A 57,671-nucleotide genomic window follows, 5' to 3' on the forward strand; every position below is an offset into this window, starting at 1 on the left:
ATAGTTCTAGCTATTACATCCATAGGTTAGATCATCACCTGCAATGTAACCTGTTAAATTTTCAACCATTACTCCAGATAAGCACAACAGGCAGAGAGTAATATGGTTCAAAACAGGTAATATCGATTTCGAATATGTAATAGAAATATCTTTTATGGGTGCATGTCTGAAATCCAACATCTACAACTGATTGAGGCACAACATGGGATTACTTCAGGAACTCGAATATCTCGTCTTTTTAGCCATTGATATTCTGATTAACGTCATACAGCGAGTTATGTAGTGAGTTTCATGCTGAAAACGATTTAGCCTATAGTCCCTAACCTGCAAGCCTGAGCTAAAATACCGTTGGATCAGGAAGTGATTGTCGATTACACGTAAAGAACATGCAATCGACAAACATTTTCAGTGTAAATACCTTCAGGTTATTCCACCTTATGTACGGTCAACTGCGGGAATGGAATTTCCCAATCGTTTATTGTGCAACAATCTACGCACCATCTCTGAATAGCCCGCTCAATCCGCTTAAGGATATCAGCCACGCTGCCTTCGAAATCGGCTATTACAAGAAGATCAAGTGAAGAGGCGTTTGCCTGCAGAAACTCGACCTGCAGGTTAAGACAGGTCTTCGCGTAGCCTTCTTCTTCCATACGTTTATCAATGTACTCTTTCAAAACTGCAGGAATTGTCGAGGTTACCTGGTCCTGAAGTCCGTAACTCACACCAAACGGCACCCGCAATCTGTAATTGCGCGAAAGGTTGGCAGGACAGGCCTGAAGAAACGCATCAGTCGGATACGTTACCCTGCGCCCGCCACGCTCTACCAATTCAACCTGCTCATGGGAAAGACTCACAACACGGGCCCGTGAAGAGCCATTGACGGTTACCCAGTCACCTTTGCGGCACGGGAACCACGGCTCATCATGATCGAATGGTCGCGATACCAGCCCTATAAGATCTTCAATAGGAACTCGAAGTTCCATATCGAGTGCAGGATTAACCAACTTACAGAACACATTGATATTATCAACCCTCCAGGGAACTCCGTGCAATAGAAGACGTTCTTTTTCGCGCACCGAACCAACATTGAGCATCAGTCGCCCCTGCTGCCATAAGCGTGGAAGCCCCTGCCTGATGGTCCAGGACAGTCCAATAAAAAAGATTATTGCCATGCTCAGCAAAAACCAGTCTTCAGCCAGGTAGAGCACGAAGAAAAGACCGACAATCGCTAAAACAACCGACAACACCTGAAATACTATATTTAACAGGCGCATTTTAAACGATTTTTTACCGTTTCTACCCATCTTCAAATAGAGCGCGGCTATGAGCCGATAAAACAGGCGGCAACCAAAAAGAATTGCAAAAAAGGTGATCACCGCGACTATGAGGTAAAGTCCCCGTGCCCTGAAAAAGTCTTTTACTGACTTCGACGAGCTTTCAACAAGCGAGACATCCTGTTCCTCTAGATTTCCCAACTCTCTTTTTGCCAGTTCAAGTTTATTGCTCAATCTGTCGTTGACATTTCGCCACTCGGGAAGCAGTCCTTTAACTTCTTTAAGAACCCGCTTATCGGTTGTTTTCTCAATCACCGATTCAAGATGCTTTACAGCTTCGCTTGCTGCAGCAGTAAGCAATTCAAGTTCGCTGATTTTCTCTTTCAGATCAGACTTCTGTCTGGCCCTCACCGTAAAACGCTTTAACTCTTTAATTGCCGGCTCAAGCAGGCTGGCCATCTCATCCTTCCAACTAAACGATTGCGGCTTTTTTTCTAAGAATAAGGCAGGCTCAACTCCGGTTGCAATGCGCTCGAAGTCTGATGTAGTTTCAGAGAGCTGCTTATCGAGTTGAGCAATTTCATCCTCAAGAGCCTGCTTTTCTGCATCAGAAGTAGAAGCCTTAAGCTTCTTCTTTGACATGTTGATCTGCGCAGTCAGATTCTTTTGCAGATCAAGTAAAGAAGCGAGCATTTCTGCAGGACCATTCTCTACCTGCACAACTTCCTGCTCAACCTTCTCCTGATCAGTGGCAGGTGAACCTTCCGCCATACTCCAACACGGAAAAAGCAACAGAAGTAAACATGAAAAGACGACTATCAGATTCTTTCGTTTATACATAAAATTCAATGAGTGATGTTAAAGAGAAAACGGTTCGATTATGCGCTGTACTAGTTTCGGATTATCTCGGACAATTATCCATGACTATGTCGCAATTAGTGTTGCAAACACCTGTTATCACATTTCAATCCGCAAGCAGCCCCTTCTAGTCAACCGGCTGTTATGCTGTGATAAATGAACATAGATGATGAGAATATTTTAGGCAAGGTAATAGTTGAAGACAGGACTGAGGTTAAAGGGGCCAGGACTGAGTAAATTGCATTGAAAATGGATTAGGTCTATTAAACACTCAGTCCTTTTACCTTTGTAAGCGCTATGTAACTGAAGGAGTAACGAAGTCAGGAGGCTGTAAAGAACAAGCTGCAGGAAATGTACATCGCAATAACCCCTAAAAAGTACCGGAAGATTTTAAAGCTTTACGGTATTACCGCAGGCCATACGCTGACCAGCTATTATTGAGGTTTTACGCTAAAGATACCCAGCCATCTCATCTTTGACTGCCTGGAATTCAAATTCAAGTTCAGAATAGAGCCCCGCAACGTTCGAGCGCTCTGCTGTATTATTTCTGCAGTGTGTTTCAATTTGCCTTGCTATGGAGCAAAAGATATTCGCCTCAAGATTTGCTGATACGCCCACCATTTTATGAGCCTGCTCTTCAATCTTTGACACATTCCAATCCTGAATATGGCCTCGTAGCGACTGCAGCTGAGAAGGCATCTCGTCAAGAAATATCTGAATAACTTCTTTGGTCATCTCCACATCACCCATCAACCTTTTTACTGTGCCTTCGTAATCAAATCGCACGAGAGATAACGTATCATTGTTATCCGATTTAGCTGCAGACTTACGAACTGCATCAGGATCTCTCTCACTATTACCTCCGAGCCACTGATCAATTTTTTTCTCCAGAAGTTCGGGTTTAATCGGCTTCGTCAGATAATCATTCATCCCAGCATCAATGCATTTTTCCCGGTCTCCAACGATAGCATGGGCGGTAAGTGCTATTATTGGAATATCGCAACTATTCTTGGTAAATGTACCGGAGCGAACTTCCCGGGTTGCGGTTAATCCGTCCATTTTCGGCATTGAGATATCCATAAGAATCAAATCATAATGATTCTGGTCAAGAGCTGCCAGCGCATCCAACCCGGTATCGGCTGTGTCAACATGCGAAAATCCCAAACGTGCGAGTACCCCTGTCATCACTTGCTGGTTAATAGCATTATCTTCTGCCAGGAGTATTCTGAAGTCCTCACGGCTTACACTGTTTTCTTTATGATCCTCAACTATTCCAGGAAAGGGAACTGCTGAGTCATTCTCAACGTTTTTATCAATAAAACACCTTTCAAAATCTCGATATTTGACAGGTTTTTCGAGAATAACAATAGCTTTGGTAACAAAAGTAGAATCAAATACCTGTTTGGTAGTGTGACTGGTGAGAATAATAAGTTGCGACCTGGTTTCTTTGATATGTTTTCTGACAACACTGTTAAAGTCGGCATTTGATCCTGTCAGAAAAAACTGATCAACCACAAAAACATCTATTGAATCGCCACCACCCTCACTATCCTCAAAGATTTTCCTGGCAGTTTTTACATCTGAAGCCTGCTCAACCTTTGCTCCCCAATGGCGTAACTGATCCAACAGAACGCTCTTCAGAGTAGTATTCAGGGTGATCAACAGCACAGTCTGTCCCTTCAGGTCCGGTACAATTCTTTTGAGACCTTCTTCAGCCAGATTGTTTTTATCCAGACGTGCAGTAAACCAAAAGTCAGATCCAACCCCGGGGGTACTCTCAACCCCAATCCCGCCTCCCAGAAGTTCTGCCAGCTGTTTTGAAATAGATAATCCAAGACCTGTTCCACTATGTTCTCGTGTAGTGGATCCGTCAATCTGGCTGAAGCTTTCGAAGAGTCGGGATTTGTCAGCATCATCGATACCAATCCCGGTATCCTTCACAGAAAATCTCAAAACGATATCGTTCGGAGTTTCTTCTTTTTTATCAACCGAGACGAAAACCGAACCTTTCCTGGTAAACTTCAGGGCATTGCTTGTGAGATTAAGAAGAATCTGCTGGAGCCTGTCAGGATCACCAAAAAAGTCATCATGAATATCAGGGGCAGTACCGACAATAAGCTCGACATCGCTGTTATAGACTTTCTGGGAGGCAATATCGCAAAAACCATCAAGCATTTCCCGCAGGCTAAAAGAGGTTCTGGCGAGTTCGAGTTTACCTGCCTCTATTTTGGAGACATCAAGGATATCGTTAATAATTGTCAGGAGAAACTCGCCACTTTTCTTAAGTGTTCGTACATGATGCTTTTGCTCATTATTCAGTTCTGTATCCAGAAGCAGTGTAGTCATACCAATAACACCGTTTAACGGCGTGCGAATCTCATGACTCATATTCGCAAGGAATTCACTCTTTGCCTTACTCGCGTCCTGAACTTCAGCAATGAGTCGCTCACGCTCCAACTCGATTTCCTTTCTCTCAGCGATCTCCCTGTTTAGCGCTTCATTTTGAACAGCCAGTTTCTGGCTATAGTGATGTCTGAAATACTCCAGCCAGTAGGTTATAGCGGTAACTGTGATATAGGATGCTACAAAGCGAACTTTGAATTCAGGGTGATAGTTATAAATGGACAGAACATCAGGAGGAACTAAAAAAAGAATGAGAATAATCAGAATGGAAAACAGACTCCAGAATATCCCTTCCTTTTTACCGAACAGGAAAAAGGAGATGAGTGGAAAAATGTAGACCCACAAGATCTTTGACCCTGCTTCACCACCAAAAACAATGAGATATGATATTAATATGGCAAATAACAGCGTGTTTATACGATAAACAATTTTTCCCTTTCCTATTAATCGTATAACGACCCAGCCTAGACTCAAGCCCACACCAGATACTGTACAGAATCCGGTAACCGCATAATTACCATCGAGAAAATTAACAATCCCGAAAGAAATCATCAGCGGCAAACCCACGAGCAGAAACAGGGTAAAATGTTGAAAACGCGTCCTCTCCTCCGAAGAGAATTGAGGATTTTCTGAACTGTGTAACATGAATTGTTTAAAAGCCTGATATACATTCATTGATCAGCCGAAATATATAGCCCAGTCAGATACAGAATAACCGAGCACAAGTATTTGAACATAAACAAGAAAGAGAACAAAGATCGTACAGCCTGTAAAGCCTGGATAATATCTCAAGCGTTGGCCTCACATTTTCAGCTAATAACAACAGAACCAGTATAGCATGTATTTCACTCCGGTTGGTAACCATATTCAAGACTCAAACATTGACAATCAGTTAACTTTCCACATTTTTCCCAACATCGCTAGCGATCTGTTTCCCAAATTTCACATGAGAACTCCGGTGTTTTCAGCCATAGTAATTATGGTATTATTCAAAAGCACTTTAGAAATTGAAATTTGTTCCACAGTGATTTAGCATACATCCCCGGACATACCTAACAACACGACGAGCAACGTTATATGAAGTGGCAAAGCATACTATCAATTGCAATGCAACGAAGCTCACTCTTTACCAGATCAGGATAGCAAGTAGATGGCAAAATTATATTTTCGTTATGGAGCAATGAACTCTGGAAAAACCACAGCGCTCATCCAGGTTGCTCATAATTACAGAGAAAGAGGTATGGAAACCATCCTTGTTAAACCCGTTGTCGACACAAAGCGCATAACTCAGATTTCTTCACGACTCAACATTTATAGAGATGTTGATATACTGGCAGAACCTTCAGATGATCTATTCGTAATTATTGAGAAACAGCAGAGCGAACGGAAAAATCTACAATGTATTCTCGTCGATGAAGCCCAGTTTCTCACAAAAGATCAGGTAACGCAACTTTTCAAAGTTGCTGTTTTATTGAATATCCCCGTAATATGCTATGGCCTGAGAACCGATTTTCAGCTCAACGGTTTTGAAGGCAGCAAACAGCTTCTGCTTCTTGCTCATAGTCTTGAAGAGCTGAAGACCATCTGTCAATGTGGTCGAAAAGCGATGGCGAATGCCCGAAAAATTAATGGTAGTTTCGTATTTCAGGGTGATCAGGTCGCCATTGATGGCAAGGATAGTGTTGAGTATGAACCACTATGCGCCCAATGCTACTTTGCTCATCTGAATGGACAGTAGTCTCAAAATTACAGGAAAACTACTACAATGACACCCGAACAAATTCAGCTGTTGAAAGATGCTGAAAAAGCAGCACAAAGTGCTCACGCGCCCTACTCAAAATTTAAAGTCGGAGCTGCAGTCCTCACTGAAAATGGTGTGTTCATCGGGGCAAACGTTGAAAATGCCTGTACCAACCTTGGAATATGTGCAGAACGGGTAGCCATATCCCACGCCCGAATGCATGGCAGCACGAACATAATCGGCATAGCTGTCTGCTGTTCGGATGCTCCTGTAGATGAAAACAATACTATTATTACACGACTGACTATGCCCTGCGGTGCCTGCCGACAGTGGATCGCGGAATTAGCCCCTAAAGCCTGGGTAATCACCAATGGCTCAGAGCAGGTCTTTACTCTGGATGATTTACTGCCTGAACCGTTTTTCATGAAGATGTGATTACGCACTCTGCGCTTTACCACTTTGCCAATTGTGTTCATTAAAGGATAATATCGTGTCGAATACTGGAAATTTAGAGATAGGAATTATCGGCGGCAGTGGAGTCTATCAGATCGAGGGATTTTCACAAACTGAGAAGTTGAAGATTTCAACGCCTTTTGGCGAGCCTTCTGATGCCTATATAATTGGGGAATTGAACGGGGTTCGGGTTGCTTTTCTCCCACGTCATGGCGCCGGACATCGCTTGTTGCCATCTGAACTCAACTATCGCGCCAATATTTATGGCTTCAAATCTCTTGGGGTCACAAAAATTATCGCCATCACAGCTGTTGGTAGCCTGCAGGAAAGCAGACCGCCTCTGGACATGGTCATACCGGACCAATTATTCGACCGGACAGTTAGCAGGCAATCCACATTTTTTGGAGACGGCATCGCTGCCCATATCCCATTTGCCATGCCATTCTGCCCAGATCTTTCTGAGCAGCTCTTTCAAACGGCAAAAACTGTCGCTGACAGAGTGCATAAAGGCGGCACCCTCATCACCATTGAAGGGCCGGCATTTTCCACCAAAGCTGAGTCACGGCTTTATCAACAATGGGGTTGCGACATTATTGGCATGACCACCTATCAGGAGGCTAAACTCTCCCGAGAAGCAGAGATCTGTTATGCGGCACTTGCGATGGTGACCGATTATGACTGCTGGAAGGATGGTGTAGAAGATGAAGTCACAGTTCAGACTGTTGTTGCAAACATGAAAAAGAACAGTTCAAATGCCCAGGAAATACTCAGCAAAGTTCTCCCTGAACTTAATGTGGTTCAAAGAACGTGTTTGTGCAAAAACAGTCTTCAAGGCGCGATTATGACTTCACCTGAAGCTATCCCGGAACAGACCCGGAAAAAACTCGCCCTGCTTATAGAGAAGCGACTCAACTGACTTGAGGTTTTGCCAATTCTCTTCAGTGAGCGCGAGACAACTGTAAATATCACCTACACGATCGGGCAAAAATGATCAGAATACCTAACGACACACACTCAAATTTATTTTTTCTCACAACACAAAGAGGGCAATACATTGGAACTATGGCGTAAAATACTGGCAGTTGCGATTGTGATTGGCGGGGTCTTGGGAATGCTGGCAATAACTCGATTCATGTTAAGCGGAACAATCTTTTAAAACATCAAAGAGTACTCCCTTCAGCCTGCCCCCTCATTGCTTACCTGAAACTAACTTGATAACTCCCACCATCCTGATTACCGTTTTCCCATGTAATGAAAAGGAGTTATGCGACAAACTCACCAATCCCTCAGAGCCCCTAAAAACACTAAAACAATTGGCAGTCCAACATAAATAACAGGATTACTCCATGACAATAATTCAAAAACTGACCATTCCCTTTCTTATCACCCTACTCGTTGGCTCAGGGCAAGCATTTGCAGAAGATAGTTGGTGGAAAAAAGGTGCGGACATTCTGCAAACATTTGAAAAAGAATCACAGGTTAGCGATGCCAGTATTGGCGAGATAGGAGATGCATTTAAAGAGGCCCTGAAGATCGGCTCTGAAAATGTGGTAAACAAACTGGGTACAGTTGATGGCTTTAACAAGGATACGGCTATACACATCCCACTACCAAAAGAACTTAACACTGTAAAAAACGTGCTTGAGAAGGTTGGTATGTCAGGGATAGTGGATGATCTTGAGCTTAAACTTAACCGGGCTGCCGAGACTGCTACACCAATGGCTAAATCACTTTTCCTTCAATCAATCAGCGAGATGACCTTTGATGATGTACAAACGATTTATGAAGGCCCGGAAGATTCTGCAACACAATATTTTAAGAAAAAAATGTCCGCATCCCTGGGTACAGAAATGCGGCCGATTATTGAAAACAGTCTCTCAACAGTTGGAGCCGTACAGGCATACGACACTATGATTGGCGAATACAAGAACTTACCGTTTGTACCCAATGTAAAAGCCGACCTCACTGACCATGTGGTACAAAAAGGTATGGATGGAATTTTCCACTATATCGCTCAGGAAGAAGCTGCTATCAGAAGCAACCCGATAAAACAGTCTACAGCATTACTGAAGAAAGTATTTGGTACACATTGATCACGTAATTCTGGGCCCGAACTGCATTCGCTTTTAAGTCTATACAGTCACCCAATCACCTGAGTTGTTTACACCTAAAAGCCTTTAAGGAATAACTCCTTAAAGGCTTTTATTGTGTTTAAAAAACACACTGATACCTCTAATTTTAACGTACAAATGTAACCATCAAACATTGAGAACCGGGTGAGTATTATCCACAATCCTGGAAAACATATCAATTAGAGTACGTTGCGGCAAAAAACTGTTCACATAGAGCCAATTTCAAGCTCATCTCTCTCCCCAACACCTATCGTCCCTGTTTTACTGAAAATGAGAAAAGAGATAACATTACGGCGATAAAAACATACAGAGCCAACCACATAAACAATGACTGCCCGGAAATACCGCTATCTATTAAAAAACCGAATAATATTGGGGAAGCTGAGGTACTGATTACAACCAGCGAAGTTATCAGGGCACGGATTGCACCAAGATGCTCGGTACCATACACCTCCACCCATAGGGCTCCTATAATCGGGCTGCTTGTCCCGATCGATATACCAAGCGAGATCATGAGCATATACGCAACCCAGACACCTGAGGTCATTGCAGGGACCAAAAGACCCAACACCATTGGTAAAGGGTAAAACTTCAGGAGTTGGACGCCACTAAAACGATCCACAAGCGCTCCTGAATACATTGATGATAACCAGTGCGCACATCCGTAAAAGACAAAACACTTGGCAAACAATGAAACCGACCAACCCATCTCAGGGAGAAAAAATCCCTGATGTATAAATACTCCGGTAACAATGAACGGTGCAGCCAGAATTGCAGGCAGCGCTAACCAGAATCTGTGGTCTTTCAACATTGTCCTGCGTGAGCCCTGTACTGATACACTACGATGAGACTTTTTATTGGAGGTGCGAACATCTTCAGCATATCTTTTTTGTTGGCTCAGGCTAAGTAGCCATAGCGCACATGGTAGATAGAGCAACGGAACAGAAAGACCGACAACCAGCCAGCTATTCTGCCAGCCTACCATTGAAATCAATACCACTGCCAGCGAAGGTAAAATGATTTCACCCATCGGTACACCAGTAGTAGCAATACTTGTAGCTTTACCACGGTTGATAGAAAATTCTCTGGTCATTGTGGTTACAGCCGTATGCGGCAGCAGGCCCTGTCCAAAAAACCTCAGTAAAAACAGACTGACAACCAGCATGAAAAAGCTGCGAACCTGCCACAACATCAAGGTGGCAGCGAACAATCCCAAAGCACTGAAAGTGACAAACCAGCGGAGGGATATTCTATCGATGGCAGCACCGAGCCACATCAGAAGCAGCCCGCTGGAAAGGGTTGCCATAGAATACGCAGTACCATAACTCATAGCGGTAAGGTCTAACGATTCTTGAAAACTTGCGCCATACCAGCTCACAAAAAACGACTGACCAAAGTTTCCCCAGAAAACAGACATCATGCCAAAAACCAATAACGGCCAGCAACGTCTGAAAAAATGCATATAATCCTGAATCATCAAGCGAATACCACCCTTAACTTTGCTTTGTGCTCTAAATAAAGAAACCGTATATCACTCGGGCTCACCTATTTAGTTCCCGGCCAATAACTATGTAATTGTCTAAGCTGCAATGCTTTGCCTTCTCTCGCTATGCAGAGCATTTTGTGCATTCTGTTTATACCTCGAGTGATATTTTAGCAAGCTCATAGCATTGGAAATCCACGCCGCAGCAAGGTCTCCAATCAGGAAGGACGGAAGCGCCTACTGGGGGCAGGTCGACTTGATATTTACTCAAGGTTATCGCTATTCACAGCCAAATAGGGATATTACGGCAATACCTATTCCGAAAACTGGAATTACAACGGGACCGTCATAGATAATTGTAGAAATTGGCTAAGCAGAAAAAAGAATACGATAGATGGCAGAATACACCTAATGCATTGTGTAGTAATTTCAATTCTATAAAGAGAGGCTGCCGGGTCCATTAGCCTCCCCAAAAAGAAATTCTGTGTTATTCGGCTAATGTCTTTAATATATAGAGGACCTCTGCCTGACCTATGCGCGCATCGCCATCAACATCCGCATAAATATCGGGGGCAAAAGTGGTACTACCGCTGAGCAGCTGCAAACCGAGAAGAGCATCGTGTAAAGTTGTTTCTCCACTACCATCAAGGTCGCCGCTAACGACAGGAGTCCCGGTAAAATCTACTCCCCAGACATTCCCAACCGTGTTCCAGTCGCAACTGCAATCTTCAAGGTAATACTGATAATCCCAGTTGTTTTTTGACAGACCGGTACTCACCTGTCGGTTGAAAGGTGAAATTGCTATTCCCCCTTTTACTGCAGTTATCGTAAAATCAGATTCGGATGGAACATTTTGAATTGCATACACTCCATTAGAATCTGTTGTTGCCTGATACATTATACCATTACTTTGCGCTGTTACAGAAACTCCAGACACGGGGTCACCGCTGTTGTCTATAATGTGCCCGCTTATTATCTCACCATCTCCTTCGCGGAAAATGTTGTATACCACAGATCTGGCAATATCAAAGGTATATGAAGAAGTATCAATATCCGGCAAGTTGTACCACCCATCATCGTACCCTCCCCATCCAAGGTTAAGGTGGTGATAGGAGGTGTCCATGTTTTCACCGTAGCCATCCACTAGCAGCGCATGTCCACCACTCGGACCACTGACGCTAAGAATCACAGGAAGACGTGCATCCAGGTTAGTGTTTATCATTTTTTCAATTCTATCAGTGTCAAGATTCTGCCAGGTTCCTTCGCAGGTGTTGAGATTTGAGCCGAATACACTGTTAGTATATTTGAAGGTCTCGCGCAGCTGGATAGTTGCCTCCTGGGTAGACGCGCTAGAGGCACCCGACGAATATGTTGTGCCAACGGATACACCGGCATCAGAGATGATAGCTCCAATTTGCTGGCACTGAGCTTCAGCTGTTTCAGAGTCGGGCTCAAGCGGCATATTTCCCCAGTCATAAGGTCCGCCGTTACCGTCACCTCCCTGCAAGCTGACTTCCTGAGAAATGCTTCCTGCCTCATCATTAATTATAATAGTAAATTCAGGGGTACCGACATCCACCAAAGGGTACTGATGATATCGCATTAACTGGGACATCGCGGTGGAAACACAGCCACTTGGATAGTTGTTTGGCGTGTAGTAATTATAACAATTATCCCCCCCGGCCTTGTTCTGCGACCAGCGTGATGCAATAAATGGAGCAACTCGCATATCATCAACTGCATCGGCTACATAAGCCGACGACGTTGCTGCAATTCTGGAATACTCGATTGGCAACAGAAGGTTCCATTTGTCGAGTGCCTTCTGCTGCTCTTCTGGTATTGCCTGATTAATAGCTCGCTTCTGACTAGCAGCTACCACACCGGCCTGTACCCTCGCAGCTCTTCCTTTCATATCAGCATTTACCATCGTCACCAGAAGAAGGTTCTTCTCCGTGGAGAACGATTCAGCTTCTGGGAAAAATCCGATAATCGGTTCTATATGGTCATTTGCTGAGACAAGCACAATGCCTTGAGGCTCTAAAAAAGCCACATAATATACTGTTTCTCCATTCTCATTTGACTGCGGTTGAATGGATTTGATCGATGACGATAACCGGCTCCCCAGAGGCAATGAATTCATGCTAAGCCAACGGGTTGCGAGTTGAAGAGCGTCTTCACTGGTTCTTGGGGAGGCACTGACTGATTGATGTAAAATAAGACAAAGAATAGATGTCGTGCATACTGTTCGCAAAAAGGAAAAAATAATACTGTATCGCATAGTAATCGTAGAGATATTGAGTGCTTTCATCGTATAAATATGACCGGAATTATACCCGGTTTGTTTAATAAATTGCCTGAGGTCGGGTTCAAAAATACGACATTTCCCGAACCACGCCACGGCAGAAGAGTAAACACAATACATCTAAAGATTTCAAGATATTGTTATCATTCCCGTGGTCATGGTAATTACCACAGCCAATTTCATATCACCTCCCTTCCTGATCTTCATTTTTTCAGATACATATTTTCCTTAAACGCGAGTTATTCTGAGAATAATGATAGGTAAAAGCAATAAAACAGATATGTTTTTCACCGGATTCATACAGTGGTTTTTGTATTGATAAGGATTTTTTGGTCTATCAAGATGGCATACATTGTTCGTTTTATTAACAATGCATTATGTTCGGAAAATGAAGCAACAACATCTAACAAGTGACATATGTCAAATGTCGTAATAATGTGAAGCCTTTTCTCTTCCTGCAAGGCATGACTGAAGGAGCATAGCAGCGATTTGTAACTGAATAAGAAACGAAGTCAATGTGCTAAAAGGGCAGGTAAGCGGAGCATAGCGAAAACTCCGAACAAGATCAGATATGTAAAGGTTACAGAGCACGAGCTTCGATTCGAAAAGTCAGCGAGTGGTTTGAGATATAGGTGCGGCTCAGATTTTTACCACAAGCATATAACTGATATTCTGATGATAAAGTTTTTGTCGCAACACTGATATTGGCAAGAAGGATAGTTTTCGGATGGAAACCAGATAGTAATCGAGCCTAATTAAATATTTTAAAAGCCGATTGATTTCATAGGCAATCGGCTGCTATCAATCCGCTTGGCAAACTTGAGAAATAGGCAAGTAGTGGCGTTGGAAGGATGAATAGACAAGTCACGAAGAGGTCTATTCCTTTCCTGTTTATCACAACTCCACTCACTTGCCCTGAACCACTCCTGTTATTCAGTAATTTTAAGGAAAGCAGCGCTGAATGGGCCCCAATTGCCGTCCGCATCCTTTCCCCGAACATACAGTAAATGGGTTCCTGTTGTGAGTTCGGTGGTATCAACCTGTGCATGTACAAATTCACTGGCTGTATCAAAAAGTCCGTCCGCAGCATCCATGCTTTCAGCGAATCCTTCGTTCCATGGAGGTGTATCGATATAATACTCCGCTCCATCTATATTCTGGTACGGTTCCTGTTCTTCATTTCCCTTGATCCGTGCATAACGCGTATCGTCGATGGTCGCTGACAGGGTAACGAAAGTTCCAGCCGTGACTTCCCCTATATCAACCATTACACCCACTGCGTCAGGCCCGGATGGTGTCACATATGGAGTGCGTACCACCTTTGCTGCATAGAGCAGAGACTCAAGATTGTCGGGATAAACCCTGGATTCAAATGTTTTACATGACTGGAAAAAACTGGTCCCAAGTTCGAAACAGTAGGCGGCCACCCCCAGTTCACCATAGGCATGATCATCACTGGTGCCATCTGTTGGGTAAAGGCCGATGGCCTGTTCAGGGGAATAGCCATTCCAATAGGCAAATTTGCGGCCAAGGGTCTGAAGCTGGACATGGTCTGGCGCGGTGTCGTGTGTACTGCCCCAAGGCCACATAACCAGTTTACCGTACGAATGCACATCGATGTAGATTCCGCTCGAATCATTCGGGGCGGGATTACTTTTATCTTTATTCCTCTGATCAGAAAATATCGAATTCATATAATTTTGAATCGCTGTTATTTCAGGTTCAGAAGCAGCCTCTTCACCGTGATACGTTTGATCACACGGTTCATCACTTGATCCATCACAACAGTTCCACTCATACGAGAAGTTGCGGTTGAGGTCAGCGCCACGGCTGTCATAATCACTCAGGCAATAGTCCTCATCGGTATTTTTCCGCCATAAGACATGATCCTCTGCCAATTTACGACCATCGGGATTACCATGAAGCATCATATGGATCTCATGGTTATCAAGAATCCAGGTAACATCAGGATCGGTTCCGTAATTTCCGACCAGATACTCTGCAAAACGTGTTACCAACTCTGCCGTTGCATACTCCCTGGCATGAAGAGCTGCTGTTAGAAAGAGATCCGGTTTTTCACCTGTTGTTTTTGAATTGGTGAGTACAAGAACCTTCATATCATAACCAGCTTTCCCCTCGGGATCAGATGAGTTACTTTTAACCCAGGAATCCCCAACATCTTTCCAGCTTGCGATGGAAGAGTAATTCGCAACTATCTGCTCAGCGGCGGCAAAGGTTCCTTCAACCGTTCGATAGCATGGGTAACTGGGAATTGTGTCTTCCTCTGTCTCGTCTTTTCTTGAGGGTTCAATCGCTGGTTCTTCCCAATCAGGTGCCAGCTCGACCCGCAAACCGGCAGCTGTTAGTTTGTCGATATCCTCCTGCTTCACCCGCATAACATGATAGCCTTTGCCGTAATTCGTTTCCAGCAGTTGTGCTCCAAAAGATTTCAAGGCATTGTTACCAGTTCGCTGGTCAGAATAATGAACCCGAACAACGGCTTTTTCTCCTCCAGGCAGAACTGGTGGTTGCTTATCAGCAGCAATGACATGCGTCACCAGTACAGGAATCAAGTACAGTGAGAGTAGCGCACCAATCCGTTTGATCATGATTTTCGCTCCTTGTTGTGTGGTTGTAATTTGGGACCACGGCAGGTAATCCCCCCTCATAACTATTAACTGCGCTGTAGGAGGAAGGTTACAAATTCTTTAGGAAGGTAGTATGCGAAATGAGATATTTATTCTATTGAACCCAACCACCAGCACCATAATCTACAAAGGCTTTACCCGGGGAAATCACAAAAGAGGACTAATCAGAAAACACACTATCAGTGAAAAACAGAATTTTTTCATTTTGAAATCTCACGGAGCGCCTAGGAGGCTGTCCGAGAATAGGGATTTTCGCTCAGATCGAGGCAAACTCGAAAAATTACCGGAGGCATATAGTTAATATCTCGGATTCTCGTCCCTCGCTTACCGGAGGATAATTTTTCGAGTTTAACGATGATATGAGCGGAAAGGGCATTGTCGGACAGCCTCCTAGCAAGAATATACATACACTTCTTACATTCGTCCGTCTGCGACACTTCGCTAAGTCACTTAAAGCAATAGCTTTTCACCCTTGAGTACAATCTGTAAAATCCCGACACAGGTTAAAGGATGCTCCCTATTTTAGATTGAATGAGAAGAGTTAGTCTATTTTTTCCTGGCTATGCATAAGTATCCGTGCAGTAATTTAATTTCCCAAGGAAACTGTGATAAACTTTAATGATCTTAGGCATGGAAAAACTAGTACTCAACAAAAACTCATGTAATACTCCCAATCTGTTCGATAAAATGAGACAATTACCTGATGAATAAAAGAAAAGACTATCAGCAGTTTGACAGTTACATGGAATTCATAACCAAACTTCCGACTATGATCCATGCAATAGACAAAGATGGCATTTTGATAAATGTCAGTGAATTCTGGCTGGAAAAATTGGGCTATGAACGAGAAGAAGTTATAGGTAAACACTCGACTATTTTTTTGACAGAAGAGTCCAGGAAATATGCAGAACAAACAGCACTGCCTGACTTTTTTGCCAAAGGCTTCATAGAAAACGTTCCGTATCAATTTTTAAGAAAAGATAACGCAATAATTGATGTGTTGCTGTCAGCCAATTCAATCTATGACAAGGAGGGTGCATTTCTCTGTTCGCTGGCAACAATTGTTGACATTACAGAGAAGAAGCGCTCTGAAGATCAGCTGCAGGAAAGCGAAATACGATACAGAAATCTTGTCGGCAATATACCCGGTACTGTCTATCAGGTCGTCATGAGTGCAGATGGTCAGTTTCGCTTCGACTACCTAAGCGATAATTGTCTCGATCTCTTTGGGTACAGCGCCGAAGAAATCAAAAAAGATGCTCAATTGATATTTGATAATATTCCTCAGCCGGATGCTGACGAGGTGATACAGGTAATAGAAAGATCCGCCTCCACTTTAACACGTTATAGTCTTGAATATCGTTTTATCAAAAAAAATGGTGAGAGAATATGGATATATGCCTCTTCTACTCCAAGAATACTTCCTGATGGGGCCATTATCTGGGATGGTATTGGACTTGATATTACCGAGCAAAAAGTGAACGAAAATGAAAAATACAAAAACCATAAAATTCTAATCGAAGCTGAAAAACTCGCCAATGTCGGGGGATGGGAATGGGACATGGTTGAGGATCAATGGTCAATGTCCGACAATTGGTTGGCAATTCATGGATGCAAAAAGAGAGACCTTAATAGCGAAGAACTCCTGGCTATTGCATACGAGGATGACAGGCACCAGATTCAAGAGGCTTTTAACAGTGCCGTCGAATCTGGTGAGACGTATAAAATTGAGCACAAAATTGTTCGACAAGACTCTGGAGAGGTACGATATATTCGAGCTCATGGCACGGTAAAACGTGCTCAAGACGGTACCCCATTGAAATTGTATGGGGTAGCCCAGGATATCACTGATCAAAAGAACACACAGATTGCTCTGGAAAAAAGTGAGCTAAAATACAGAGAGTTACTTGATCTTGCTCAGGAAGGTATCTGGGTCATTGATAACGAGGATAAAACACGTTTTGTAAATCCGAGCATGGCAAGAATACTTGGATACACAGCTGAGGAAATGATTGGGAAAAGTCTTTTTGATTTTATGGATGAACAAGGGATTAAAATTGCTCACCATAAAATCGAACAGCGAAAGAGGGGCATATCCGAACAACATGATTTTGAATTTATCCGTAAAGATGGGGACCGAATATATACTACAATGGAAACAGCGCCTATTTTTGACTCAAGTGGCCGATATGATGGCGCTATAGCTGGCATACTTGATACTACTGCTCGAAGGCATAAAGAGAGAGTACAAGAATCCCAATTAAAACTTGTTGAATATGCCTCTACACATACATCACTAGAACTGCTGAATAAATTTTTAGATGAAGCGGAAGTTCTCACCGACAGCAAAATTGGGTTTTATCATTTTTATGATGACAATACGCAAACACTTTCACTTCAAACCTGGTCGTCAAATACCGTAAACGTCATGTGCAAGGCTGACAAAACACGCACACATTACCCACTTGAAAAAGCGGGTGTCTGGGCAGACTGTGTCCGAAACAAAAAACCGGTAGTTCACAATAATTATGACAGGCTGCCTCACAAAAAAGGTGTTCCGGAAGGCCATGCAAAAGTTATCCGTGAGCTTGTGGTTCCTGTTATTCGCGATGGTGACGTCGTTGCCGTATTAGGTGTTGGAAACAAAGGGAATGACTACAATGAAAATGATGTTGATATAGTTCAGGTATTGTCAGATCTCGCTTGGGAAACGGTCAGTCGAAAACTCGCTGAAGAATCATTGCATGCCAGTCAGGCTAAGCTTGAAAATTTGCTTCAGACGATTCAGGCTGGTGTAATTGTCCACGATGTTGAGACGAATCAGGTAACTGATTTCAATTCAGCCGCTCTGAAAATTCTCGGGATGACGGGTGAGCAGATATTAGGAAAAAGTACAGTAGAACCAGGATGGAATTTCATTACCGAAGATGGCAAAGTAATGAATGTGTTTGATTTCCCCGTAAATATTGTCAAGAGAACAAAGAAGCCACTTATTGATTACATTGTTGGAATAGAAAAGCCTTCTCAACCAGAACCGACCTGGGCGATAGTCAAAGCTAACCCTCAATTTGATCAAAACGGGGAATTGAGGCAGATTATTGTTTCATCCATGGACATAACGGAACTGAGAAAAACTCAGGATCAACTCAGGAAAAAGGATCAACAGCTTATCCAAGCTCAAAAAATGGAGTCTATTGGTAATTTAGCCGGAGGCATTGCTCATGATTTCAACAATATTCTCACTTCAATTATAGGATTTACAGAACTCGCTCTTGAGGGAGCCGAGAAAGGTTCTAATCAAGAAAATGATCTTGAAGAGGTTTACGCCGCTGGAAATAGAGCAAAGGAGTTGGTAAAACAAATTCTGGCATTTGCCCGTCAGTCCGAAGAGGAATTAAAACCTGTTCGACTTCGCGATATCATTGCAGATACGCTAAAACTTCTGCGTCCTTCAACCCCATCATCAATCGAAATCATCACCAGCATTGATAGCAGTTCGTATACTATGGCCAACCCCTCCCAGTTGCATCAGGTAGTATTGAATTTATGTACCAACTCAATTCATGCTATGCAAAGTCATGGAGAAATTCTTGAGATTGGCTTGAGAGACATTGTTTTATCAGCAAAGAATACAATGAAAAACTCACCCTTAACTGGTGACAAATATATTGAATTCTCCGTCTCAGATAATGGCCCGGGAGTTGAACCAGATATCATAAATAGGATTTTTGAACCCTACTATACAACCAAAGGAGTTGGCGAAGGGACAGGCATGGGTTTAGCAATGGTCAAAGGTATTGTAGAAAGCTGGGGCGGACAAATTACCGTAAAGAGTGAACCCCAAAAAAAGACGACATTTACCGTAATTCTGCCGATCTCAACAAGCAGAGACCATGCCAGTTCACCTCAGTCCGAACCGTACTCGCTCGGGACTGAGCATATCCTCTTTGTCGACGATGAACCGCCCATAGCCAAAATGACCAGCCGTATACTTGAGAGTCTGGGTTATAAGGTGACTGTCCGAACCAGCAGTGTTGAAGCTCTTCAGTTATTTCAGGCAAAGCCGGATGCGTTCGATCTGGTTATCAGCGATATGACCATGCCTTACATAACAGGAGATGAACTCTCCATTGAAATTCGGAAAATCAGGCAAGATATCCCCATTATTCTCTGCACTGGATATAGTAATATAATTAATGAGGAGGGAGCTCGACAGATTGGGATAAACGCATTTGCTTTCAAACCGTTTAAACGATCAGATTTTGCAAAAATTATACGAGATGTTCTGGATGCTTGCTGATTAAACATGATTTGACAGCTCAAAACCACAAACACGTAGGAATGGTGAAGAAGTTTGCTTATCATTGACCTTTCGTTTTAATCAAACAGCCAATTGAAACACTAGTCATGTCATGTGTCAGATGTCGTAATCATGTGAAGCTTTTTCTCTTCCTGCGAGGCACGAGCGATGGAGCATAGCAGCGCTATGTAACAGAACGAGTAACGAAGTCAGGAAGTGAAAAGGGCGAACAGAATTAGACATCTGAGGCATGACAGGACACTAGCCCATTCTAGGTTTTCGTTTATGAGAATGCTGAATTACTTTGTATTTTATGGGGCTTGGATCCTCTTGAGTCTGTTCCTGCTACAAACTGGTCGGTGGATTCCTTCTGTAGTGACTGCGGGGATGGGCAATGTGTTTATCCTGATGATGTTGCTTGGCCTCTCTTTCGTGTCCCGTCATTACCAGTTGCGTATTGAGCCGTCTTTAAAGCAGCGCCTTCCGCAACGTCTGCTCGTCCTCGCCGTTTGCGTTCTGATCTTTGGCAGTGGATACACAATGGTAACGTTGCTTGGAATTCAGGGTAACCTGATCAGCGCAATTCATACTGCAAACCTCCTCTTTTTTGCCTGCGTTTTGGGGAGTTGGTTAACTGAACCCCTGAAACGCCCTGCCGAACTTATCCCTTTATGCCTGGTCATGTCACTGATCGATATTTTTAGCGTATTTCAGGGTCCCACGCGGGAATTAACCAGCAACCTTGTGGGGTATTACGGCAGCGGTCAACCAGGACCTCCGCCACTGGTGGATTATATCCTGATCAAGTTGCCCCTACCAGGACAGTCCTCTTTGCTGCCTGTGTTTGGTGTCTCCGACTGGATTATGATTGTCATGCTTTCGGCGGCTGCTGCCAAATTCGGCATGAATGACAACATCTTGCATCGATTTGGAAAAGTCTATTTTCCTGTGGCAGCAATGGGTTTGGTAGCTACGATACTGGCCGCCAGAGAACTCGATATGTATCTACCGGCTTTACCGATGATCGCTGTGTGTTTCCTCGCTGTAATGTCATTCAAATTTCCTGAAGTCCGTCATCTAACACGTAATGAACTCCGTCCGATGGCTCTTTTTACAGCTTTTGCAGGTGGCCTTTTCGTTATCGCACGTCTTTAAGAGGTCTTTGATTGGAGGTTAAAGAGCAGGTAAAGACCTCCAATACATGTATCAGCTTGAAATCATCATCAGGCAGAATTCCTGCTGGCATTTATATTACCGTACAATGATCGTTGAATGAGTTTTTCATACGATTGAATATCGCCCGATTTTTTTTCAATTTTTTGAAAAGCGTATTGCTGGATAACCAGTAATGGTAAGACAATGTCTTCCCTTATCTTTATTGAACGTCGTGATATAGGTTCCTCTTCCATCAAATAACGGCAGTTAGAAACACGTAGAACCATCTCTTTTGACAACAGATATTCATCAAATAAAATTTTCCAGAATTCACCATATACAGGGTCTTTTGCTGTATAGGAGGTTAATTCAAAATAACATTTTGACATGGACATCATACTGTTCAAAAGTAAGGTCTTGAAGAAAGGGACCTCTTTATACAACTTCTGCAATTCCTCAATGCCTATTTCATCCGCCATCGTTTTTAAGGCAGTGCCGATACCAAAATAGCCCGGTACGTTCTGCCTTAACTGACTCCAGGACCCAACAAAAGAAATGGCTCTCAGATCGCTCAGTTCCAGCTTCTTTTTGTTTCCTCTTTTAGCGGGTCTGCTGCCGATCTTGGCTTCACTGTAATATTTCAATGTGCTTCTATTTTCCAGATATGGAAGAAATAATTCGTGGTGCTTGAGTGCACTATATTTTTCATAACTCAAAAGCCCTAATCGCTCTATAACCTGTCGTGATTTTTCAGAAATAGTAAGCGGTCTCATTGACAATCCGTGTGAGAGCCCGGCTGTGAGCAGTTGTTCGCAATTATGGACAAAATGGGTCTGGGTGCCATACAAACTGGTAATGGTCTGTCCCTGGATGGTTAATTGAATGGCATGATTAGCAATCTGATGACTTTGTGATGCATAGAACTTATGAGATTTACCGCCACCCCGTGCAGGAGGCCCGCCTCTACCATCGAAAAAGATGGCCGTGATATCGTATTGATCACACGTGGCCGATAAGGTTTCTTTTGTTTTTAAAATTGACCAGTTGGCATTAAGATATCCACCATCTTTTGTGCCGTCAGAGAACCCCAGCATCATGGTTTGTTTGTCTTTTCGATGCCGGACATGATTCCTGTAATGAGGGATTTCAAAGAGTTCCTGCATTATAGATTCTGCGTTCTTCATGCCTTCCATCGACTCAAACAATGGAATAATATCCACAGGAAGGTCTTCTTGTCCCCAGTCGCACCAGCGCAATAATGCATAGACAAACAGCACCGAGAAAATGTCTTCAGAATTACTGATGATATATCGGTTGCAGCCTTGTTCTCCGTTTTTTTCCTGTACTACCTTCATCTGTGCGATTGTTTTAATGGTATCCTGTGTAATTTCGTCTTCAAACTGATCTGCATGAAGAGAAATTTTTTCATGAACAAGAATGTCGATCAATTGATCCCTTGAAAGCTCATCCAGGCTGTCTTTGATAAGATTGTGCTTTTTAAAAATGGCTTCGATGGTCTTTTTATGCTCGTTATGATTCTGCCGTATATCGATCGTTGCAAAATGGGTTCTGAATATTTTGATTTTATCAATAAAGGCATCCAGTTCTTCTGCGTAAAGGTCATTGTAACTCTCTGTCAGTATTGTTTTAACCTGTTTAAGCGGAGTTAGGAGTTCTTCTACTGGTAGTGTTTTTAACGGATCAAACATACTCAAATAGAGCTGTGATCTAAGATGAGCCAGAATATCTTCTATTCCCTTAAATGTCAGTTTCTGCTCTAAGCGTTTAATTTCATGATAATAACATTTCATTAAGGTCATGCGAAGTTCATCCGCTACCTGCCCGGTCGTCTGTGCTGTCACAAAAGGGTTACCGTCCCGATCCCCGCCTGGCCAGAACCCAAGCTGGACAAGATCGGGGTTATCAAAATCATTGCCCGGCAAATTTTTTTTAATATTGGAATACAACTCACCCAATGCGTCATAGTAAACACTACGAAGAAAATATATGATGTTTTTGGCTTCATCAAACGGGGTCGGATTTTTTGTATTCAACAGGGATGTCAATCCAAGCTGCTGAAGCGAAAGATCGATTTCATTGAGATTGTTTTCGCGGATCAGTGACCGCAGGCTAGTAATGATATCCAGGGCGGAACGTGGGTAAAACTGGGATGGGTGGGCTGTAAATACAATCCGGACACTGAAATCAGATATTTTTTTGAGCAGTTGAGGTGTCTGGTTTCTACTAACAGCCATATCGATACAATTTTTAAGAGACATGTGATTGTCAAAGGTGAGCAATTCACCAAAGCCTGAGTCTTCAACGCTGTCATACAGAACTATCTGCCGTTCAACATACTGAATCACCCTGAGCATGAAATCAATTTTATCTTCTTCTGATACCATTTCAGTGTGAGCCGTAAAAAAGGAATCCAGAATGTCCAGTGGCTCTTTTCCTGATTCAAGTCCCTTCCTGGACTCATGACTCAGGAGGGGGATAAGCATCCCAATCCTTTTAATTTTTTGAAATGGAAGGTTTAGAAACAGGCTGTTGTAAACGTTAAACTTATTATTTACTAATTTTTCGAACGCTGTTTCCATCGGTGATTTGTTCATGTATTTTTTCCTCCACTTTGTCGCCCTGGACAAGCAGGTAGATAATAGTCCATTCCGGTTTGGGGGATATTTGCCGATTGTCTGAAAAGACATGAATCTTCCCATCTGGTCTAAGTGCAAAAAGGGGTACAACTCCCCGCTGTTGGTGTCTTTCCAGAAATGTCTTGAAATCAAATTTCTCGGTCAGGGTTGTCGTGCGAATCTCTCCATTTTTTGAGAGCGCAGAAGCCATGAGAGAATAGGTGAGTTCATTCCCAAAAAGGAGACTGCCTTGTCTTTGCACCGACAACCGCTGCCCTTCCAGTCCGTTTGTCTGCGATTTAGGCATGGTGAACACATTCTCATTCCCCAGTTCCATCCTGAAATGCATGACAGCCGCTGCATTTATATTTTCATAGGGACATATCGTAAGAACCCTGCCGATCCCGACAAGATCGATATGACGATTGGCATGTTCTGAAATCGGGTTGCCGAAATAAGCCGGCAATCCGTCAATTTTGGCTTTGGATACATTCTCCCACTCCGTATCAGCAAGCAGCACTGTGATCTTATTGTCCGTCAGGGCCCTAGCAACTGCCCGGGCGACACTGTTGGCGCCGATAATCAGAAAACCTCTGGGGTCGGGTTCTGCAACTTTTAACCACAGTGCAATAGGACGGGCTGTCATACTTTGCAGAACAACGGTTACAATAATAATAAAAAACGTGAGGGGCACGAGCAGATTTGCATCGGCAACACCGGCTTTTTCGAGCTGAACTGCAAAAAGAGCAGATATCGCGGCTGCTACAATTCCACGGGGTGCAATCCACGCAAGCATGTGGCGTTCTGGCCAGGTGAGCTTTGACCCTAAAGAAGAAATCATAATGTTCAGCGGCCGGGCAAGAAACTGGATGGCCAGGAACAAAAAGACCACTCCCCAACCAAGGCCTATCAATTCTTGAATATCAAGACGGGCAGAGAGCATGATAAAGAGCACTGATATTAGAAGGATACTGATGTTTTCCTTAAAATCAAGGATCTCCTGGACTTCAACGTTTTTCATATTCGCCAGCCAGATCCCCAGGATTGTCACCGTGATAAGTCCTGATTCATGTTGAAGGGCATTGGATGCAATAAAAGAAACGATAACCAGTGTCAGAGCGCCAAGGTTATGGAGAAATATCGGCAGCCAGTGATTCCTTATGACAATGCCGAAAAGGTATCCGCAGGTAGCCCCGACTGCACCTCCAACCAACAGCATCTTTCCAAAGGTTAACAGCGTATGCCCTAATGCCTCCTGACCGGTTCCGGAAATAACAAACTCATATACCAATACAGCAAAGCCTGCACCAATAGGGTCAATTATAATCCCTTCCCAGCGAAGGATGTTAGAAATCGAAGACGTCGGTCGTATGGTCCGTAGCATGGGGACAATTACGGTAGGACCACTCACCGTCGCTATGGCACCAAACAACAGCGAGATTTCCCACGATAAGCCAACTGCATATCGCGCGGCTAACGCTGTAATGACCCATGTGACAAGCATACCGATGGAGACCATTTTTTGAACAACAGTCCCTAAGCCTCGAATTTCCTGAAATCTAAGCGTCAGACTTCCTTCAAAAAGGATGATAGCAACAGACAGGGACACAAACGGGAAAAAGAACGCACCCATAATTTTTTCAGGGGCAAGTAAACCAAGGATCGGACCTGCCATAATCCCGGCAATCAACAAAAAAACAATCCCAGGCAACTTGAGACGCCATGCAAGCCACTGACACATAGTCGAGGTGATAAGTACCCCTGCAATAACGAGTAATAAATTTTCAGGCATGAGTTTTTCCTGGGCTATTTATACGATGGTCACCGTGTTAAGGGAGAGAGAAAAAAAACGCCCAGATATCAAGAGGGCATAGCTATTCCTTGTTGAACCTGATGTTATGTTTTTACGTTGGATAGTTTTTATATAAAGCTTTATGCATTTCCATTTGGACTTTTAAAAGCTCGTCTGCATTTTCCGGGTTCAACCTGTCATCATTTAAAAGCTCTATCATTTTAGCATGATAAGCTAAAAGAATAGGGGCTGCTGCCGGTCTTACCTTTTCTGATTCGTTGGTTATTCTAAACTTGTAATCTTCCATCGCCATTCCTATTGCAAGTTTTTTCATTTCCCTTCGGTATTGGTCTTTTTCCCTCTTATATTGGTAACGTTCTTTGATTAAGAGGGTTGTAATTGAGGCTAAGGACCCAATTAGTGCTCCCAGGAATCCAGAAATAGCAGAACTTAATTCCATATCGTGCTCCTACGACACATAACGTTGAAATCATTTTCCCGTGTTCTTTGCGGATCAGGTTGGCATTACTCCTCTCCCCCGAGGGGGAGAATAGTGGTTCACTTACGCTCATCTTCTTGGTGCACATCTTACAGCCATAACAACTGCCTTTGTCTTCTACACGCTCATTACCACGGTTCTTTGCCACATCAGCTATAGGCCATTTGATCCGGGATCCTGTAACCAGAATTCTACTGCCCCTCCTTCATCTTTCATAAAGATTTTGTGGCACACGTGAGTTTCAGCTAATTCGAGTAGAGCGTAGAGGAACGTTGTGAGACGTCGTGTTCTGAGAAATTTTCATTAATTGAATATTTCATTATTCTCTTAGTACATCTAAAGCCTCGAAAACCTCAATACGTGGTTCACCGATCGTTTTATATGCAGTTGCTATTGTTTTTCTTAGTTCCGAATCTCGATATGAATTGAAGTCTTCTATAGATTTCCATAAATACAATCCCGCGTATTCTCCTGTGGACGGTTCTTGTAGATAATATTTTTGCTGTAAACCTTGGAGTGCTCGAAAATCTTCCTTCCGACTGTTGACTACTTTTCTGACTTCATCAGGAGTGAGAGTAGATGTAAATTTTACAAGTAGTATGACTGATGGATTCTGCATGTATTCCCCTCTCATTGTATTGAAAATAGCAAATACTCATAACGCATTGCTCACCAGGTGCGGATTATCCGCCATCACACAAGCATTGCGTTAGGTCCCATACGGTTTTAGTTGATCTGATAATTTTGAAGTAATTTCAAATATAGAGGCCAAAAAGTAGTATAATTACCACCGTTACTATGGCGGTTATCAATGTCCTCAACCCGGACCATAACCAAAATGTTTTACTGATTTGACCAATAAATACCCCAAGAAAAAAAATACATATAAGTGCTACAAAAATTGAGTTTATAAAAGGTGATGAAGGAAGTGAGCGGAGTTGTTCTGCAAAAAACAAAGGTAAGAGGATCACCAGAGATAACAGCAATGGTGCGAGTCCATTAACCAGAGCCACAACTACTGGTAGATACCGGCTTGCCTGCCCATAATCACTCTCTTTCAGGTCGATTAACAAGGCCTGTTCCAACTCACGTAATTCTTTTTCACGCTCAGCTTTCTCACTCAGGTAGGCGCTACTTAGCCCGCTTATAAACAGAGCAACTGTTGCACCCAGGCAGGCACTGATTGCCACCGACAGTTCTTTCATCCCACTTACATAGAAACCAGTCAACATGCCCAGCATGGTTAACGAACCGTCAAAGCCATTGGTAATTAAATAGCGCCGTGCAATACTTCTGGCACGAAGGATATGTAATAGCAGTTGTTTTTTATTTACGATCATGTGACGTGAACGAGGCAGAAAGATGTAATCAGATACAACATTCGGGCTCTCAAAGGCCATGTACAAGAATATCAAAATATTATTCAGAATGAGTACCACACACTTCAACTTCATCAATGCTATGAACAGATGCGCCCATTTTTTCGATAGCATTTTTAATATTCTCAAAATTTATATCAGCGCCTTCAATAATCAAAATTGTGCTTTCCGTTTTTTTATCCACCTCAGTGACTTTTAATTTCACTCGGTAATCTGCCCCAAGCTCAGCAATGGCAGAAGAAAAGTCCAAAGCATTTGGTTTATGTGGTTTTAGTACATCAAGTACGAGTCTGAGTGTTTTTGTCATGAGTGATTCTCAAAAATGTTTTGATCTGTCGATTTTACGCCTTGTTAACATCTCACAACCAATTTTATATTTTTTGTGCACTCAATACTTTTTGTTGTCGAACGCAGGAGATACGCCCCGCGGCTTTTGATTCGGGTTGATTTGCCTGGTTATGCTTCATTTTCCCAACAAAGCCGCAAACCCTGAAGTTCGAAATAACGGCCTCAGCAATTCTACACCTTTTTCAAGCTCTTCTTTTGGAATCATAGCACAGTTGTTGTCCTTGAAACATAACATCTAGCATCAGTGGCAAGATGCGCGTAGCTGGCACCTTGCCACAACGGCAGGTTTCAGTCAGGCATACTTAATACAATCTTACCTGCTTTTTTCCTGTTTGCTCGCATAATAATAGCTGTACGTCATTAGGATAATCAGAGCAATTCCAAAAAGAAGCAGGCCCAAACTGAATTCAATAGTTCCGCCCAGAGAAAAAACGGCTCTTACGATAGTGATCAATGCAACAACAATAATTGTAGGAATCAAAACCCACTTTCGTTCAATTGGTTTTCTATCGGCCATTAGCAACATTACGGTCCAAGAGAACGCAATTACAGAAAAAAGCCCCATCGGATAAGCTACTGCCTCTACCCCCATTCTTTCCGGTATCCATGCAAGGATTGCAACAACGAAATCTGCTATTGCGGCGATCCAATAACTTAGCCTCAATAATACTATCGTTTTTTTCATCATCTGCTCCGTTAGAATACCTCAAATTCAGATGCTGTTATGGTGGTATGAAATGAGTAAATGCCTTACGACAACGGTAAGTTAAGCAACGCGGTTCAGGGTGTCCGATTCAGCATAGCTGAACATACTCAAACAATTTGTAATGACTTCTATTTTTCATTCTTTATTTTATAGATTAAATAAAAGTGAACTATCATTAAAGGAAAAAATATGAATATAGTAGTTACGATTGAATTAATGATATTAAGCAATAACCGTTTCTTTTCATTGTAACACTCAAGTTCTATAATTGAAAAAATGGGAAGCAATTCGAATGGAACAAATAGCAACATAAAAGTTGTGCCACCCCAAATAATCATATCCTTTGATGTAGTAGCTGGTGAATCCGTTATCATTATCGCCACAACAGTACCAAGAAGACAGGCAGCAATAAATATGTAAATAATTTCAATAATTAGAATGATTTTTAGACCTTTTTTATATCCGGTCATTTATTTTTATCCATTTTCTCATGACATTTCGCTAAGCAGCAAAAGCATGGAAAAGACAAGGCAGAAGGATTGTCTTTTCCATTAACGCTTATTTGGATATACCGATTAGGCTCGCTGTTTTTTGTCAGACTTGAGACCCTGATTCGGCAATCATTGCCGATGTTTTTTTGTTGGGGCCAGAAATTAAATACATCTATTCTTTTTTAATTTCCTGCTGGATCAGCGGAGTTTCCTTGCAATCTTTAAAGGATATACTGCATGGGAAATTGAAACTCAGTTTGGCATTCATAATGCCCCTGGCCTCCATGCCTTCGACGACTTTGCAACCAATTGATTCAACTGTGTCTTGTACGGTTACGGTTGCAGAACTACAGCCTAGGACTATCACAGCATCATACTGTTTTGCTTCTTTTAATAACTTCTTGCGTGTGCCCAAAGTCCACATACACATAAACCATTGGTGATAAAGACCGCACCCAAAAACTTTTGACTCAACAGCCTTTTCTTTTAATCGGGCCTGGAGCGTTTTGAGATATTGCTCGAAAGGTTGAGACTTGAAGAAACTCCTGAAAAATTCCATAAAAGGCTTCTTCTCTCGCACCGCAATAGTCGCTGCGGGACACATTCTACAGGGAACGATTAAGGCAGAACGTAAACCTTCAACTTCAGAAATAACATCTGTATCTTCGAAATGAATTGGCATTTACAGTTCCTCCTATTTCTGTTTTTTTTGACAACAGGTGAACAAAAAAAAATCAGGCGCATTAAATTTTAACGTTTTTTAACTACTTGCAAAACAAAGTGTTGAGAGGCACGAGCGACGCTTTATTTTGTCCATGTTGATTTTGTTGTTAGCCAGAATGGTCATTATTCACCAAGACTCTTATTTTCAATGAGCAATCTTACTGTTTCCCTGACTCTTTTTTCTTTAGTTTCATCGCGTTTTGCACTCTCAATCCACCAAAGAAATTGTTTTTTTCTAGATGGAGCTAAATCTTCAAATTTTTTCTCAGCTCTCTGATTCTGTGCAAAGGCATCTTTAAGTGCTTTGGGTGTCTCTAACCTAATATCAACACTATCAAGAATATTCCATGATCCATTTTGTTTTGCTCTTTCAATTTTTCTAAGTCCATACTCTGTCATTGATCCGTCTTTTATTAACTTTTCAACTCGCAATTTATTTTTGTTGGACCAATTGCTACGATCCTTTCTTGGTGTATATTTTTGCATATGCTGTTCATCATCAATTCTTCTTACAACCGAATCTATCCAGCCATAGCATAATGCTTCTTCCACTGCCTCGTCGTATTTAATGGATTTCTTTTTCGTCTTAACTTTGTAGAACACAAGCCAGATTTCAGATGCTTTGTCATGGTTATTCTCTAACCAAGTTCTCCATTCCTTACGATCTTTGAATAGTTTTGAAATCATGATTTTTATAGCTAACAAGTCTGTAGAAAAAGTCCCTGAATGTCCAGAGAACTTCATTTTTAAATATTTCTAATTTTCAACAATTCTATAGTGTCAATCTTGTTTAGTTAAAACAATACCTTGCCCACTCATATCCATCTAAAAACTCATTTAAATGACATGTTTCATTTGTATATACAGTAAGATAATTATAAAAATTTTCATTTTAAGCTCTTCAGATTATAATATTCGCGAATCAATAAAGAGAATAATTAATTTAAGCGGTGCGCCATCAGCGCGTCCGAGCGAGCGGTTTTAAACGCCAGGTTATACATTAATTTCACATATAAAAAATTATATTATTTGGGCTATCTCAGGTTCTAAAAGTGCTAATTCATTCATTACCCTCACTAAAGACTCCCAATTCTCCTGGACAGCATAATATTGAGCATTACCAAAAAGTTTTGCTTTTTGTTCCATAAGAACTGCCGCATTATCATTTTTTGCTTTGCTGAAATAATTGCTACCATCAATACAGCGTCTAGCTCCTAGTGGGAAACAAAAGTTTACAAGGGTATTTGTGAAATCACGATTTGTGGTACCATTAATTAGTTCTGCTACTTTTAAAAACGCCTCAGAACCACAATAAACAATACCTCCTATTTCTTCGTGCTTCATTAAGTGGCGCACAGTATGAAGATGATTAGCTATTGTTTCATCCAGAGAAAGATCCAGAAATTTTCGAAAATCAAAACGTAAAGTATAAGGATGAGTGGAATAACTAATTTCTTTTGCATTCCAAGTATCTAAAAAATCGTTTATAGGCAAGATTGCACACGGAAATAATTGAGGATCGTGCAATTCTACCCAACCATTGTTTATGTTGGTTACAACTACAAAATGGTCCCCTCCCTGTTTTATACTTCTGTTTGGATCATACGATAAACCTCCCATGTCTATTGGTCCCACTAAAACAGGGCCTGCCTTTACTGCATTCACCAGTGATTTTTTTGCGTTTGCTTCCTCTTCGATCTGTTCGGTTGTGCAACTCCACCCCAATGATTCCATTGCTAGGCTTAACCCTTTTTCCGGATCTATTTTTGATGGGCTTGGGAAGAATACTGGGTTTTGTAGATCGAGAAATGTCGCGCCAAAAGGCATGCCTGTTAAAGCCTCAATGAGTCCAACATTGGGTATGTTTTCCATGCCAGCATTTTCAAGACATATTTTTAAACTATTGCTGAAGCAATACGCACTATTTCCTAAGTAGTTGATCATCTCTTTCTTATAGGATTGTCTATATAATGTTCAATGTTTTTTGTATAGCGTGTAGGGTAACCGGCGAGGTTCAGCGAGTCCGTGTTTACTCGTTTGTTATCTTTTATTTATTATAGTCTTTAACTATTGCCTTTTTACTTATGGGGTAAATATCTTCACTTTCTATATTTATATCAAAAGTTGTGTGCTCTAAATTTACTTCATTGCCCCAAGGCTCTTCAAACAGATTAAGATCAGAAGGGTAGTGATATTTGCAACTATTGGGCTGCTCGCCATTAATCACACACAGCCAACTTAAAATATTACTTATAGACATTGCAATAAATGGCAATCTGTTTGCTAGATGTATTGGATCCCAGTTTCTACCATGACGTTTAGGTCTGAAATTATGTTTAGGGGTACCTTTAATTGACTCATTAACGAAATAGGATGATCCAAAAGCACTTTCACCAAGGATTATAGCTTTATCAGGTGAATCAGCAACTCCGGGGGAAATCTCAGGACAAACCACTACCTTAAAACCACCCGGTGAGACTCTAAGTCCATGTTTTATGGCATTGTATTCATAGCTGAAATTCATGTCTATGAACTCCTTGGCTAACTTAGACCAAAGGTTTTCAAAGCCAGAAATGATTCTGTTTTTATCAACTTTTTCAGGGTTTATGTGTTTATGGACGGTTTCAGAAAGTAGGTGCCAAGTAAGATTTTTATTTTTAAATCTTGTATTGAGATTCTCTCTATTTACAACTTTACCAATCACATTGATGAGTTCGAAATTTTTGTAGTTTAGCATCCAGGCTAAAGGACAATGTGGAGCTTGTATACTTGAAGCGATGAGTGCAAATAAAGTTTCTGTTGCATGTGAATAAGCCACTCGTATTGCAGTAGCCGCATTATGCTTGTTATCTGTTTCTAATTGAGAAACATTGCTATGTGCAATAAAGTTGAAATAATCTGGATCAATGCCCTTTAGAAACTCTATATTCTTACTTTTCAACTCCCAATCCCAAAACGATATAGCTCTTTCGTCTATAATTATATGGTGGGCTTGCATTCTCATATTTTCATAAGATAACCATTGATTATCAGCTCAATTTGCCCTGATAATATGATATTAAGGGTGTTTTCGGGCACTATTGCCCTGGTGCAATATCTTGATCTCTGAGAAAGGCATCACTCAGATACAAACTATAGATTGTGGATTTTTACGGAAGAGTAATCTTCTGATGCAAAGACATTGTTCAGGTAACCAATAAACATCTCAATGCACCAAAATTCTTATAAAATCACTTTCACAACCTACACACCTATCAACTAAATGAATTAGCCACAAGCTGTCAACCACAAACGCTTCACATCCTACAGCCAACACATTAACAACTTGGAACCTTGAATAGTTTTGAAACGTATAGCTGAAAATAATAAACACCTAGCTGGTACAGAACGTAAAATCTACTTAGAACTTCATTCACACGATGTTAAACACCTGAGATAACACTGTGAATTACGATTTATTCCGTAAAACCACGATCCTTCATTGAATCACTATTATTGAATAATGCCATGCCAGTTTTCATCTTTCTAAATCCCTGCTTTTCATAAAAGCCCTCTTTGCCTGGTGCGGCATAGAGTATTACATTGCAATCCGCGATCTTTTCTAGAATCTTTTCGACTATTATTCTGCCAATCCCTCGACCCTGATATTCTTTCACAACTGCACAATCGTATACAGCAGCTTGATAGGCACCATCCGAGATCGCCCTGCCAAACCCAATGAGAGTTTTAGCGTCATAAACAAAGACTGTCGTATGGCTGGCTTGAAACGCTTTCTTATGCTTTTCAGGCTCATAATAGGCCATCCCTACTGACTTCAATGTCTCGGAGATTGTCTGCCAATCTATATCTGTACAATCGTATGTAGTTATTAGGTTCATTAATGATTAGTCAGGTTTTCGGAAGCATACTATTCCTCTGTCGCTCGTTTATAAACTAGGAGGGTGTCCGACAATGGCCTTTTGCTCAAACTCTTCGGAATTTTAAAAAAATAATGCTCGCAATATCATCTATATGGCTGTGCTTATTTTTTGAAAATGTCTCGATTTTAACCAAAATTCCTATTCTCGGACACCCTCCTAGTGTCCTGTCATGCCTCAGATGTCTAATTCTGCTCGCCCTTTTCACTTCCTGACTTCGTTACGCCTTCTGTTACATAGCGCTGCTATGCTCCATCAGTCGTGCCTTGCAGGAAAAGAAAAAAGCTTCGCATTATTACGACATTTGACACATGACATGACACTTGGAGAGTGTCGAATAATGCCCTCTCTTTCCAACCCTTCGTCATTTTGACAACATCAATACACGAGATCTCAGACAGATGACTCCGCCCTAGCATCAAAACACTCCGATTTGAGAAGAAATGTCTATTCTCGAACAACCTCCTGATAGATTATCATACTTCCTGGGCGACTTTATTTTTTTCCAGTTAGGCGCTCAATCTCTTTTTCGATCTCAGGAGCGATCTTCTCCAGGATAAATGATGTCATATTATAGGGAGTGTAGCTTGTTACATGTTTTAGCTTTAAATAGAGCGGTTCCGGCATTTTGAGAAGAACCTGCTTCATCATGTCTTCACGCACAAATGGTTGCTGCCAGGAGTAGACAGTCTCATCATCTTTAGGCAGTGGTTTACCCGCACCTGCTGCAAATGCATCGAGTGCTGCTTCTTTATCTTTAATTCCCGGAGCACTGCGCAATGGGCTGCTCTTTTTCTTAGTCACCATAAATCTCCTCGTACAATCCATTCATTTCATTGATCGCTTTTTTGTCTCGCCGATATTCCATTACTGAGATGCCATCTCGTGCAGCCTTACGAAAAGCAATACGGTCATACACCATAGAATTTGTCAGGCCGAGATTCTCAAAATTTTCCTGAAGGATAAATTCGCGCGTATCTCTGTCTTCACGAACAACCGGATTGGTCGACACTCTGTTCAATACAATGTTGGCAACAAGTGCCTCGTTAAAGGTTTTCGCCATTTCAACGAGAGTGTCCATCTGACGGATTGTCCAGATATCAAACTGAAACGGCTGAACCGGAATATAGACCTGATCAGCCACGCCAAGCGCATACCGTAATTCAAGTGAATCACGCCCACCCGCATCGATGATGATCTCATCATAACGCTCTGCCAGATCCTGCACCTGTGCGGCCAGACCTTTACCAAATTTCTGTACACATGACACTCGCGGCTCGACCTCATCCTCTTCCCGAACTGTCGCCCAAAACGATGCCGTACCCTGCCGATCCGTATCAAGCAACAACACATCTTTACCTTCCATAGCCAGCATAGACGCGATATTTGTCGCTAATGTCGTCTTGCCCGTACCACCTTTTTCTCCACCAAACACCGTAATACTCATACGTAACCTCCACGCATACATACACGCAACATATCATATATACAGTATAGACTATACATACTGTACAACATTATCTGCCTAGTATAGTACAGCCGACACAGGCTCTGTTTCAAGAAATGTTTTACCGCAAAAAAGTGCTTTAAGAGGATAGCCAAAGGGTATATTTGCTAACTGTTTGAGTAGGTGAAGAAATACTTAAAATGGTTAAATATTTTTTTTTGCGTAAGTAATAGGTCTTCAGAAATGGTTTGGTCCATATCGATATTTGGATTGAGATGATCCCGCAGCCAATTTCCAACATAGTTAAACCACAAACAGGTACAATAAAAATTCGACTGCTATCATCACTATCATCCCTATAAAACCAGGCCTTCCAGCCGACGTCATATTTATTCACCACTCAACCACTTGAATTCGTATCAATTACCCCTCAATAAACCCGATACATCTCTGCACAATTATAGGGTTTACCAATTGGACGCATCTTTCAATTCATGCTATCTGCATGTTCATCAACTAAAAACCTGCCAGCCCTAAGAACTCATCAGGTTAACTCATACAACCTCTTTTTTTATTTGAATAAATATGCGATACGCCGGAATTGATATTGGCTCCAGAACCATTGAACTAGTGGTTGTCGATGAGACAGGCACTATCCTCGATAGCCTTCAGGACGATACAGGCTTTGAACCGATTGCCGTTGCCAAGACACTCACCAGCAAGGTGAAGTTTGACCATATCATGGCTACTGGATACGGAAGAAACCTGTTTGAAATCTCTTTTGATGCACCAACTGTTACTGAAATAAAGGCCCATGCCAGAGGTGCACGGGCGTTTTTCCCAGAGGCCAGAGCTGTGCTTGATATCGGTGGTCAGGACAGCAAAGCTATCTCCCTGCTCAACTCAGGCAAAGTGCAAAAATTCGAAATGAATGATCGTTGTGCTGCAGGAACCGGCAAATTTATCGAAATCATGGCTCGCGCCCTTGGTTTTGATATTGATCAATTTGGTGATATTGCACTGCAGGCAACCGAAGACCTGCAAATATCGAGTATGTGTACCGTCTTTGCCGAATCTGAAGTCACTTCTCTTATCGCAAAAGGACACGACCGCAAAGCAATTGCCCGCGGATTACATGCCAGTGTCATCCGCCGTGCTGTTGCTATGATCAATAGAGTCTCCCCTACCGGAGATATCGTCTTTACAGGCGGGGTAGCTAAAAACCCGTGCATGATAGAATTTTTAGAAAAACAATTGGGCCGCAACGTGCTTCGCCCACAAGACCCACAGCTCGTCGGTGCGCTCGGAGCAGCGCTTTTGGCGGTAGAAAGTGATATATAACGGAGATTAATATGGGAACAGATATCAGCACCAAACTGCAGCACATTGCAGAACAGAACATGGAAGACATCGAAAGTGCAAAAGCCGAAGGCCGATCAGCTATTGGTTTTTACTGTGTATTTACCCCCACCGAATTAGCTGTGGCGGCAAATGCCGTTCCGCTGCCTTTATGCGGCACGCGTAATGATCCAATTGCAAAGGCCGAAGAAACACTGCCACGCAACCTTTGTCCGCTCATCAAGAGCAGCTTTGGCTTTGCCGTTTCGAAAACCTGCCCTTTTGTCGAGGCTTCTGACCTTATCGTTGGCGACACCACCTGTGACGGCAAGAAAAAGATGTTTGAACTGCTTGCCCGCTATAAAAAAACTCACGTCCTTCAGTTACCACAAAATCAGGATACCAATGTAGCCCTGCCAATGTGGCGCAAGGAGTTAGATGACTTTCGCGGACGTATTGAAACACAGACAGGTGTGGAAATTACAGAGGAACGTCTCAAAGATGCTATCAGCCTGATGAATCGCGAGCGCCGTGCTCGCAAACAGCTGATGGATGTAAATAAGGTAAAGCCCGCACCACTGGCTGGCTCCCAGGTTATAGAGATTCTTTTTAAAGTCGGTTTTTTAGCCGATAAAATGAAAGGAATCACCTTTATGGAAGAAGTCGCTGCAGAGGCGCTGAAAGGTAATCTCAGGCCGGAAGCAGAACGCTCACCTAACCGCAAACGTATTTTAGTGACCGGTGTTCCTGTAGGGCTTGGAAGTGATAAAGTAATAAAGATTGTAGAACAGAGCGGCGCCGACGTGGTCGTCTGTGAAAACTGTACCGGCTATAAGCAGGCCTTTCAGGTTGATGAAAACAAAGCACCCATGGATGCCCTTGCCGAACAGTATCTCTCAACCCCATGTTCAGTTATGAGTCCAAACAACAATCGACTTGAACTGCTCAAAGAGATGATTACAGAATTTCAGGTTGATGGTGTTATTGATCTCACCTGGCAGGCATGTCATACCTACAACATTGAATCTTTCACTGTTGAAGAATTTGTACAAAAAGAATTTGATTTACCTACTCTGCATCTTGAAACCGATTATGCAGAAAGTGATACAGAACAACTCCGGGTACGCATCGATGCGTATCTTGAAATGCTGTAATATATAGATTTTCTCCTCCAAGCCCGGCAACAACAGAGAATTATCTCTATCGGATAATCATCTGTTGTTCCGGGCTATCGTTTATCTGCTCAGCACAATCAACTCCCAAAACTATAAAGAATCAGTATCTTACAAGACATACTGAATTCCTTTGTTCTCGAACCCACCATATCTACAACAAATATGTGATAAACAGACATCCAGCCATGCTTCTGGTTCTGCCAAAGTACCACCGATGTCGTTTTTTATACGGAATATCGCGTGCTCCATGGTGAGCAAAAAGATAACATTCTTGTTCAACCACTACACATTTGTGAAACATCTCGATCCCAATATTATACAGATTTGTAACATTAATACCTTTCAGGAATCAGCCTGACCGCACAATCAAGCCACCCACAAAGACAATTACAAGCAACTGTTATTACGACATTTCCAACAACTCACTCAGACCCTAAAACACCAAACATATTCTTAAAAGACTCTCTGGCACACCACTTGCTTTATGACATTCCTGTACACCTCAGGAGGTCATCGTTACCTGATCCGCTTAGCTGGAATATTTGCTTTCGATAAAATTCCAGAATGACATACGGCAACGTACGGGGGACCGGAAATTTCCTGGAAGTGTATTGAATGAGGTTTATCCCATATTTTTATGAAGATCGATTCATTAAAAATGCGGTTTTAGTCATGCTTTAGAGGCGTTAGAATTAAAGATGTTGAAATTTCAGGAGATTGTAATGAAGAGAATAACTTGCTCAATTGCCACAGCTGCACTCACAGTTTGCCTTACTACCGGCCTTGCACAGGCCGATACAAAAGAAGAAGTAATTAAACGCGGATACCTGCAATGTGGCGTTTCTACTGGTCTTCCAGGATTCTCAAACCCTGATGAAAAAGGTGCATGGAGCGGTCTCGATGTAGAGGTTTGCCGCGCAGTTGCTGCAGCTACCCTTGGTGATGCTACTAAAGTAAAATTTTTGCCGCTGACAGCAAAAGAGCGTTTTACCGCACTGCAGTCAGGTGAGATTGATATCCTTTCAAGGAATACAACCTGGACACTCACTCGCGACTCATCTCTTGGACTCAACTTTGCCGGCACCAGTTATTATGACGGACAGGGTTTCATGGTCTCAAAAGGTCTGGGCGTGAAAAGTGCTCTCGAACTTGACGGCGCAGCAGTATGTATCCAGTCAGGAACCACATCTGAGTTAAATCTTGCAGACTACTTCAAGCAGAACAAGATGGAGTACAAACCGATCGTATTCGATACCTCTGATCAGACCGTAAAAGGTTTTGAGGCAGGACGTTGCGATGTACTTACCAGTGATCAGTCACAGCTTTACGGATTACGTATCAAACTTGCAAAACCTGAAGACGCAGTTGTTCTCCCGGAAGTAATCTCCAAAGAGCCACTCGGACCAGTTGTTCGACAGGGTGATGATGCATGGTTTAATATTGTTAAATGGTCTCTTTACGCAATGATTAACGGTGAAGAACTCGGTGTAACTTCTGCAAACGTGGCATCTATGCAAGACACTACCAATCCAGGTATCAAACGCTTCTTAGGCCTTGAAGGTATTAAAGGTGAAGGACTCGGACTTGCTGATGACTGGTCATATCAGATCATCAAGCAGGTTGGTAATTATGGCGAAATGTTCGAACGTACCGTCGGCCAGAGCTCCCCGCTCAAAATCGGTCGTGGTCTCAATGCACTCTGGACCCAGAGTGGCCTGCAGTATGCGCCTCCAATTCGATAGTCAGGGCACTCCCCTGGACCTTCGATCGGATAATCAATCCCCATCAGTATAAGCGACTTTATACCATTATCGCCTATCTGAATGGCCTATAGATAGTCAATTAGTCGATCGAAAAACATTGAATTACGTATCCTCTGACTGAAGCATTACACACGTGCTTCGGTCAGAGTTACTACACGATTTTTATCATGGGAAACCGGGACTACCCCTTTCCCCCACTTTCTACGAATTGCGTGCGCCCATGCCTTACCAAGAGAAAAAAACCACACGCTGGTGGAATAATGCCCAGCACCGTGCACTACTCTTCCAGATTCTGCTTATATCAGCATTAGGGCTTATTGCCTGGAGTGTGGCCAATAACACCATGGTCAACCTGGAGAAACGCGGCATTTCCACCGGTTTTAAATTTCTATCACAGGAATCGGGCTTCGGCATTATCCAGAGCCTTGTTCCCTACGACGAATCGTATACCTTCGGCCGGACCTTTATTGTCGGCCTGCTGAACACCTTAATGGTTTCTGTATGCGGTATCTTTTTTGCCACCATCATCGGTTTTACAGTCGGTGTGGCAAGGCTCTCTAAAAACTGGCTGGTTTCAAGGCTTGCCGGCGTATATATCGAAACGTTCAGAAATATTCCATTATTGCTGCAGATATTCTTCTGGTATTTTGCAGTTCTTCGTGCACTCCCCTCACCGCGCCAGAGTCTTTCTTTAGGTGAATCCTTTTTTCTTAACATCCGCGGTCTCTATATTCCGCGACCAATTTTCGAGAGCGGTTTCGGCATCGTCGTTGCGGTATTTGCTATGGCTCTTATCGCTTCAGTCTGGATCTATATCTGGGCACGTAAGCGTCAGCTGGAAACTGGAAAGCAGTTTAACACTGCACTAACCGTAGCGCTGTTGCTTGTTGTTGCGCCCCTTGTTGCCTTTTTTATCTCAGGAAGCCCTATCAGCTGGGAGTTACCGGCGTTAAAAGGATTCAATTTCCGCGGCGGCCTATCCATAATCCCTGAATTCTCGGCACTCCTTGTTGCCTTATCCATATACACAGGCGCTTTTATCGCCGAAGCTGTTCGCTCAGGCATACTGGCAGTCAATAAAGGCCAGACTGAGGCGGCCTCTGCACTCGGGCTCCACCAGAGCATGGTATTAAAGCTTGTTGTCATTCCGCAGGCATTACGGGTCATCATTCCGCAGCTGACAAGTCAGTACCTCAACCTTGTAAAAAACTCCTCGTTAGCTACCGCCATAGGTTACCCGGACCTTGTTTCTGTCTTTGCCGGAACAACGCTTAACCAAACAGGGCAGGCAATTGAAGTCGTTGCTATGACCATGGGAGTCTACCTCTTTATCAGTCTGACAATCTCAATGATTATGAACTGGTATAACAAAAAAATCATGCTGGTGGAGAGATAAAATGGCTGTAATAACTCATACTCCAAAACTCGACAGGATGCCGCCTGTGTCCAATGCAGGAATTGTCGGCTGGTTCAGAGCCAACCTTTTTTCCTCCTGGATCAGCTCACTCTTTACTCTGTTTGCTATCTGGTTTCTCTTTACCACGTTACCACCTGTCTTCGACTGGCTCTTTTTCAAGGCAAGCTGGATCGGCACTACACGTGACGCCTGCTCAATAGACGGGGCCTGCTGGGTATTTATATCCGTACGATTCGAGCAGTTCTTATTCGGTTTTTATCCAGCCACTGAATACTGGCGGGTAATTGTTGCTTTTGCACTATTTGCTGCTCTGGTTGCCTGGCTGCTCATTGAACAGACACCGCAGAAAGGTAAAGTTGCGTTCTTTACCGTGTTTATTTACCCGCTCATTGCCTACGTTCTCTTTTATGGCGGATCATTTGGCCTGGACGTGATTGAGACCCATAAATGGGGCGGCCTGATGCTTACGCTTATCCTCGCTGCAGTCGGCATGTGCTGCGCACTGCCACTTGGGGTAATTCTGGCTCTTGGGCGTCGCTCTTCAATGCCGGTCGCAAAATCATGTTCGGTAATATTTATTGAATTCTGGCGAGGTGTTCCGCTCATCACGGTACTCTTTATGTCATCGGTAATGCTTCCGATATTCATGCCGGAAGAGATGAGCTTTGACAAATTGCTACGCGCCATGATCGGTATCATCTTCTTCCAATCTGCCTATATGGCGGAAGTCATCCGTGGCGGCTTACAGGCCATTCCACGCGGTCAGTATGAAGCTGCTGAAGCACTGGCGCTTCCATATTGGAAATCCATGTACCTGATCATTCTGCCGCAGGCCATGAAAATGGTTATTCCCGGAATCGTTAATACTTTCATAGCCCTCTTTAAAGATACGACCCTGGTTCTTATCATCGGTCTTTTTGATCTGTTGGCTGTTGTTCAATCCGCCTTTTCTGATCCGAAATGGCTTGGATTTTCCGTAGAGGGATTTGTTTTTGTAGCTGCAATTTATTGGATATCCTGCTTTTCCATGTCTCGATATTCGATGCATCTAGAAAGGAAGCTACATACCGGCCACTAGGAGCTGTGTCAGAAAATGGCCTTTTGCCCAAACTCTTCGGAATTATCAAAAAATAATGCTCGCAATATCATTTATATGGCTGTGCTTATTTTTTGATAATTTCTCGACTTTGACCAAAATGCCTATTCTCGGACACCCTCCTGGAAGCCGAAAGGAGAATGCCCTTTTTCCATATATCTTCGTTATCGTACTAAAAATTAATGCTCGACTTATTTCATATATGTCTCCGCTTAATTTCGTTACGATGCCTCGATATCTGAAAAAATTGCTTTTCTCTGCCACACCGATCAGAAGGCATTTATAATCAATTCCAAAGAAGTAGAGGAATAAAAATATGAGCAACGCACACGTACAAGAGAAAGCATCCGCATCCGGAGAAGTCGTCATTGAACTGAAGGATATGAATAAGTGGTATGGTGATTTTCATGTCTTAAAAGATATTAATATGAAGGTCTATAAAGGTGAGCGTATTATCATCTGCGGGCCTTCCGGTTGCGGTAAATCTACAATGATCCGTTGCATGAACAGGCTTGAACAGCATCAGCAGGGAGAAATCATTGTTAATGGCATTGAACTGACAGACGACCTGAAAGGTATTGATACTGTTCGTCGTAATATCGGCATGGTTTTTCAACAGTTCAACCTCTTCCCGCACCTGACAGTTATGGAAAATTGCTGCCTGGCACCTCTATGGGTACAGAAAAAACCGAAAAAAGAAGCAGAAGAAATGGCCCGACGATTTCTTGAACGGGTACAGATCGGTAATCAGGCGGATAAGTTTCCCGGCCAGCTTTCAGGTGGTCAGCAGCAGCGTGTTGCTATTGCCCGTAGTTTATGCATGAACCCGTCAATTATGCTATTTGACGAACCGACTTCGGCCCTGGACCCTGAAATGATAAAAGAGGTTCTCGACGTAATGATCGATCTGGCCGATGAAGGCATGACAATGATTTGCGTAACACATGAAATGGGGTTTGCCAAAACAGTAGCAGACCGGGTAATATTCATGGATAGTGGTGAGATTGTAGAAGAAAACGAGCCGGAAGAGTTCTTCTCGAACCCGCAATCAGAACGAACACAGCTATTTTTAAGCCAGATTCTATAATACCACGCAAAAAACGAAATTACGGCTCTCTTGAATGTTGAATTTGGAGAGGAGAGATCAAGGCAGCCGTTTGCAGCTTGAAAAAGCTGCTTAAGGGGAGAACTTCATTCTTTGAAGCTCTCCCCTTTTTTCTGTCGTGCACTCTGCATACTGATGAAATAATCAGCCCAACCAGATATCGACGAATAAGAACATCAGGCAGGATACGAAGTACACAGGTTGACCAATAAAAAACCACATACCCAAAAACTACCCTCCCAGCAGTCCCTAGCCGACAGATTTACTGGATAATTATATCTGATTACCCACAAAGCTCAGCCACTCTTATAAGCTTTTGTGGCATCGGTGGAGTTCTTAGAGCCACGTAAGTGAATCTGGGTAGCAGCTGTCGCAGATCAAACCTGCGATTGAAACGATAACAAAATTCAGCTAGGTATCGCCCAAAGTGTTTTTTGCTGATTGCGTGGAATGTACCATGGAATGACCTCTTAACGTTGCCGATGATAGTATTAACCCACTTGAAATCAGCAATTTTAACACTTTCAGGTCCACCTCCAGTGATAATTACTTTGTGAGAAAAACCTGCATCATCAAGGCCTTCAAAACCGAGAAGGCCGTCGGTGACAACTTCGCTGCCATTACAAAGATGTTTAGCTGCCCAATCAATGATAGCTTTCTTTGTAAAGGAGGCAACTTGGCTAAAACGCATATGAAGTGGATGACCATTCTCATTCGTCGAAACTGCAGCAACAAAAGGTATTTTGTCTGTTGCCCCGCGGCCTCTGCGACCATCACGTTTTTTGCCGCCCCAATAAGCGTCGTCAACTTGTACAAGGGTTGCTGAAATAGGTTTTGAATCGTCTCGTTCTTTCATAACCTGTTGTATTTTATGCTTGATCAATAAGGCTGTATTATAAGAGACACCAACAGTTCTCTTCAAACTCAGAGCGGAGATGCTAATTTTAGATTGTGTGACAAGATAAATACTGAAAAACCAAGTAGTCAACGGCAACTTAGTCGAGTCAAAAATCGTTCTGGCAGTCACTGAAACCTGAGATCGGCATCTGTTACACTGCATGAGTTTTCTTGATTTTAAGGTGCAATAGCGATCGTGGCCACATTCTGGACATTTAAATCCATTAGGCCAACGCCATCTGAAAAGTGCTTGATAGCACTGTTCTTCAGAACCGTATTTTGAGATAAACTCTTGCAAGCTGAGACCTGGTTGGAACTGGATTGAATTTTTCGCCATATTTACCTCCATTTGTTTAGTGGTATGGAGGTAGTGTAACAGGACAGGGTACTCATATAGTGATACCCCTAAAAAAATAGCTGAGCTTTATACGTAATCAGATAATTATATTTACCATCTGCTCCGCATCCCCCGAACAATGTGACGAATCAAAGCAATCTATTGCAAAGACAACTATTCTACGATATCTTAGCGCTTTGATTTTAGGCATTTTATCCGCAAAAGCGCCATGATTATTACGCCTCAAATATCGCCATTCATCACCAGCACATTACTTCTATTTGCAATATTGTTGACTCAACCATGACCTGCGTGGTTATAGTCTGGTAACATGCAGATCGTAATTCACTACTCCCTCTGCACTTGGAGTAACCCCTGGGATTTGAATATATTTACGTAAGCATTACTTATACATAGCACTTTTCGCAACTCGTCGTAACTGACTTTGCCGAAGATATGCATACCATGCAACAGGAGATACGATGGCAGACCGGCCCACAATGGTTCCCAATACGCTCAAACCTAAAAAACTTTCCGATCAGGTCTTTGAACGCATTCGAGACATGATCTTCAAAGGCGACTTGCGCCCGGGTGAACAACTCAAATCAGAACGTGAACTTTCTGAGATCCTTTCAGTAAGTAGACCAACAATCCGTCAGGCTATCCAGAAGCTCATAGAACTCGGAATGGTTGAAAACACGCAGGGCCAGGGAACATTTATTACCAATCCCAAAGAAGTCAAAGGACACAACATCCTTAAAGACATGATAGACCTCGGTGAAGCCAACATGCGTGACCTCCTGGAAGTTCGCATGGCGTTAGAATGCCACGCAGCAACTAGCGCAGCACTAAGGGCAACCGCAGAAGATGTCGATTTGCTCGACAAACATGTTGAAGAGATGCGTGCAACAATTGCCAAGGGTGAACTCGGAATTCTCGAAGATGTTCGTTTTCACATGACGCTCGCATATGCCACAAAGAATCAGGTCCAGATCATGCTCATGAAAAACATGTATGACCTACTCCATTTTGGCATAGAAGAGAGCACCAAAAAGCTCTATCTCGATCCGAAAAATCTCGAACGGATTCTTGATCACCACCAGGCTATTACTGATGCGATTCGCCTGCGTGATGCAGGCTCTGCCTACAATGCCATGCGTGAACACATCAATTTCCTCATTACTTTCCTTTGCGATGAAAGCCGAATGCTTAAGCAGGCAATTACCATCACGGAAAAAGACGAGAAATCAAGCCATAAGTCTTAGCATCACTAATTAATCCACGTATTGTACCCGGAATTTTTTCATCTTCTGCCAGGAGACTGCGAACAATTCCGGGGCAGAAATTTCATTTTGACCTCCCGTTCATCAGGGAGGGTGTCATAGTTTTTTGTCACTCATGCTAATCTGCTGCAATGTATATTCGAGCAGTCAGGCTTCTGTAGAAGATCACTCAAACGACAACCATTTGTAAACCATGGTTTCTGAAAAACTGCAGGTAAAGCTCTGCTCCTCAGCACCGAAAAACTGCTGCTTTTTTAGCTCCCCCTTCCCTGCCGACTGCTCACAGAAACGACGCTCCACCCGACCTCCTCTCTCAACGTAAACCTCAGCAACAACCTGACATCAGGTAAATATTTTATACCAGCTCTTTCAACTGATTCAGCCAGACAGCTCATTTCATATTTCAGTTTCTCTCTGCTTCACAGCCTCCACCACAACATATCGACATGGTACTAGCAGCAGACCATTTCTAACAAAAAGATACACATACAGCATGTTAAAGAATTTCTCTCCTACAAAGACTTCTTTAGCATGCCTTTCAACGGCTTACGCAAACACTCACAACAGGTCGCACCACAATCCTCGACTGAACACATCCCGCACATTTACTTACCACCTAGCAACACTTCACCAGACAAACAGGCTAAACCACCTGCCACCGGTACAATAACAAAATGGACTGAAGTACCATTTTCGACAAAAATACAATTTTTTAGCCTGCAAAACCAAGACTTCGAGCCACAACCACAATGTTACACAAAAAATATTCTTGCGTAGTTTTTACGAAATGGTATGGTAAAAAAATATTACCACTTGACACGAACACAAATTGAAACCATGTTTTAGATTATTTGCTCATATCTTAAACACGGATTCGCATCGTTCTCAGGAGAATGCCACCTTGAAGGCTGAAATCATCCATACCGATAAAAAATCATTCACATCGGTATCAATTCAGATGGTTACCATATTTTCCAGAACCCCAGATACGCGTTCCTCTACAAACTTTTTAGTTCCTTCACTTTTTACACTCGACCCATTCAGGTCATTTTTTATAACCACCGCCTCACCGAAGTATCAATCTTCACCCACCATACAAACTGATGTTCCATGGTCTGAACGGGGCAGACAGATCTGTTCACCATGTAATGAGGTGCGCCTGACAAGTGGGCGCAAAAGTAAAAACCCTTTAGGAGGAGTTTGAATGAAACGTATTCTAACAGTAGCAATGACTGTAGGTCTGGCAGTGACCGTCGCAGCCGGTACCGCGAATGCAAAACGTGAGAAATTCGGTCAGGACGATCGACACAAGATCGCTAAACGCGTAAAATTTGAACCATCTACAGAGAAGATTAAATGGAAAATGGTTATGCCATGGTCTAAAGGTCTTCTTTTCTACGATGTCGCTGTTCACTTTGCTGACACCGTTCGGCTTATTTCAGCTGGTCGTCTTGATATTAAACCGTTCTCTGCAGGCGAACTCGTTCCTGCGATGCAGTCTTTTGATGCAGTTTCAAAAGGTTCTGCTCAGGTTGGTCACGACTGGCCGGGTTACTGGAAAGGTAAGAACGAGGCTTTCGTAGCTTTTGCGTCTGTTCCTTTCGGTCTTGATGCTGAAGGGTATAACATCTGGCTGCAGGAAAAAGGCGGCACCAAAATGATGCAGGAGATCTACGGTCAGTTCGGTCTCTTCGCTCTTCCTGGTGGTCAGCTCGGTCAGGAGATGGGACTCTTCTCCAACAAGCGCGCAACCAAAATGGAAGATTTCAAAGGCATGCGCCTTCGTACCCCAGGCTGGTACATGGATATCATGAATAACCTTGGTGCTTCCGTATCTCCTCTGCCTGGTGGCGAGGTTTACCTTGCACTTGAGCGTGGTGTAATTGATGCCGCTGAGTTTTCTTCACCTGCAATCAACTACCCAATGGGTTTTGACGAGATTACCAAGTACGCTATTCAACCAGGTGTACATCAGCCAGGTATCCAGTGCGCACTGTTCTTCAACCAGGAAGCATATGATAAATTACCTGAAGATCTGAAGTGGATTGTTACAATTGCCGCTGCTGAAACTCAGGCATGGTCATACAACTGGATTAACTCTCTGAACGCTGAAGCGATCAACAATTTTTCTAAGTCAGTTGAGATCGTCAAGATGGACAAAGAGACCCTCATTGAGTTCCGTAAAGTTGCAAAAACTTACCTCGACTCTGTTAAGGCTAAACATCCGGATGTAAAGAAAGTACTTGATAGCCAGGAAGCGTTCATCGAAGAATACTCAGTATGGAGAGACGCACGCTCCGGCGCTACCCCATGGCCATATGAGACCTACATTTCAGGCAGAATCACCGAATAATAGTAAGTACTTGTATTAGTATCTATCACGTTTGCCCCTCTTCAGTAAATTGAGGAGGGGCAGCTGATCGGGTTAGTATTTCTACCCTGAGAAAAAGGGATTTGAAAAATGTTTTCTAAACTTGCACAAGGCATTGATAGGTTCAATACCCGCCAGGGTGAGATCTGCTCAATGCTGATTCTTCCTTTGCTGGGTGTAGTAATTTACGAAGTATTTGCGCGCTATGGTTTCAACTCCCCAACGGTGTGGGGATTTGAGATGACAGCGTTCATCTATGGCATGCATTACATGTTCGGCATCTCCTACACCGATGTACGAAAAGGCCATGTCCAGGTAGATATATTTACATCAATGATGTCACCGAAAAACCGGGCTATAATCAGCGCATTAACTACATCATTCTTTATGTTGCCTGTAATGTTGGGCATGACTATCTGGTCTACAAAATTTGCAATCACTTCTGTTATCGGTCGTGAATTAAACTCTACAAGCTGGGCTCCGCCGCTTTATCCGGTAAAGATAATTATGGCGTTATGCTTTTTCTTTTTACTGCTGCAAGGTATCTCCAACCTGATCCATGATCTGCAGGAAATATTTGGTAAGGAGGAGAAATAATATGAGCCCGGAAATGTTAACAGTGGCCATGTTCGGCACACTGATTCTGGCCATTACCCTTGGTCACCCGCTTGCATATACTCTTGCCGCGGTAGCTACACTCTTTGGACTTATTGATAACGGCTTCAATATTCCAGCACTTTTCGACATGTTCGCCAACAACACCTGGGGGCTGATGAACAACTACGTTCTGGTTGCCATCCCGCTGTTTATCCTCATGGCGCAGTTGCTCGACAGATCGAAAGTGGCAGATAAACTTTTTGAAACCCTCTTTGTTGTACTGGGTGGTCTCAAAGGTGGACTTGGACTTGCCGTAGTTGTTGTCTGTACCGTATTTGCGGCCACCACCGGTATTATCGGAGCATCCGTTGTAGCAATGGGACTGCTCGCAACCCCTGCACTTATGCGCAAAGGCTATCAGAAAGAGCTTTCAAGCGGTATCATCTGTGCTGCAGGTACCCTTGGTATTCTGATTCCGCCATCGATCATGATGGTTGTATATGGCGGCCTTACCGGTCTTAAAGAGACTTCTGTTGGTAATCTCTTTGCAGCTTCAATCCTTCCGGGATTACTGCTGGCGTCACTGTATTTTATTTACATACTGATTCGTTGCAACATCAACCCTTCCCTTGGACCGCCTATCAGTAAAGATGAGGCATCCAAATGGAGTCCAACTCAGAAAATCGTTCTTACCCTGAAATGTCTTATTCCGCCGATGGCTCTTATTCTGGCGGTAATGGGTACGATCCTTGCCGGCGTTGCCACACCAACTGAAGCAGCGGCACTCGGTGCGCTCGGTGCACTCATACTCGCAGCCTTCAACGGTAAATTAAACTGGACTGTATTGAAAGAATCCGCCCATGCCACAATGAGCACGACCTCCATGGTTATGATGCTCTTTATTGGCGGTAAATTCTTCTCAACAGTTTTCATGTCGATGGGCGGCGGTGATGTTGTTGCCGATGTCCTGGTGGGTTCGGGCATGAACAGATGGATGGTTCTGCTTATCATGATGGGAATCGTTTTCCTGATGGGTATGTTTATCGACTGGGCAGCTATCCTATTAGTAACTGTACCAATCTTTATGCCTATCGCTATGGAGCTTGAGTTTGATCCGCTCTGGTTCTCGATTCTTCTCTGTGTGAATCTTCAGACCTCGTTTCTTACACCTCCATTTGGTTACGCTCTTTTCTACTTCAAGGGTGTTGCTCCGGAGGGCTATACCATGGGGCATATTTATCGAGGTATTCTCCCGTTTGTCATGCTACAGATTCTTGGCCTGATCATACTGGCAGCTTGTCCGCCAATAGTGACCTGGCTACCTGCAATTTTCTTCGGTTCCGGCTGATAATGGCTCCATAAAAACCTGTGAAACCCGTTTTTTTGACCAATGCATTTAGGATTACGCCATAACCTTTTAAAGGGGCAGATGCCGAAGAAAACAATTCACTATCGAAATCTAGCAGAGTTGAGTTTTCGATAGTGAATTGAGCACAACAGAATGCAGTACAGATTTACAAACCGTAAGCGCTGCAAACCAGCCCTTATGAGAACAATAGCCATGCTGTCAAATGATTTGACGATATGTTTATTTTTCTCAACAACTAGTGTCATGTCATGTGTCAGATGTCGTAATCATGTGAAGCTTTTTCTCTTCTTGCGAGACACGAGTGATGGAGCATAGCAGCGCTATGTAACAGAACGAGTAACGAAGTCAGGAAGTGAAAAGGGCGAACAGAATTGGACATCTGAGGCATGACAGGACACCAGGAAGGATAGCAGTCGTTCTTTGCTTAACCCATAGGAGTACGTTTTATGTCAAATTCCGGTTATCTCAAAACCTTCATAGAGGCTTCCCGTAGAGTTGGCGCAGAGGTTGTGGAACTTGAAAGCGTTGATGCAATTGCTGAATACGTAGCATCAAGAAGTAGTGGAACCACACTCGTTCCCGACACCGCGGTTTCAATCAGACACTCACTCAAAAGTGCATTACAGGAAGCAGGTGTTGACGTATTTACAGGTAATTTTCGACAAGCAGGTCAGGTCCCTGCTGCGGGTGTGACGTTTTGCAATTTCGGTATGGCGGATACTGGCACAGTTGTCCTTGAAAGTACCGATGAAAATATTCGCCTTGCGACCACCCTGCCTGAAGTTCATTTCGTCATTATTGATCCTGAAACAATTCTTGCAGACAATCTTGCTGCAGTGGCACCAATGACCCAGCTCAATCAGGGCTCTGAACCGCGCTTTATCGCATATATTACAGGCCCCAGCAGAACTGCCGATATCGAGAGAGTGCTGACCATAGGTTGCCATGGACCACGAGAACTTCACATTCTCATAGTCGAGTCTGTTTCTGAAGACATTATGGAAATGTAACAGGTTTATTCCAGGAGTAAAAAAAGACTATGAGTAATAGCAACTACAAACAGCGTGTTGAAAAAGCGATAAATAACCCTAAACTCAGTAAAGCCCTGCACCTTTTCGGTGATGCCTATCTTATTGCCAGGGAGAATGCCTTTCGCGGTCTGGATTTCGAACAGATGCGAACAGAGTTGGCGGGAATTAAAAATGATGTCCGCACACGTCGCAAAGAGTTACTCGCGCAGTTTATCAAAAATGCGGAAGCTGCAGGATCTGTAGTTTTTATCGCTAAAGACACCAAAGAAGCCAATGACTATGTGATCAAACTGGCCAAAGAGAAAAACGCCAAACTGATCGCTAAATCCAAATCAATGGTTTCTGAGGAAGCGCATCTTAATAAGGCGCTTGAGGCTGAAGGGATACGCGCATCAGAAACTGATCTTGGTGAGTGGATCGTTCAGTTGGCCGGGCAAAGGCCTTCGCATATGGTTATGCCCGCCATTCATATGTTTAAAGAAGAAGTCGCAGAACTCTTTAGTAAAGAAACTGGTGAAAAACTCTCACCTGAAATCAGGACTCTTGTAGATGCGGCAAGAAAGAATCTGAGAAAAGAATATTTCAATGCGGATATCGGCCTCACCGGTGCCAACTTTCTTATAGCTGATACCGGCGGTATCGGCCTTGTAACCAATGAAGGTAATGCCAGACTTTGTGCCACCCTCCCTAAAACACACATTGTCTTTGCCGGTATTCATAAACTGGTTCGCAATATGGAAGATGCTATCAAGGTCACCCGCCTCCTGCCAAGAAATGCCACCGGCCAGTTGCTGACATCTTATGTAACATGGATAAAAGGTGCAGTACCTTGTGAGGGTGAGAGCAAAGAGCAGCATATAATTCTTATAGACGGCGGTAGAGAAGCGCTCTATGAATCTTCTGCATGCGGTGACGCACTCAGATGTATCCAATGCGGTGCATGTGCCAATGTCTGCCCGGTCTACCAGACTGTTGGCGGTCATGTTTTCGGATCAATCTACATTTCTGCTATCGGAATTATCCTGACCGCATTTTACGAAGGATTAGACAAGGCAAAAGAAATAACCCGTGCCTGTATCGGTTGCAGATCGTGTACTGCTGTATGTCCTTCAGGGATTGATCTTGAAGAGATTATTCTTCATCTTCGCGGCATGGTAACAGAAAAACACGGCATGGGTATTGTTAAAAACATCGCCTTTAAAGGTGTGATGAAAAACCGTGGACTCTTTCACAGCATGGTGAAAGCAGCCTCCAAGCTTCAACGACCGATAACCGCTGACTCGGCTGGCACAGGTGACGTTAAGGTGATACGGCATCTGCCGATGCATTTCATGTCTAAAGATCTTACTGAATGGCGTGATCTGCCTTCGATTGCCGAAACATCTTTTCGTGACCAGTTCAAAACATTTAAACAGAATGTGAAAAATCCGAAATACCGTGTCGGCTTCTTTGTTGGTTGTGGTGCTGACTTTGTCTACCCGGAAGTAGGCATCTCTCTTGTTAAGGTCCTCAACCATCTTGGAGTTGAAGTCGTATTCCCGACTGATCAGAATTGCTGCGGAATTCCAGCGCTCTACTCCGGCGATACAGAAACTGGTATTTACCTGGCGAAGCAATCTGTTAAGGCTTTTTACGAAGCCGATGTTGACTATGTATTGAGCATCTGTCCCACATGTACAATGGGCGTTAAGCGGGATTTTGTTGAACGGTTGGCAGATGATCCTGATTGGGCTAAAAAGGCTGTAGATCTCTCCAGTAAGACCATGGATGCGTCCGCATTTATCGAAAAACACCTTGATGGTTCTACTAACCTGGCTGATCTTGATGCACAACAGGAAGTCACCTACCATGACTCATGCCACTTAAAACGCGGCAACAATGTCTGGCGTGAACCACGAGCACTGCTCAATGCGTCCGGCTATTCGGTTAAAGAGATGAAAAACAGCGATAGATGTTGCGGATTTGGCGGCACCTACTCATTCCTGAGCCATCCGCAGATTTCCAGACAGATAACCGCTGACAAGGTCGAAACAATCAAAGACACCTGCACCAAAACGGTTGCAATGGATTGTCCCGGCTGCATGATCATGCTGAAAGGCAGTATGAACAAGGCTGCACCGTCAATCCGTTGTGCTCATACAATGGAGTTGCTGGCAGAAGCATTGGAGCAGAAGTAACACGTTATTATGACCATTATATAGATCACCCTGAATGACCAACTTTAAGCCGGGTATTTCATACTTCTCCTTGCCCCGGAAACCAAAAATGAGATGCTCGGCTTAAAGTTATCTTTTGTTCTATACGACTGGAGCTCAATCAGCTGAACCAGTCGGAGTTCCCCCTGAAAAAATCTCTGATTATTTAAGGAAAATCAGCGCGCTGCCAGGCATCAGGTGTCTAATTCTGTTCGCCCTTTTCACTTCCTGACTTCGTTACTCCTTCAGTTACATAGCGCATTAGTGATTCACGAAAGAAAACAGATCTCATTTCACCAATAACTGATTCCGCTCTGGTTAATCAGGATTGTTCCTAAAACAATTCAGGGGCACTGCTAACTGTAATCTGGTCAATATAGGGAGCGATAGGAGCCGGAATTTGAATTCTACCTTCGATTTGCCACTCTTTGCTTAAGACATCTCCTTCTGCGGGGACCAGCTTGACCCAAAATAGTTCCTCAAAGGTTTCAATCGTAGTGTTACCGGACAGACCGAAATCGGTGGCGAATACCTCCATACCATTCTCACGGAACCAACGAAGACAAAACTCAACATCATCGGCATCCGGTATAAATGACTCAATGGTATCAATAGTACCCACCTTCCTGCTGCCGTCTGTTTTTAAAAGAACATCAAATTGTATACGTACACTTGAAGGGCTCATGGAAAGCTCTCTTTTCTTTACAATTGACCATCAATCGAGGACGCCACTGGCACCCCCGATTGATTTTAATACGATCCATAAAGGCTACTCATGGTGAACTTCTTCCAGAAGGTTGTCCGAGAATAAGTATTGGGGCAACATCAAAAAAAATTAAAACATGACCATTCCCGGAGAGGCTTCTACGTGAGCGACTCTATGGCCCGGCACGCATCTACGAGACCGAAACCTGTCGCAAGGTCCGGGCCCGGCCTGGCCTCCTCATTATGGGCATTCATACCTTGAGTAATGTCTCTGGCAGTATATTTAAGAAGATTTTTAATGTCCTCCGGTCTGAGGAGAGGATTGGCTTCTTTCAACAGGGCGCAGACTCCTGCAACCATTGGAGCTGCAGCTGAAGTTCCGCTAAACGCACCCCACCCATCGCTCTTATCCAGAACTGCACCCTTTTGGACAGGCAGTACGATATAATCTGCACTCGGTTGGGTGCCGCAGAGACCACTAACATCCGGAACATTACGGCCAGGAAACCAGGTGCTTTTGAAACCACTGGTATAGTTTGTGGCAGAATAGCTCAAATCAGACTCAACCACGACACCACCGACACTAATTACTTCAGGCATACTCCCAGGGAAACCATAATGTCCGTTTCCAGCTGAGAAGACCACTGTTATACCACGCTTTACAGCGCCAAGAATTGCCAAATGAAGAGGTTTAAGCCAGTTGGGCATGCTTGTATTCGGCAGATCGACGCTGTAGCCCCAACTGTTCGTTATAATGTCCGGTTTAAGTTCAGTTGCTGTCTTGATCGCGAGGGTAGCATTTCCCATCTTTACCCCGACAAAATTTACACCCGGTGCTGTTGCAAAAACATTTGCGCATTCACCGGTACCGTGCCCATGGTCATCTGAGGTATGGTCTAAAGCATCCGGTGCAGTCACCGCAAGAAAGTTATATCCCTGTTCAATAAAGTACGGATGGCGGTAAAATCCGGTATCAACCATTGCAACCTTAACGCCTTTACCGGTAAAACCACGTTTGTGCACAGAAGATGCCTGTAACAGTTGTGCGATATCAACAGGCACACGCAATCTAAATTTGTCAGCCCACATTGGCGGTAATGGCCGTTCATCCGCAAATAGAATTGGATCGTGCTGCACATATGCTCCAGTAATGAGCGTATCTAAGCTATCTACTTTCGGCAGTTCCCATGGTGAACTTTTGTCTGGAGCATACATTTCATAATCAGCTGGAACATTTGCAGCAGAAGGCAGTTTTACCTTTTTGATTACTGTACCGAAAAATGCCTCAAATTTATCTTTATCACAAGCTGCTGAAATGCTGAATTCACCAATATGATGAACCTCTATACCGTTTCGCTGTAATTTTTGGGCGACCTCAATATTTTTATTCATTGGCGGAGTGTAAAGATCGAGATTGGATACGCCAGGAAAGGCATTCTTATCAAAAACAGACTTTTTACCCTTCTCAGGCGTAACAACCACTTCAAAATTGATGTAATTAGGAGTATTGGCCATGACAGACCTCCTTTGTAGGTATCCAGCAATATGCGCCTTTTGAATGACGCTCCTCTGACAAAGGCTGCATTACCAGCCTTAGTGTAAACTACGTATCAGATAGCTATGTGAAACCGATTACATCTTTATGGAGTATAACAATACCATTAGGACAGAAAGATACATGTAAAGGTTAAGATTAACCACGCCGCCAAACGTGTCAATAACCCTGACACGACCTTTTCTCATTCGTTTTTATTCGTATTAATATCAGGTACATTACTGCAACACCCAACGATTCCTCACATAATAATTGCCGTATCAAGTTGTTACTCGACATCCGGACTGAACAGCCACAAACACGCTAATACCTGGTAACTGGTACAAGAGTTTAATCTGTTTAAAAAAATTGTGATCGGACCGTAAAGTAATGCCTCCATTCTGTCGCAATGTTAAATTTCCAACCAAAATTGAGCAAAGAAAAGTGTCAGAGTTCTGAAGCTTGCTTATAGCCAAACAAATGCAACATTAAGACAGGCAAAATCTGTGAACACCTGTTGTAGGAAAAACTGGAAAAGCAGCAAAGTGCCCAACACAATCTGGTACTAAGAAATCAGCCAAGGATGCAACCAGCAAACACCTGATTACATACATAAAAATCCGGCAGTCATCGTAGTACAGTAACTGCCGGATTATTGAACTAACGTAAGATCTACGTATAAAACTATTGGAATTATATACGACAACATCGCATTTCCATCAATCAAGCCGCCCCGCAAACACTACAGGAACGACACAACTTTTGGGAACATCATGTGACCTCCTTAATCTCGCGTAATCTCAGATCGTAAGAAAAAATCCAAGGCGAGAATCACATAACATACAATGGAAATTCGAATAAATTCAACGTATTAGCAGAGAAAAGATCTGGTTATTTTACACCATCATGATGCAATATACCCTCCTCATGCGAATGATTTCCAATAATTTTATGCCATAATTTTCCAAGTGTTTTTAGAATTTCCTCATCATGCAAGTGGTTGCATTTTCGGCATAGAATATCCACTTCTTCTAATGTCATCAGGTCACTGCTTTCATACTGTTCGCTTTTTTCGACGCTCTGAATGGTGGGATTCATCACATCCTCCTTTATCTATTATCGATAATTTATCATATACAGCCTCTTCAATACTGTTACTGTCGTATACTTATCTGGATTTATTCCAGTAATTCCCTAAGATTCTATGTAATCTGTAAAAAAAAACGAGCAAATCCCCGCTATGATTTCGTTCTGATGTTGCTGTAGCCAGCAATGATTCTATCATTACGAATAGCCATGATCTATGTCGTTAAGCTTTCCAACACCCGGTCATTCACATCACATATTATCGATAATATCTGGATGTATCTATTTTGTCAAAGAAAACATCCAGGGAGAATGTTGTCGAACTATCTGGAGTGAGTCATTGGCCTCTCTACAGATAATTCGACAAGATATTTATTATATCGGAATGCCGCACTACCATTGGCAATTCAATTACAGCCCTATCGATTCCAGCGGGAAATTATACGTTCAAGTAATGCAATAAATTTTTCTTTGACCTCATCTCCTGCTTTAATTACTTCTTCGTGACCGACGACCTGATCTAGAATACCTGTTCCCATATTGGTGATACACGAAAGCCCCATTACCTTCATGCCACCATGGGCAGCAACAATTACCTCGGGTACTGTAGACATGCCAACTGCATGGCCTCCAAGAATATTGATTGCCTTAATTTCACTGGCTGTCTCGTAACTCGGCCCGGGCATGTAATAGTAGACACCTTCTTTCAAAGATATTCCCAACTCTTCACCGCATTCTTTGGCAAGCTCCCGAATATCTTTTGAGTAAGGGTCCGACATATCATTAAAGCGTGGACCGAAGTTATCAAAATTTGGCCCACGTAGAGGGCTGTCGCCATGTAGCTTGATATGATCTCTGATTATCATCAGATCGCCAGGTCTGTAATTCACGTCTACACTACCTGCTGCATTGGTTACAATAAGGTTCGGAACCTTGAGATAGAGCATACAGCGTAACGGGAAAACCACCTCATCCATGCTGTAGCCTTCGTAATAATGAAAACGACCCTGCAGCGCAATAACAGGAATATCGTTAAGTCTTCCAATAACCAGGCTACCCTTATGGCCAACAACAGTGGATTCAGGAAAATATGGAATATCCTTAAACTCTATTTCACGCCGATCCTTAAGGTGATCTGCTAAAGCGCCGAGGCCGGAACCTAGCACCACACAAAACCTTGGGATTTCCTGGATTTTTGAGCCAATATATTCTGCAGCCTCAACAACCTGTTTCATTTCCGGCATCATCAGTGACCACCTTTCTCAAATATTTTCCCAATAGCTGCCGGGGCTGTTGTTTTACCAACAACACTAACAAGAATAACGAGCGTCAAAACATACGGCAACATAGCAAGGATATCGCCAGCAATCGGAACACCTTTTGAGCCGAGATATATTTCAAACCCTTTCGCTGCACCAAATAACAAACAGGCGGCCAGGGCACCCTGTGGTTTCCATTTTCCGAAAATCATTGCTGCCAGTGCTATAAAGCCCTGCCCTGAAATAAGGGTATTAGAAAAACGGGAAACAACCGCAATACTCATTGCCGCTCCACCAAGACCTGCAAAGAATCCGGACATAATAACTGCGCCGTAACGTATTCTGGTCACACTTATCCCGAGTGTATTTGCTGCCTCAGGGTTTTCTCCCACAGCTCTGACCCGCATGCCCAGTCGTGTTTTGTAA

Annotated in this window: 45 protein-coding genes (1 of these 45 only partly in view); 18 read left to right on the forward strand and 27 right to left on the reverse strand. The window is 43.1% G+C overall.

What is annotated here, in order from left to right; all coding sequences use genetic code 11:
• Positions 1-425: 425 nt before the first annotated feature.
• Both FCL46_RS20820 and FCL46_RS20825 read right to left on the reverse strand, forming a co-directional pair.
• The gene (locus FCL46_RS20820) at positions 426-2,045 is read right to left on the reverse strand and encodes a mechanosensitive ion channel family protein (protein ID WP_136806040.1); all 1,620 of its coding nucleotides are present in this window, start codon (positions 2,043-2,045) and stop codon (positions 426-428) included.
• A 537-nt stretch (positions 2,046-2,582) separates the two neighbouring features.
• Positions 2,583-5,180 (reverse strand): response regulator, encoded by a 2,598-nt coding sequence (locus tag FCL46_RS20825; protein ID WP_167505775.1) that lies wholly within the window; start codon positions 5,178-5,180, stop codon positions 2,583-2,585.
• 505 nt (positions 5,181-5,685) lie between these two features.
• Here FCL46_RS20825 and FCL46_RS20830 point away from each other — a divergent pair.
• The 4 genes from FCL46_RS20830 to FCL46_RS20845 all read left to right on the forward strand — a co-directional run bounded on the left by FCL46_RS20830 (position 5,686) and on the right by FCL46_RS20845 (position 8,822).
• Entirely contained in the window at positions 5,686-6,273 is a 588-nt protein-coding gene (locus FCL46_RS20830; protein WP_136806042.1) for a thymidine kinase, read from the forward strand.
• A 27-nt stretch (positions 6,274-6,300) separates the two neighbouring features.
• Positions 6,301-6,711 (forward strand): cytidine deaminase, encoded by a 411-nt coding sequence (locus FCL46_RS20835; RefSeq protein WP_136806043.1) that lies wholly within the window; start codon positions 6,301-6,303, stop codon positions 6,709-6,711.
• Between the two features lie 55 nt (positions 6,712-6,766).
• Positions 6,767-7,645 carry an S-methyl-5'-thioadenosine phosphorylase gene (mtnP, locus tag FCL46_RS20840; protein ID WP_136806044.1) on the forward strand — a complete coding sequence of 293 codons (879 nt, stop codon included), beginning with the start codon at positions 6,767-6,769 and terminating at the stop codon, positions 7,643-7,645.
• A 430-nt stretch (positions 7,646-8,075) separates the two neighbouring features.
• Positions 8,076-8,822, forward strand: coding sequence for a DUF4197 domain-containing protein (locus FCL46_RS20845; protein ID WP_136806045.1), 747 nt, complete (start codon positions 8,076-8,078; stop codon positions 8,820-8,822).
• Between the two features lie 286 nt (positions 8,823-9,108).
• On the opposite strand, the gene FCL46_RS20850 is transcribed toward FCL46_RS20845, so the two are convergent.
• The 3 genes from FCL46_RS20850 to FCL46_RS20860 form a co-directional block, all read right to left on the reverse strand.
• The gene (locus FCL46_RS20850) at positions 9,109-10,338 is read right to left on the reverse strand and encodes an MFS transporter (protein WP_136806046.1); all 1,230 of its coding nucleotides are present in this window, start codon (positions 10,336-10,338) and stop codon (positions 9,109-9,111) included.
• A 493-nt stretch (positions 10,339-10,831) separates the two neighbouring features.
• Positions 10,832-12,484, reverse strand: a complete 1,653-nt coding sequence (locus FCL46_RS20855; RefSeq protein ID WP_267313643.1) for a C10 family peptidase — start codon at positions 12,482-12,484, stop codon at positions 10,832-10,834.
• A 1,091-nt stretch (positions 12,485-13,575) separates the two neighbouring features.
• Positions 13,576-15,255 (reverse strand): M14 family zinc carboxypeptidase, encoded by a 1,680-nt coding sequence (locus FCL46_RS20860; protein WP_167505777.1) that lies wholly within the window; start codon positions 15,253-15,255, stop codon positions 13,576-13,578.
• A gap of 742 nt (positions 15,256-15,997) precedes the next feature.
• Between FCL46_RS20860 and FCL46_RS20865 the strand changes: the two genes are divergently transcribed.
• Complete coding sequence (locus FCL46_RS20865; protein ID WP_136806049.1) at positions 15,998-19,594, forward strand: hybrid sensor histidine kinase/response regulator; 3,597 nt, start codon at positions 15,998-16,000, stop codon at positions 19,592-19,594.
• A 285-nt stretch (positions 19,595-19,879) separates the two neighbouring features.
• Positions 19,880-20,749: a hypothetical protein gene (locus FCL46_RS20870; protein ID WP_136806050.1), complete on the forward strand. Its 870-nt coding sequence runs from the start codon at positions 19,880-19,882 to the stop codon at positions 20,747-20,749.
• Positions 20,750-20,817: 68 nt separating this feature from the next.
• On the opposite strand, the gene FCL46_RS20875 is transcribed toward FCL46_RS20870, so the two are convergent.
• The 15 genes from FCL46_RS20875 to FCL46_RS20945 form a co-directional block, all read right to left on the reverse strand.
• Positions 20,818-23,364, reverse strand: a complete 2,547-nt coding sequence (locus tag FCL46_RS20875) for a phosphoenolpyruvate carboxylase (RefSeq protein WP_136806051.1) — start codon at positions 23,362-23,364, stop codon at positions 20,818-20,820.
• Entirely contained in the window at positions 23,318-25,177 is a 1,860-nt protein-coding gene (locus FCL46_RS20880) for a cation:proton antiporter (protein ID WP_136806052.1), read from the reverse strand. The genes FCL46_RS20875 and FCL46_RS20880 overlap by 47 nt, the downstream gene beginning before the upstream one ends.
• 112 nt (positions 25,178-25,289) lie before the next feature.
• Positions 25,290-25,637 (reverse strand): hypothetical protein, encoded by a 348-nt coding sequence (locus FCL46_RS20885; RefSeq protein WP_136806053.1) that lies wholly within the window; start codon positions 25,635-25,637, stop codon positions 25,290-25,292.
• A 358-nt stretch (positions 25,638-25,995) separates the two neighbouring features.
• Positions 25,996-26,295: a YdhR family protein gene (locus FCL46_RS20890; RefSeq protein ID WP_167505778.1), complete on the reverse strand. Its 300-nt coding sequence runs from the start codon at positions 26,293-26,295 to the stop codon at positions 25,996-25,998.
• 136 nt (positions 26,296-26,431) lie between these two features.
• Complete coding sequence (locus FCL46_RS20895) at positions 26,432-27,076, reverse strand: hypothetical protein (RefSeq protein WP_228723262.1); 645 nt, start codon at positions 27,074-27,076, stop codon at positions 26,432-26,434.
• A gap of 19 nt (positions 27,077-27,095) precedes the next feature.
• Positions 27,096-27,362 carry a DUF211 domain-containing protein gene (locus tag FCL46_RS20900; RefSeq protein WP_136806055.1) on the reverse strand — a complete coding sequence of 89 codons (267 nt, stop codon included), beginning with the start codon at positions 27,360-27,362 and terminating at the stop codon, positions 27,096-27,098.
• 354 nt (positions 27,363-27,716) lie between these two features.
• Positions 27,717-28,091, reverse strand: coding sequence for a hypothetical protein (locus FCL46_RS20905; RefSeq protein WP_136806056.1), 375 nt, complete (start codon positions 28,089-28,091; stop codon positions 27,717-27,719).
• A gap of 146 nt (positions 28,092-28,237) precedes the next feature.
• Positions 28,238-28,579, reverse strand: coding sequence for a hypothetical protein (locus FCL46_RS20910; RefSeq protein ID WP_136806057.1), 342 nt, complete (start codon positions 28,577-28,579; stop codon positions 28,238-28,240).
• 193 nt (positions 28,580-28,772) lie between these two features.
• Positions 28,773-29,282 carry a hypothetical protein gene (locus FCL46_RS20915; RefSeq protein ID WP_136806058.1) on the reverse strand — a complete coding sequence of 170 codons (510 nt, stop codon included), beginning with the start codon at positions 29,280-29,282 and terminating at the stop codon, positions 28,773-28,775.
• Between the two features lie 164 nt (positions 29,283-29,446).
• Positions 29,447-30,067: a YdeI/OmpD-associated family protein gene (locus FCL46_RS20920; RefSeq protein WP_217909479.1), complete on the reverse strand. Its 621-nt coding sequence runs from the start codon at positions 30,065-30,067 to the stop codon at positions 29,447-29,449.
• Positions 30,068-30,343: 276 nt separating this feature from the next.
• Complete coding sequence (locus tag FCL46_RS20925; protein ID WP_136806059.1) at positions 30,344-31,267, reverse strand: hypothetical protein; 924 nt, start codon at positions 31,265-31,267, stop codon at positions 30,344-30,346.
• Positions 31,268-31,370: 103 nt separating this feature from the next.
• Complete coding sequence (locus FCL46_RS20930; RefSeq protein ID WP_136806060.1) at positions 31,371-32,327, reverse strand: hypothetical protein; 957 nt, start codon at positions 32,325-32,327, stop codon at positions 31,371-31,373.
• Positions 32,328-32,778: 451 nt separating this feature from the next.
• Complete coding sequence (locus FCL46_RS20935) at positions 32,779-33,201, reverse strand: GNAT family N-acetyltransferase (protein ID WP_136806061.1); 423 nt, start codon at positions 33,199-33,201, stop codon at positions 32,779-32,781.
• 534 nt (positions 33,202-33,735) lie between these two features.
• Positions 33,736-34,047, reverse strand: coding sequence for a hypothetical protein (locus tag FCL46_RS20940; RefSeq protein ID WP_136806062.1), 312 nt, complete (start codon positions 34,045-34,047; stop codon positions 33,736-33,738).
• Positions 34,037-34,687: an AAA family ATPase gene (locus FCL46_RS20945; protein ID WP_136806063.1), complete on the reverse strand. Its 651-nt coding sequence runs from the start codon at positions 34,685-34,687 to the stop codon at positions 34,037-34,039. The genes FCL46_RS20940 and FCL46_RS20945 overlap by 11 nt, the downstream gene beginning before the upstream one ends.
• Before the next feature lie 585 nt (positions 34,688-35,272).
• On the opposite strand from FCL46_RS20945, the gene FCL46_RS20950 reads away from it, so the two are divergent.
• The 6 genes from FCL46_RS20950 (at position 35,273) to FCL46_RS20975 (ending at position 42,563) form a co-directional block, all read left to right on the forward strand.
• Complete coding sequence (locus tag FCL46_RS20950; RefSeq protein WP_136806064.1) at positions 35,273-36,028, forward strand: acyl-CoA dehydratase activase; 756 nt, start codon at positions 35,273-35,275, stop codon at positions 36,026-36,028.
• Between the two features lie 11 nt (positions 36,029-36,039).
• Complete coding sequence (locus FCL46_RS20955; RefSeq protein ID WP_136806065.1) at positions 36,040-37,179, forward strand: double-cubane-cluster-containing anaerobic reductase; 1,140 nt, start codon at positions 36,040-36,042, stop codon at positions 37,177-37,179.
• 743 nt (positions 37,180-37,922) lie between these two features.
• Positions 37,923-38,942, forward strand: a complete 1,020-nt coding sequence (locus FCL46_RS20960; protein ID WP_136806066.1) for an amino acid ABC transporter substrate-binding protein — start codon at positions 37,923-37,925, stop codon at positions 38,940-38,942.
• Positions 38,943-39,183: 241 nt separating this feature from the next.
• Positions 39,184-40,359, forward strand: coding sequence for an amino acid ABC transporter permease (locus tag FCL46_RS20965; protein ID WP_136806067.1), 1,176 nt, complete (start codon positions 39,184-39,186; stop codon positions 40,357-40,359).
• A 1-nt stretch (position 40,360) separates the two neighbouring features.
• A complete protein-coding gene (locus FCL46_RS20970) occupies positions 40,361-41,458 on the forward strand; it encodes an amino acid ABC transporter permease (RefSeq protein ID WP_136806068.1) in 1,098 nt (365 codons plus the stop codon).
• Between the two features lie 334 nt (positions 41,459-41,792).
• Entirely contained in the window at positions 41,793-42,563 is a 771-nt protein-coding gene (locus FCL46_RS20975; protein ID WP_136806069.1) for an amino acid ABC transporter ATP-binding protein, read from the forward strand.
• A gap of 301 nt (positions 42,564-42,864) precedes the next feature.
• On the opposite strand, the gene FCL46_RS20980 is transcribed toward FCL46_RS20975, so the two are convergent.
• On the reverse strand, positions 42,865-43,815 hold the full coding sequence (locus FCL46_RS20980) for an IS1595 family transposase (RefSeq protein WP_136806938.1): 951 nt from the start codon (positions 43,813-43,815) through the stop codon (positions 42,865-42,867).
• A 482-nt stretch (positions 43,816-44,297) separates the two neighbouring features.
• Between FCL46_RS20980 and FCL46_RS20985 the strand changes: the two genes are divergently transcribed.
• The gene (locus tag FCL46_RS20985; RefSeq protein WP_136809063.1) at positions 44,298-45,080 is read left to right on the forward strand and encodes a FadR/GntR family transcriptional regulator; all 783 of its coding nucleotides are present in this window, start codon (positions 44,298-44,300) and stop codon (positions 45,078-45,080) included.
• 183 nt (positions 45,081-45,263) lie between these two features.
• On the opposite strand, the gene FCL46_RS28510 is transcribed toward FCL46_RS20985, so the two are convergent.
• Complete coding sequence (locus tag FCL46_RS28510) at positions 45,264-45,398, reverse strand: hypothetical protein (RefSeq protein WP_267313646.1); 135 nt, start codon at positions 45,396-45,398, stop codon at positions 45,264-45,266.
• A gap of 904 nt (positions 45,399-46,302) precedes the next feature.
• Here FCL46_RS28510 and FCL46_RS20990 point away from each other — a divergent pair.
• The 5 genes from FCL46_RS20990 (at position 46,303) to ldhH (ending at position 52,643) form a co-directional block, all read left to right on the forward strand.
• The gene (locus FCL46_RS20990; protein WP_136809062.1) at positions 46,303-47,451 is read left to right on the forward strand and encodes a TRAP transporter substrate-binding protein; all 1,149 of its coding nucleotides are present in this window, start codon (positions 46,303-46,305) and stop codon (positions 47,449-47,451) included.
• A gap of 108 nt (positions 47,452-47,559) precedes the next feature.
• Positions 47,560-48,066: a TRAP transporter small permease subunit gene (locus FCL46_RS20995; protein WP_136809061.1), complete on the forward strand. Its 507-nt coding sequence runs from the start codon at positions 47,560-47,562 to the stop codon at positions 48,064-48,066.
• A 1-nt stretch (position 48,067) separates the two neighbouring features.
• Positions 48,068-49,414: a TRAP transporter large permease gene (locus tag FCL46_RS21000; protein ID WP_136809060.1), complete on the forward strand. Its 1,347-nt coding sequence runs from the start codon at positions 48,068-48,070 to the stop codon at positions 49,412-49,414.
• 467 nt (positions 49,415-49,881) lie between these two features.
• The gene (locus FCL46_RS21005; RefSeq protein ID WP_136809059.1) at positions 49,882-50,445 is read left to right on the forward strand and encodes a LutC/YkgG family protein; all 564 of its coding nucleotides are present in this window, start codon (positions 49,882-49,884) and stop codon (positions 50,443-50,445) included.
• Between the two features lie 29 nt (positions 50,446-50,474).
• Positions 50,475-52,643, forward strand: a complete 2,169-nt coding sequence (gene ldhH, locus FCL46_RS21010) for an L-lactate dehydrogenase (quinone) large subunit LdhH (RefSeq protein ID WP_136809058.1) — start codon at positions 50,475-50,477, stop codon at positions 52,641-52,643.
• Positions 52,644-52,995: 352 nt separating this feature from the next.
• On the opposite strand, the gene FCL46_RS21015 is transcribed toward ldhH, so the two are convergent.
• The 5 genes from FCL46_RS21015 to FCL46_RS21035 form a co-directional block, all read right to left on the reverse strand.
• The gene (locus FCL46_RS21015) at positions 52,996-53,346 is read right to left on the reverse strand and encodes a hypothetical protein (RefSeq protein ID WP_136809057.1); all 351 of its coding nucleotides are present in this window, start codon (positions 53,344-53,346) and stop codon (positions 52,996-52,998) included.
• 179 nt (positions 53,347-53,525) lie between these two features.
• Positions 53,526-54,881, reverse strand: coding sequence for a S8 family serine peptidase (locus tag FCL46_RS21020; RefSeq protein WP_136809056.1), 1,356 nt, complete (start codon positions 54,879-54,881; stop codon positions 53,526-53,528).
• 910 nt (positions 54,882-55,791) lie between these two features.
• The gene (locus FCL46_RS21025) at positions 55,792-55,998 is read right to left on the reverse strand and encodes a hypothetical protein (protein WP_136809055.1); all 207 of its coding nucleotides are present in this window, start codon (positions 55,996-55,998) and stop codon (positions 55,792-55,794) included.
• A gap of 407 nt (positions 55,999-56,405) precedes the next feature.
• Positions 56,406-57,230: a purine-nucleoside phosphorylase gene (locus tag FCL46_RS21030; RefSeq protein WP_136809082.1), complete on the reverse strand. Its 825-nt coding sequence runs from the start codon at positions 57,228-57,230 to the stop codon at positions 56,406-56,408.
• A gap of 2 nt (positions 57,231-57,232) precedes the next feature.
• Positions 57,233-57,671: the end of an ABC transporter permease gene (locus tag FCL46_RS21035; protein ID WP_136809054.1), read on the reverse strand. It continues 515 nt past the right edge of the window; 439 of the gene's 954 nt are visible here — the last part of the coding sequence; its start codon lies beyond the right edge, outside the window — the gene reads right to left on this strand; the stop codon is at positions 57,233-57,235.

Origin of the sequence: Desulfosediminicola flagellatus, assembly GCF_005116655.2 — a bacterium.
GTDB classification, from domain to species: domain Bacteria; phylum Desulfobacterota; class Desulfobulbia; order Desulfobulbales; family Desulfocapsaceae; genus Desulfopila; species Desulfopila flagellata.

Bases quoted from the DNA above. Each gene is read 5' to 3' on its own strand.
- FCL46_RS20820 (WP_136806040.1), bottom strand. From the start codon at position 2,045: ATGGCGGAAGGTTCACCTGCCACTGATCAGGAGAAGGTTGAGCAGGAA.
- FCL46_RS20825 (WP_167505775.1), bottom strand. From the start codon at position 5,180: ATGTTACACAGTTCAGAAAATCCTCAATTCTCTTCGGAGGAGAGGACG.
- FCL46_RS20830 (WP_136806042.1), top strand. From the start codon at position 5,686: ATGGCAAAATTATATTTTCGTTATGGAGCAATGAACTCTGGAAAAACC.
- FCL46_RS20835 (WP_136806043.1), top strand. From the start codon at position 6,301: ATGACACCCGAACAAATTCAGCTGTTGAAAGATGCTGAAAAAGCAGCA.
- FCL46_RS20845 (WP_136806045.1), top strand. From the start codon at position 8,076: ATGACAATAATTCAAAAACTGACCATTCCCTTTCTTATCACCCTACTC.
- FCL46_RS20850 (WP_136806046.1), bottom strand. From the start codon at position 10,338: ATGATTCAGGATTATATGCATTTTTTCAGACGTTGCTGGCCGTTATTG.
- FCL46_RS20855 (WP_267313643.1), bottom strand. From the start codon at position 12,484: ATGAATTCATTGCCTCTGGGGAGCCGGTTATCGTCATCGATCAAATCC.
- FCL46_RS20860 (WP_167505777.1), bottom strand. From the start codon at position 15,255: ATGATCAAACGGATTGGTGCGCTACTCTCACTGTACTTGATTCCTGTA.
- FCL46_RS20865 (WP_136806049.1), top strand. From the start codon at position 15,998: ATGAATAAAAGAAAAGACTATCAGCAGTTTGACAGTTACATGGAATTC.
- FCL46_RS20870 (WP_136806050.1), top strand. From the start codon at position 19,880: ATGAGAATGCTGAATTACTTTGTATTTTATGGGGCTTGGATCCTCTTG.
- FCL46_RS20875 (WP_136806051.1), bottom strand. From the start codon at position 23,364: ATGAACAAATCACCGATGGAAACAGCGTTCGAAAAATTAGTAAATAAT.
- FCL46_RS20880 (WP_136806052.1), bottom strand. From the start codon at position 25,177: ATGCCTGAAAATTTATTACTCGTTATTGCAGGGGTACTTATCACCTCG.
- FCL46_RS20885 (WP_136806053.1), bottom strand. From the start codon at position 25,637: ATGGAATTAAGTTCTGCTATTTCTGGATTCCTGGGAGCACTAATTGGG.
- FCL46_RS20890 (WP_167505778.1), bottom strand. From the start codon at position 26,295: ATGCAGAATCCATCAGTCATACTACTTGTAAAATTTACATCTACTCTC.
- FCL46_RS20895 (WP_228723262.1), bottom strand. From the start codon at position 27,076: ATGGCCTTTGAGAGCCCGAATGTTGTATCTGATTACATCTTTCTGCCT.
- FCL46_RS20900 (WP_136806055.1), bottom strand. From the start codon at position 27,362: ATGACAAAAACACTCAGACTCGTACTTGATGTACTAAAACCACATAAA.
- FCL46_RS20905 (WP_136806056.1), bottom strand. From the start codon at position 28,091: ATGATGAAAAAAACGATAGTATTATTGAGGCTAAGTTATTGGATCGCC.
- FCL46_RS20910 (WP_136806057.1), bottom strand. From the start codon at position 28,579: ATGACCGGATATAAAAAAGGTCTAAAAATCATTCTAATTATTGAAATT.
- FCL46_RS20915 (WP_136806058.1), bottom strand. From the start codon at position 29,282: ATGCCAATTCATTTCGAAGATACAGATGTTATTTCTGAAGTTGAAGGT.
- FCL46_RS20920 (WP_217909479.1), bottom strand. From the start codon at position 30,067: ATGAAGTTCTCTGGACATTCAGGGACTTTTTCTACAGACTTGTTAGCT.
- FCL46_RS20925 (WP_136806059.1), bottom strand. From the start codon at position 31,267: ATGATCAACTACTTAGGAAATAGTGCGTATTGCTTCAGCAATAGTTTA.
- FCL46_RS20930 (WP_136806060.1), bottom strand. From the start codon at position 32,327: ATGAGAATGCAAGCCCACCATATAATTATAGACGAAAGAGCTATATCG.
- FCL46_RS20935 (WP_136806061.1), bottom strand. From the start codon at position 33,201: ATGAACCTAATAACTACATACGATTGTACAGATATAGATTGGCAGACA.
- FCL46_RS20940 (WP_136806062.1), bottom strand. From the start codon at position 34,047: ATGGTGACTAAGAAAAAGAGCAGCCCATTGCGCAGTGCTCCGGGAATT.
- FCL46_RS20945 (WP_136806063.1), bottom strand. From the start codon at position 34,687: ATGAGTATTACGGTGTTTGGTGGAGAAAAAGGTGGTACGGGCAAGACG.
- FCL46_RS20950 (WP_136806064.1), top strand. From the start codon at position 35,273: ATGCGATACGCCGGAATTGATATTGGCTCCAGAACCATTGAACTAGTG.
- FCL46_RS20955 (WP_136806065.1), top strand. From the start codon at position 36,040: ATGGGAACAGATATCAGCACCAAACTGCAGCACATTGCAGAACAGAAC.
- FCL46_RS20960 (WP_136806066.1), top strand. From the start codon at position 37,923: ATGAAGAGAATAACTTGCTCAATTGCCACAGCTGCACTCACAGTTTGC.
- FCL46_RS20965 (WP_136806067.1), top strand. From the start codon at position 39,184: ATGCCTTACCAAGAGAAAAAAACCACACGCTGGTGGAATAATGCCCAG.
- FCL46_RS20970 (WP_136806068.1), top strand. From the start codon at position 40,361: ATGGCTGTAATAACTCATACTCCAAAACTCGACAGGATGCCGCCTGTG.
- FCL46_RS20975 (WP_136806069.1), top strand. From the start codon at position 41,793: ATGAGCAACGCACACGTACAAGAGAAAGCATCCGCATCCGGAGAAGTC.
- FCL46_RS20980 (WP_136806938.1), bottom strand. From the start codon at position 43,815: ATGGCGAAAAATTCAATCCAGTTCCAACCAGGTCTCAGCTTGCAAGAG.
- FCL46_RS20985 (WP_136809063.1), top strand. From the start codon at position 44,298: ATGGCAGACCGGCCCACAATGGTTCCCAATACGCTCAAACCTAAAAAA.
- FCL46_RS20990 (WP_136809062.1), top strand. From the start codon at position 46,303: ATGAAACGTATTCTAACAGTAGCAATGACTGTAGGTCTGGCAGTGACC.
- FCL46_RS20995 (WP_136809061.1), top strand. From the start codon at position 47,560: ATGTTTTCTAAACTTGCACAAGGCATTGATAGGTTCAATACCCGCCAG.
- FCL46_RS21000 (WP_136809060.1), top strand. From the start codon at position 48,068: ATGAGCCCGGAAATGTTAACAGTGGCCATGTTCGGCACACTGATTCTG.
- FCL46_RS21005 (WP_136809059.1), top strand. From the start codon at position 49,882: ATGTCAAATTCCGGTTATCTCAAAACCTTCATAGAGGCTTCCCGTAGA.
- ldhH (WP_136809058.1), top strand. From the start codon at position 50,475: ATGAGTAATAGCAACTACAAACAGCGTGTTGAAAAAGCGATAAATAAC.
- FCL46_RS21015 (WP_136809057.1), bottom strand. From the start codon at position 53,346: ATGAGCCCTTCAAGTGTACGTATACAATTTGATGTTCTTTTAAAAACA.
- FCL46_RS21020 (WP_136809056.1), bottom strand. From the start codon at position 54,881: ATGGCCAATACTCCTAATTACATCAATTTTGAAGTGGTTGTTACGCCT.
- FCL46_RS21025 (WP_136809055.1), bottom strand. From the start codon at position 55,998: ATGAATCCCACCATTCAGAGCGTCGAAAAAAGCGAACAGTATGAAAGC.
- FCL46_RS21030 (WP_136809082.1), bottom strand. From the start codon at position 57,230: ATGCCGGAAATGAAACAGGTTGTTGAGGCTGCAGAATATATTGGCTCA.